The sequence below is a fragment of the Endozoicomonas sp. Z74 genome, assembly GCF_057680865.1.
The window spans coordinates 1-49,010 of sequence record NZ_JBLYZI010000035.1 but is presented as its reverse complement, the minus strand read 5'-3'; the positions used below and the strand labels follow the sequence as shown (position 1 = coordinate 49,010).

Below are 49,010 nucleotides of genomic sequence, written 5' to 3'. Positions count from 1 at the left end.
AAGGCGGCTGTTAGAAAAAGAAGTTGCAGATGGCATCTAACACTGCGCCATGCGCCAACAAACGGAAACAACTAATGGAAAAATACAACAGCAAATATGTTGAAAGGCTTGAAGAACTGGTTGATCTGATGACTGAGGCCGTAGAGCAAGCAGCATCCATTATTGATCCGGAAAGGACAGGTTTTGTCTCCACGGAAGTCGCTGAAAAGAACCTGTACGCTTCGATTGACGCTGCAAGCAAGCTCTATACAGACTTTAACGACGAAGACGAATAACACCGGAACATATCTCTGAGCAAAAGGTATAATTTCAAATGGATAAAGATAACATCGCTGAAAATCTCGATGAACTGGCAGATCTAGCTGAGTTCTGGAAAAAGCGGAGAAGTGAAGGCAAGTCACCTAATGGTGTCAGACAGGCAATGCTCATGGTTATAAATGAGATACAACTATATCAACAGCAGGATGCACACAATCTACTTTCCAGCCATATCAAAGGCCTGAAAAATAGAATATCTAAAGACATGCTGAAAAAAATAAAAACCAACAGTAACACCTAACCCTTCATTAGCCAACCGCCGAAGGCGTTCGGGGTGAACGTAGTTGAATGACTTGTTAGGCTGAATTTGCACAGGAATAAAAAACATGAGTGAAGTTAGAGAATGTCCGTCACATCCTGCCTACAACCTGTTTCCATGCACAATGATTGTCGCAATGTCTATGGGCAAGGTTTACGCCGATACAGGATGCGTTGTTAATTATAAAGGCGAGCTTGGTCATGGTGTAGATGAGTGGCTAGATGATTTCGCTGGCTCACTTGAAGAGCTGTTTTGTGATGGTGAGACTCTACCAAAAGAGCCTGGAGTTTATGAGTTTAAAGGCTCTGCAAGAATACACATGGTAAGTGGCTCTGACGAACCAATAACCTTTCACGGCGCATTTAATAAACTGGATGTTTCGTATTCAGCCTAACACCGGAATATACCTCACCTTAGCCAGGATGGAATTTTAGGCGTGAATTATGAGTCAAATAAAATCGGAACTACTGGAGACCGGGAGAGGTCTTAGGGAAGGAACTCCCGTGAAGAAAATTAGAGGGTTTGGGTCTGCAGCAGGCAGAGCGCTGAGGAAGAGACAGCTTGAGCTGGTCAGGCTGTCCGCCAGAAAGGTCAGCCTGGAAGCGAAGTATCAACTGCGGTTGGCGTTTGTTTAGGGAGGGGGTGATATGTCGGGTATTGAGTGGGTCACCGTAAAAAAAATGGCCGATGAAACCGGTTATACCGAAAAAGCCATTCGCGAAAAAGTTAAGCAGGGGGTTTGGCCAGAGGGACGGGTATGGCGCAAGGCTCCAGATAGTCGCTTGTTGTTCAGCAAAAAGGGGTATAACCAATGGGCAGAATCGAGGCCGCTGAGTTAGTCAAAGGGGTGCCTGGGGTTGAGATCCATGGCAACTCACTACGAATTGTCTTCTCCTATAAAGGGGTCCGCTGCCGAGAATCACTGGGGCTTGCCCCCACGAAAGCCAATGTTAAATATGCTGCCGGTCTCAGATCGGCAGTTATCCACGAAGTCAAAACCAAGAGTTTTGATTACAAGGCTCGCTTCCCAGACAGTCCAAATGCAGTCAAGCTTGGCCGTACTGACACGCTTAAAGAGATCAGGCTGTACAAGCTTGAAGGTAAATACATGGCCATCAAAGCAGCTGACATTGGTAGCCAAACGCTCCGCCGATATAAAGTCTCTTTGAAAGCATGCATCGCTATTCTTGGCAGGGATAGAATGCTGTCCAGCCTGATGCCCGAAGATATAGATAATTTGCGCTCAGACCTGATTGCAACCCGGAAACCTTCTACAGCCAATCATTATCTATCCTGCTTGCGTGGCATGCTCGCTTTTGGTGAAGCAAACCGCTATACCGACATGCTGCTGAGCGAACAGTGCAAACCCTTTAAGAAGAGCAAGCCCCAGCCAAATCCTCTGGAATTGGATGAGTACCAGCGTATTATGATGGATTCGGCGCTGCATCCTACCCATCGGAATCTGATAACGGTCGCGGTATACACAGGCTTGAGAACCGGAGAATTAAGAGCCTTGGCCTGGGAAGATGTTGACCTTGAAGAAGGCACCATCAAAGTCAGTCGCAACATAGCCAAGGATGATGACGGAGAGTTTTTCAAATTAACCAAAACAGAGAGTCAGCGAACTGTTTATCTGATGCCCCCTGCCCTGGAAGCTCTGAAAGCGCAACGGCAATATACCGAACTATTCCCTACTACGGAGATACGGGTTGAACTGGACAAGCGGACATACGATAAGCAGGCTGTTCGCCCGGTTTTTCGCCCAACCTCTGCCCTCCCACACCAGAACCACCATGCTGCTGACTCTGTATGGTATTCAGAGAGTTCCCTTGGCAGTCAGTGGAGAAAGATACTGAGAAGAAACAAAATAACCTATCGCCGGATTTATCAAACCCGCCATACTTTTGCCTGCTGGCAACTCACCGCTCATGGTAACATTGCCTTCATTGCCGATCAGATGGGACATGCGGACTACTCAATGCTGGTAAAAACCTACGCTCGTTGGATGAAAACCGAAAGCAAAAAAGAGGTATCTCGCATCTGGTCAGCCCTTCAAGGCAAGGGTCACTTTTCTGAAGAAAATGCCCCAATTTTGCCCCACGAATTGAGCGAAAACCATTAAGGCATTGATATTAATGGATAAATCAGACCTATCCAAACACACGCCCATGATGCAGCAGTACCTGCGCATCAAACAGCAACATCGTGATCACCTGGTTTTCTACCGCATGGGGGATTTCTACGAGCTGTTTTATGACGATGCCAAAAAAGCGGCTCATCTGCTGGATATCACCCTGACCAAAAGGGGTCAGTCCGGCGGTGAGCCGATTCCCATGGCCGGTATTCCCTACCATGCCGTGGAAGGCTACCTGGCCCGGCTGATCCGCCTCAGGCAGTCTGTTGCCATCGCCGAACAAATTGGCGACCCCGCTACCACCAAAGGACCGGTTGAGCGGAAGGTGGTTCGCATTCTGACCCCCGGCACCATCAGTGATGAGGCCCTACTGGATGAGCGCCAGGACAATCTCCTGGCATCGGTTAACAAACGGGAGGAACAGTACGGCCTGGCGTTTCTCGATATCAGCAGCGGCCGATTCAATGTCCTCGAAGTGTCTGGAGAAGAAGCACTGCTTTCAGAAATTGAGCGGCTGAATCCTGCCGAAACCCTGCTCAATGACGACCAGAGCTGGCCTGATTCACTGCTTCAGCGACCCGGTACCAGCAAGCGCCCCCCCTGGGACTTTGACCATCAGAGTGCCCTGGAACAGTTAACCCGGCAATTCCAGACCAAAAGCCTGGACGGATTTGGCTGCAGCCATCTTGAGCTGGCCATTGAAGCCGCCGGATGTCTGCTTCAGTATGCCAGAGAAACCCAGCGAACCGCGCTGCCCCATATCCGCGCCCTGTCCCAGGAAAACCGGGAAGAAAGTGTGGTCCTGGATGCCGCCAGCCGCAAAAACTTGGAGCTAACCATCAATATGAACGGGGGGCGGGACCACACCCTGGCATCGGTTCTGGACCAGACGGCCACCGCCATGGGAAGCCGACTGCTGAGCCGCTGGATCAACCGCCCCCTGAGAAATATGGAAAAACTTCAGGCCAGGCAGTCCGCTATTGCCGCTTTAAAAGAGGGCTTTTATTTTGAATCCTTACACCCGGTCCTGAAAAACATTGGTGATATTGAGCGGATTCTCGCCCGGGTCGCCCTAAAGTCCGCTCGCCCCAGAGACCTGGCACGGCTTCGGGACGCCCTGCAACAACTCCCGGAACTTCAGCAACTGCTCCAGACCATCGACTGCCAGACCGTCCATCAACTCTCTGCCAGCATCAGTGAACACCCTGAACTGGCGGACCTGCTGACCCGGGCCATTATTGAGAATCCTCCGGTAGTGATCCGGGATGGCGGCGTCATTGGGGAAGGCTATGACTCTGAACTGGATGAGCTGCGTTCCATCAGTGAAAACGCAGGGGACTATCTGGTTCAGATGGAGCTCAGCGAACGGGAGCGCACCGGCCTGGCCAGCCTGAAAGTGGGTTACAACCGCGTTCACGGCTATTACATAGAACTGAGCCGTCGTGAGTCCGATGATGCGCCGGTCAACTACATACGCCGGCAGACCCTGAAAAATACAGAACGCTTTATCACCCCCGAACTCAAAGAGTTTGAAGACAAGGCGCTCTCCAGCAAAAGTCGTGCACTGGCCAGAGAAAAAGCCCTGTACGATGAACTTCTGGACAGGCTGGTAGAAACCCTTGGTCCTCTTCAGGAGTGCGCCATGGGACTTTCTGAACTGGATGTTCTGACCAACCTGGCCGAAAGGGCCGACGCGCTGAATCTGTGCAGACCAGAACTTCACCACAGCCCCGGCATTGAAGTGACTGAAGGTCGTCACCCCGTGGTGGAACAGGTACTCGATGATCCCTTTGTGGCCAACAATGTCACCTTTAATACCCAGCGGCGCATGCTGGTGATCACGGGTCCCAATATGGGTGGTAAATCCACCTACATGCGACAAACGGCACTGATCGTCCTTCTGGCACACATCGGCAGTTTTGTTCCGGCATCAAAGGCCAGAATAGGCCTGGTCGACCGGATTTTTACCCGCATCGGCTCCTCCGATGACCTGGCCGGCGGACGTTCAACCTTTATGGTGGAAATGACCGAGACCGCCAATATTCTGCACAACGCCACTGAGCAGAGCCTGGTATTGATGGACGAAATCGGCCGGGGCACCAGCACCTTCGACGGCCTCTCCCTGGCCTGGGCATGCGCGCACTACCTGGCGGAATCCGTCAGGGCCTTTACCCTGTTCGCCACCCACTACTTTGAACTGACCCAGCTGCCTGATGAGTGTGACACCGTCGCCAATGTCCACCTGAATGCCACGGAACATGAAGATCGCATTGTCTTCCTCCATGCGGTTCAGGAAGGGCCTGCCAGCCAGAGTTATGGCTTGCAGGTAGCCCAGCTGGCAGGCGTTCCCCGGCATGTGATCAACCAGGCCAGGCAGAAGTTGGCGGATCTTGAACAGGAAGAGACCAACCACTCTCCTGCTGTGACCAGCCAACCCAGAGCAGACATTCTGCAAGCGGACCTGTTTGCCAGCCCTGAGCCACATCCAGCCATTGAACTGCTTGATCAAGCGGCCCCTGATGACCTGACCCCACGCCAGGCACTGGAGCTGATTTATCAAATGAAGGCTGCGGGCTCCTGACAATAAGTCAGCTCGCACTCTTTTAACGGGCGGCAGGATTGAAGCCGACAGGGTATAAGGTTATGGAAATACTGGCTACCCTGTCGCTTTACAAGTCTGATACACTTGCCGCAACTTTATACTTTTAACCGTCAGAACAAACGGAGTTTAATCACCATGACTTTCGTAGTGGGTGAAAACTGCATCAAGTGCAAATACACCGATTGCGTGGAAGTCTGTCCTGTGGACTGCTTCTATGAAGGACCCAACTTCCTGGTGATTCACCCGGACGAATGCATAGACTGCGCGCTGTGTGAACCGGAGTGCCCGGCCAATGCCATCTTCTCGGAAGACGAAGTGCCCGATGACCAGCAGGAGTTCATCGAACTCAATGCGGTGCTGGCCGATGTCTGGGAAAATATCACTGAGAAAAAAGACCAACTGCCCGATGCGGAACAATGGGATGGCGTCAAAGGCAAGCTGGAACATCTGGAACGATAACCTATCTTCGCAGGCCAGCGCTGTGACTGCTCACACTAACTATTGGCGCTGTGAACTACCAACAAAAAAAGCCACGAATGATGCACTTCATTCGCGGCTTTTTTATTTAGGGAAATTTATATGGAAAGCAAAAGAACTCAGTTAAACAAAGACTCTCCAGACAGCCCCTGCTTCTCCAGAATGGACCTTAACCGCTTGAGCGCCTCCACCTGGATCTGGCGTACCCGCTCCCGGGTCAGGCCAATCTCTTTACCAACTTCCTCAAGGGTGCTGGTCTCATAACCCCTGAGTCCAAAGCGCCGGGCAACCACCTCCCGCTGCTTCTCCGAAAGCTCTCCCAGCCAGCGATCCAGGCTGTCGTTCAGATCCAGATCCTGAAGCAGTTCCGCAGGATCCGACTCCTTGTCATCAGAGATGGTATCAAGAATCGACTTGTCCGAATCAGGCCCAAGAGGCGTATCCACCGAAGTGACGCGTTCATTGAGACCGAGCATGCGCTTGACATCCGCTACCGGCTTATCAAGCAACTGAGCAATCTCTTCAGGGCTTGGATCATGATCCAGTTTCTGGGTCAGCTCCCTGGCCGCTCGGAGATAGACATTCAGCTCCTTGACCACATGAATGGGTAACCGGATGGTCCGGGTCTGGTTCATGATCGCTCGTTCAATGGTCTGCCGAATCCACCAGGTCGCGTAAGTTGAAAACCGGAAGCCCCGTTCAGGGTCAAACTTTTCAACGGCCCGGATCAGGCCCAGATTGCCTTCCTCAATCAGGTCAAGAAGTGTCAGACCACGGTTCACATAACGACGGGATATTTTCACCACCAGTCGGAGGTTACTTTCAATCATCCGACGTCTTCCCGCCTCAACCCCTTTCCTGGCCAAGCGTGCATAGTGCACCTCTTCTTCAGGCGTCAGGAGCGGCGAAAAGCCGATTTCATTAAGGTAGAGCTGTGTTGCATCAATCGACTTGTAGAAGCCATCATCGTCTTTGCGTTGACGGCCAACACTGGCGGCTGGCACCGCTTTGGCGGTTCTTTTGCTGATCGCAGAATCGGCCTCAGCAGTCTCTACCTGCTCACCAGCACCCTCATCACCCGGGTTTGTCTGATCCTCTCCCTGGATTACATCTTCAGCATAACTGCCAAGCTCTGCTTCATCCCTCTTCGATGCCATAAGAGTCAGTCCTATCCGAAAGTCCCACTCTATGCCGGGCAACTGCAGGCTGCCTCGACACCCGTGAGATCCCTCTACTTAATAAAGCCGCTGACTTTTGCCCTTCAGCGCTTAGGCAGGTATCCCATAGGGTCGACCGGTTTGCCATTACGCCGAATTTCAAAGTGCAGCTTAGGCTCCGTCGTTCCTGTAGAACCTATTTCGGCTATCTTCTGGCCCGCTTTAACTGAGTCTCCCTCGCGCACAAACATCTCCTTATTGTGGGCATATGCACTCAGATAGCTACTGTTATGTTTCAGTATGATCAGCCTGCCATAGCCAGACAGGTCGCTTCCTGCATACACCACCTCACCATTGGCCGCTGCCTTTACAGGCTCTCCTAATTTGCCACTGATATCAATCCCCTTATTTGCGGGTGGCTTCAAAGAGAAGCGGGAGGTAATGCGCCCCTGGGCAGGCCAGTTCCAGCCACGAACGGAATAAGTTGCAGAGCTTTTAGTCCTTGCCGAACTTGTATGTTTTTTAACCGATTTAGATTTTGTGGCGGTTGTCGCAGGGGGAGTCTGACGAGCACTGGACGTCTTATGAGCAACAACCGCTGAACGGCGCACCGCCAGGTTAATACGCTGACCGGGAAAGATCGTGTAAGGGCTGCGAATCCCGTTACTCCTGGCCAACTCACGAAAATCCCTGTTATAAAGCCAGGCTATGGAGTACAAGGTCTCACCCTGCCTGACCTTGTGCTGGCCGGAAGTGACTCTGGGAGGAGACCGCAAGTCCTGAATCCTGACCTGGGCCGGATCATGACTGCAGCCAGTGGCCAGCAGCACAGCAAACAGAATCAGCATCTTTTTTGAGCAATCACTCAAAATAAAACCATTGCTTTTGTTCAGCTTGAGCACCTTATCAACCCCGGAAAACCATCGTCATCCATTCAGGACGTTATTAGCTTAGTATATAAAAAACACAATATTTACTAAAAAATATTATATACAAATAGGTGATTTCGCCTATATTGACGCACCATTTCAGTGCTTTTCCCGAGCCAGCCATTCCAAACCCCACACAAGAACCACGGCCAGAATCATCAAACCAATACCTTCAACCAGGTAAGAAGGTTGTCCGGTGACCGCTTCGTACTGGAAAGGAGAGAGATTCCCCTGAATCATGGGTACGACCTCTCCCGCGCTGTTCACACGGGTTTGAAGGGTTTCCTTCCAGGGCCACACCTTACCGAGCGCTCCCAGCATCAAGCCCGTTAGTAATGAAACCGCCAGATCCCGGTGTCGGTTCAAAAGCCAGGAGAGCACATGGGAAAAAGTCAGCAACCCAAACACACAACCTCCGGCAAAAACGCTCAGCACAACGATATCAAGACTTTTGACCGCCTCCATAACAGGGCCGTACAACCCCATCAGCAGCAAAATAAAGCTACCGGAAATACCGGGCAGAATCATGGCACAGATCGCTATCGCACCGGCAAAAAACAGCGTCAGCGGTTTTGCCTCAAGGCTCACCGGGCTTAGCACCCCAACAATGTAGGCAATCACTGCACCAGCAAGGAGCACCGCCACCGTCGAAAAATGCCACCGACTGACCTGGCGCACCATATGAAGGCCGCAAACCAGAATCAGTCCAAAAAAGAACGACCAGAGCATTTCCGGATAGGCCGTCAACAGGTAGCTGATCAAATGAGCAAAGGACAGAATGCTCAACAGAATGCCCCCAAACACACACACCAGAAAAGTGCCGTCTATTTGCTGCCAGGCAGCAGCAACCCCATTACGGAACAAGGTTTTCACCAGGCTGGGACTGATGCTTTTCAACGCACCAATCAGGCGGTCATAAATACCGGTGACAAAAGCAATGGTACCACCGGACACACCAGGCACTACATCGGCAGCCCCCATAGCCATTCCCTTGACCACCAGAAGCAGTTGTGAAGTTAGTTTTGTCATGCTCAGCCCTTAAATCACCTTACAGTTTGTCAAAGAACATCACCGAATCACACCCGCCAGCAAAGGTACAAATCGCACCGCTTCCAGCACCTGCTTTTGAAAGTCGTCTTCATACCGGGTGATCAGCACCAACTCCTGTTGACTCTCTTTTCCCACGGGTATCACCAGCCGCCCCCCTTCAGGAGACAACTGCTGCTGCAGCCCCTCAGGAATTTCTCCCGGCGCGGCCGTCACAATAATGCCATCATAGGGGCCTTCTTCCGGCCAGCCCATCCCACCATCAGAATGGCGAAGGCGGACATTTCTGAGAGACAGCCGGGTAAGGCGCCTTCGGGCCTTTTCCTGCAGAGGGCGAATGCGCTCAACGGAATACACCCGGTCGACCAGTGAAGCCAGAACCGCCGTCTGATAACCTGAGCCTGTGCCGATTTCCAGAACCCGGGATACCCCTTTCCCAGCCAGAAGAGCCTCAGTCATTCGGGCGACAATATAGGGCTGCGACAGTGTCTGGTTATGGCCAATGGGCAGGGCGGTGTCTTCATAAGCACGATGAGCCAGGGCTTCATCCAGGAATAAATGCCTGGGTACTGTTCGCATGGCGTCCAACACCCGTGAAGAGGTTATCCCCTGATCCACCAGGCGCTGGATCAATCGCTCCCGGGTCCGCCGGGAGGTCATGCCAATGCCGTCAATTTCCAGATCCTTCATTGTCAGGCTCCCAGCCAGTCGTCAACCTGTGACAGTGTATTATGATCCGTTTTGTCATACTGCAGCGGAGTGACCGAAACAAACCCATTGGCAATCGCATGAAAGTCCGTGCCTTCTCCTGCATCCCGGGCTTTGCCAACACCACCGATCCAATACGCCTTATTGCCTCTGGGATCAGTCACCTGAACCGGGGGCTTTGATCCCAGTCGATGACCCAGCCGGGTGACTTTCATCCCCCGGATACTGTCCCACGGACAATCCGGCACGTTCACATTAAGAATCGTCCCCTGGGGCAATTGAAGTTCATCCAGCCTGGGAAACAGCTTCAGAAAAACCTGTGCGGATACTTCCAGATTCCAGTCCTGCCGCCCGCAGGAGGAAATAGCCATGGCCGTTTTTTCCATAAAGCGTCCCTCCATGGCTGCCCCCACGGTTCCTGAATACAGCACATCATCCCCAAGGTTGGGCCCCCGATTAATGCCTGAAATGACTCGCCGGGGAACCTCCTCCAGGAGTCCGTTCACTGCCAGATTGACACAGTCAGCAGGCGTACCGTCCACACTGTAAAAGCCATTACTGTGTTCCTTGACACGCAGTGGACGGTCCAGCGTCAATGACTGGCCAAATCCGGAACAATCGCCATCCGGCGCCACCACACGACAGGTTTCAACCACTTCCTCTCCCAGGAAGTTCAGCACGTTATGGAGCTGTGACAACCCCGCAGCCGTTACGCCATCATCATTGCACAGAAGCAGAGCCATCTTCCGCCACCTCCCTGAACGCCATCAACTCCCTTAACACCGAGGTGGCAAAGCACCCTTTTGGAAGGCGAAAACGGATCAGCAAACTGTGCTCATCCCACTCCCAGCTCATATTCTCCGGGATCACCCGGGTAACTCTCCGCTCCTGTTGCAAGCCTGCCTGCTCCAACCCCTCGCATAAAGAGGGAGAGCACTGAGCAATGGACTGCTCCAGCGCCAAAGCCTGGTCAGATACCTTTTGCAGGCCCCGCCCCCACAAAGGGGCCGTAGGACTCAGGTCACCGGCTTCCAGCCTGGACGACAGGCTCTCATCCAGGGCATCGAAAATCAAACTGTTGCTGTCCCGAAAACCTAGCACATCCCCTGCCAGGTAGTTCCTCCAGAGTCCCCGATCTATTCGTTCGGAGACGACCTGATTAAACAACCAGGAGCGTGCAGCGGACAAATAAACCGACCGTTTATTTCGCTGTACCCTGAACCGGCCGGAAAACATCGCCAGAGCTCTGTCTACATTTCGGCCTTCATGACCAAAACGCTGTTCTCCATAATAATTCGGCACACCTTGCTGAAAGATTTGGTTTAACCGTTTCTCCACATCTTCCCGCTCAGCCTCCACCTCTCGGAGCCGGATCGTGAAACGGTTACTCTTAAGAGCCCCCGTCCGCAGCTTTTTCCGGTGGCGGGCCTGCTTGAGAATCTGAACTGTATCCGACTGAAAACCCTGCCAGTCCGGGTCCGGCTGCCCCGGTAATGACAGACAGAACCATTGACGGGTAACCCCCTGACGATCCTTTCTTCCGGCATAGCTGACAGCCTGTCTTCTGACCCCGGCGTGCCTGGCCAGAAGCCCCGCCACCCAATCGGTATTCTCTCCTTTTTTTTCAATCAGGAGATAGAGGTGCTCGCCCTCGCCCTCCGGCTCAAAGGGAAGCTCCTCATCCACACAGAAATCTTCCGGCTTCTGCTTAAAAAGACAATGGCCCACTGGGCCACCCAGGGCAAAGCTCCAATCCATGGATAATGGAGAGGGACTTTGCTCCACAGTATCATTAATGCTCATTCAGGCGCCTGACAGGGAGGGTAGTAAATGGAAAATAAACAACAATAGACGGGTAATCACTCAGAAGAAACCGATTTATCCAGCACTTCTTTCCAACAAAACAACGGCATGAACCGCGATGCCTTCTTTTCTTCCGGTATAACCCAGTTTCTCAGTAGTGGTGGCCTTCACATTCACAGCGGTCATATCCAGCCCCATATCGTCACTGATATGACGCCGCATCTGTTCAATGTGGGGTGCCATTTTCGGGGACTGGGCAATAATGGTGCTGTCAATGTTCAGTGGCTTCAGGTGATGGCTATCTAATAGTGCCATTACGTGGCGAAGCAGCTCTCGACTGTCGATACCACGGTAGCGGGGGTCGGTGTCAGGAAAGTGGTGTCCGATATCCCCCAGCCCTGCGGCCCCAAGTAAGGCATCGCAGAGGGCATGCAACAGTACATCACCATCAGAATGTGCAATCAGCCCCTGGGAGTGAGGAATTCGAACGCCCCCCATAAACAGGTGGTCCCCTTCACCAAACCGGTGGACATCAAAACCATGACCTATGCGCATCAGGAAATCTCAATTAATTTTGACTGCTGTTCAATATACAGGGCGGCCAGTGCCAGGTCCGCTCCACGGGTGACCTTGATATTATCCGCATGTCCTTCAACCATCAGCGGCTGATGTCCTGCGTACTCCATGGCACTGGCTTCATCAGTGACCGGCACTCCGTCTTTCACCGCTTGCACCATAGCGTCATACAGCCGGTGCATTTTAAACATCTGAGGCGTCAGTGCATGCCAGAGAAGCTCCCGGTCCACGGTCTCAACAATCTCCCCCGTTGAGCGGGTGCGTTTCATGGTATCACGGACCGGACTGCCCAACAGCCCCCCGACCGGATGATCATGCAACTGTTCAACCAGCCACTCCAGGTCCGACCGCCTGACGCAGGGCCGGGCAACATCATGAACCATCACCCAGTCATCCGGATCCGCCCGCTCAAGCAGAACCTCAAGCCCATTCAATACCGACTGATAACGCTCACTGCCTCCTTCTGCAAGCAGTATCCGCTTTCGGCGCAGTACCGGGATTTCCTTGTAGGCCTCATCATCCTTACCCAGCACCACAACAATCTGTTCCAGCAGGGGAAATTCCAGCAAGCGCCCAATGGTATGCTCCATCAAGGGCTTTCCCCGAATTTCAAGATACTGCTTGGGGATATCGACATTCATCCGCCGCCCCACCCCGGCCGCGGGAACCACCGCCCAGTAACGGGGCTGTTTCATTTTGCCTGCAGTCGTCACTCTGTCACCCCTGCCCAAACCGCTTTGAGTCCTGTTACATCATTGAGCCCATCACAAGCCCTGGGGAGAAACCTGCGGATCATCATCCCACCGGATACACCGTCAGTTCCCGCTTCTGCATCAATCATAGGTAAGAAAAAAAGTCTCATCACGGCGAATCATCCCCAGTTCCTGACGGGCGCGCTCTTCCACCGTTTCCATGCCCTGCTGGAGCTCAATCACCTCTTTCGCCAGCAGGCCGTTTCGCTGGTAAAGCCGTCCATTTTCAAGCTGCAACCGTTCCAGTTGATCCTGAAGGGTCATCAGTTCAGCAATACTGCCTTCCCCCACCCAGAGCCTGGCCTGCAGATAAACCAGCGTAAGCGTCAACAGGGCAATGGCCAGTTTTTGCATAAAAAAACATTCCAGGTTAGTTTAAGGAAGCCGCAGATACGCCTGAGGGTAGGCTGGGTCAATTTTAACAGAACCGGAACCTCAAACCTATATCCTACTACTGTCCATTGCCCCGTACTCAGCCAATACAGTCAATTCAGCCCCAATGGCTAATCATTGCTGGCTCCAGGCAAGACTTGCCTGATTACCGCCCTCCCTCTCAGAACAGTCCCCCCCCTTCCATTCCCAATAGCTTCAACAAAAAGACAGACCCGCAGACTTTTCCCAAAAAATGTAAAAAACCTCATTTGAACTATGATGATTGAGCCAAACGATCCACTTCTTCAATTAATCCGTTATTTCTTCAACCCATTTTTGCTCGTGACAAAAGAATGAAATCCGTATTGAAATTAATGCTCCCCCTGACGCTTTTATCTTCCGCCCTATGCAACGCTGACTTTGACAAAAAAGACAAAGGCTTCAGTTATTCTCCTCCTTCTGCCAGCGCTCAAGATAAAAAAAATACAGTAACGATTGATTTTACCAGGTTCATATCCCTGGAAATGCTAAAAAAAAGAATCGATTGTCTGGAAAGAACGGGCGAACAATTAGGCATTCAACAGGGAGGTGTTGCGCCCATATCCCAGGAAATAAGACAGATAGATGCCCTTAGAGTATTTATTGATGGACAGTACCAAACTGCGTTTCTGACAACGACCAGAGACGACAATCAATTTATCTCCTATGAGCTTCAATACCATCAATACTGCGTCAGTTTTGATAGCAGAAAACCCAAAACAAATTATACCCTGACAAAAAACACCGCACAGAGTTCAGTGCCTGTAAACCTGAAAATTGAAGAAGGAATGATGACTGGAGAAACGCTCACTTGCCCAGGCTTAACCGGTACTTTTGTCATACAAGAAACAGTGTATTTTTAATCATGGGAAAGCGATGCATCAGGGGTCAGCTTCAAAAAAAAAGCGGGACAGGAGTTTAACTCCCGCCCCGCCTGAAAACACACTATTTACCTACAGCCAATCAGGCACGCTTGAATTCAGCCATGCCACGGTAAGGCGCCTTTTCACCCAGCTGCTCTTCGATGCGCAGCAACTGGTTGTACTTGGCTACGCGGTCAGAACGGCACAGGGAACCGGTCTTGATCTGGCCAGCGCAGGTACCTACCGCCAGGTCAGCGATGGTGGCGTCTTCAGTTTCGCCTGAGCGGTGAGAGATTACTGCAGTGTAACCCGCATCTTTGGCCATCTTGATGGCTTCCAGAGTTTCGGTCAGGGAGCCGATCTGGTTGAACTTGATCAGGATGGAGTTGGCAATACCTTTATCAATCCCTTCCTTCAGGATCTTGGTATTGGTCACGAACAGGTCATCACCCACGATCTGAATCTTGTCACCCAGGATCTTGGTCTGATAAGCAAACCCGTCCCAGTCAGACTCGTCCAGGCCATCTTCGATGGAGATGATCGGGAACTCTTCAGTCAGCTTAGCCAGGTAGTCAGAGAACTCATTGGAAGAGAAGACTTTGCCTTCGCCCTTCATGTTGTACTGACCATCTACGTAGAACTCGGAAGCAGCACAGTCCATAGCCAGAGTGACTTCTTCACCCAGCTTGTAACCCGCAGCAGCCACCGCTTCCTTGATCACAGCCAGCGCTTCAGCGTTGGAAGCCAGGTTAGGTGCAAAGCCACCTTCATCACCCACGGCAGTGTTCAGGCCCTTGCCAGACAGCACTTTCTTCAGGGCGTGGAAAATTTCAGCGCCCATACGCAGGGCTTCAGCAAAGGTCTTGGCGCCAACAGGCTGAACCATGAACTCCTGGATATCAACGTTGTTGTCGGCGTGTTCACCACCGTTCAGGATGTTCATCATTGGAACCGGCATGGAGAACTGGCCAGAAGTACCGTTGATGTCAGCGATGTGTTGATACAGAGGAATATTTTTGTCAGCAGCGGCAGCCTTGGCGGCAGCCAGGGAAACTGCCAGGATGGCATTGGCGCCCAGCTTGGACTTGTTTTCGGTGCCGTCCAGGTCGATCATTTTCTGATCCAGACCACGCTGATCATTGGCATCAAAGCCAACCAGGGCTTCACGGATAGGGCCATTGATGTTGCCTACCGCTTTCAGGACACCCTTGCCCAGGTAACGGGACTTGTCCCCATCACGCAGTTCAAGCGCTTCACGGGAGCCAGTAGACGCACCGCTTGGAGCACAGGCAGTGCCAAAAGCGCCAGACTCAAGAATGACATCAGCTTCGACAGTAGGATTGCCACGAGAATCGAGGACTTCGCGTGCCTTGATTTCCTTGATAGCGGTCATGGGATACTCCGGGTGAAGAATTCGGAAATTTCAATTCGAGAACGAGATACTGCCCGCAGAGTAGAAACAGCCTGACGCCAGCAGGAATCAGCAGCGGCCTAACAACAGCCTGAGGGTTCAATGGCCGCGGGCAGCGGCAACTATACCACTGACAACGCCTGTGTCAAAGACCTGTACCACCGCTCAACACCGCGTCATCACTGAGCTTGAGCAACTTATGACACTCTTTGTGATCGGCCGTAACACTCCTGTTATCCAGCGGTTATTTTGCTGGAAAATCAGCCCGACTATCGGCCACCGTTAACTTCCCCCACCCTTTGCCGAAGACCTTCCTGATAGCCACCCTTCAGGAGCAAACATGGCTCACTCCATTCCTCATTCCAGCGGAGATTTCTATCGACTGGGTCGGTCATCGGACATTTCCGTCAATGTCACTGATACTCAGGACAGCTCTCCAAAGAGGGCAGCCTCCACCCCTAACTTTAACCGTCACAAAGTGACTGAAGCCCCCTCCGGTCAATGCACCGTTACTTTCAACATCAAGGGAAAAGAACTTTCCTGCGACCTGGCCCGGGGTGCTGTCACCCGACTGAATGCTCCTGAATACCCGGACTTGCATAACCGACAGGTGTTTATACCGGAAAGGGGAGGCAAAGCCATCATTGCAGAATCCGCCCAGAATACCCTCTTCAGGAACGGTGATATCCTGCTTGAACGGTCCAATCGCCCGGGCCTGTGCAAACTGATTAACAGCAGCAGTGACACTTACATTGACAACATTCAACCAGGCTCGGTCTACGAGATAGGGAATAAAACGGTATTCGTACCTGAACACAAAAGCAGTCCACCGGTTGTGGCCGAGCAAGGGGAAACGTTGTTTCAGGTCAACAAGAATACCTGCCTGTCCATTGCCTCTGGACGCTGCCATCTCACTCTCTGCGATACACAACAAACAGCGAAGGTGACACCCGGCCAGGTCACCCATATTCCAGGGCACCCGGACATTCCCCAGCTGTTCATCCCCGCCAGCCACCCGGACCGTCCTGTGATCGCCCGGGACCATCACCAGCTAATCCCCCAGGATGACAATACCGTGTTTGAAAAGCCCGTAAACGGCAAAGGCCCCTGCCATTTTCACCGAGGGGGCAAACAATGGTTAATTGAGCGCTCACAACTTGGAAAGGCCCCCATTGAACTGACCGACGCATCCAGGGAAGGCTCCACCCAAACAACACTGACAGTCTTTTTTCCTAAAACAGGAAAACCCGTTATGGCCAGGGATGGGAATCACCTGATCAAACTGGGCAAAGAAGACGAGGCCGTCGTCTACCAACCCAGAAGCAATGGCTTTAACTACGTAGTCTCAAAACAGCAAACGCCCTTTCTGATCACTCCAGACGGCTACTTCGAACTGGAATACGGTAAAGAAGCAAGGTTGAATATTGGGAGAGGCAGAACCTTGATCGCCCGAGCCGATAATGATGGTGGCCTTTCTTACCGGATTGATAGAGATCAGCAATAGAGAGAAAAGCATCGCTTCTCTCTCTGTTCATCGAGGTTTAACCAATACCCCCAAAGCAGAGATACTTGGTATCCAGGTACTCATCAATGCCCTGACGGGCACCTTCACGACCAAAACCAGACTGCTTCACCCCGCCAAAAGGTGCCAGTTCGGTGGAAATAATGCCCTCATTAATCCCCACCATTCCGTACTCCAGCGCCTCAGCGACCTTCCAGATCCGGTTGATATCCCGACTGTAGAAATAAGCCGCCAGCCCATAAATCGTATTATTGGCCTGCTGAATCAGATCCTGATCTTCCCTGAATCGAATGACCGGAGCCACCGGACCAAAGATCTCTTCCTGAACAATGGCCATGTCCTGGGTCACATCGGTAAGCACCGTAGGCTCTACAAACAGCCCATCCTGGGCATTTCCTCCCAGAGCAAGAGTAGCCCCTTCCCCCAGAGCGGTTTCAACCAGCCGGGTAATACCTTCTTTGGCATTCTGATCAATTACCGGCCCCACCTGAATCCCTTCATCCAGACCGTTGCCCATTTTCAGCGCCTTGACCCGCTCAAGAAACTGGCTCACAAACCGGTCATAGATCCCTTCCTGAACATAAATACGGTTTGCACAGACACAGGTCTGGCCAGCATTGCGGAACTTGGAGGCAACAGCACCCTCCACCGCCCGGTCAATATCCGCATCGTCAAACACAATAAACGGGGCATTGCCCCCAAGCTCCATGGAGGTACGTTTCACCGTCCCCGCACACTGGGCAATCAACTGCCGCCCCACCTGCGTCGATCCGGTAAACGACAGTTTTTTGATCAATGGACTGTCACAGAAAATCTCGCCCACCCGCCGTGCCGAGTGATTCACCACCAGCTGCAGCAGATCCTTTGGAACTCCGGCCTGATAAGCCAGCTCAACCACCCCATAGGCGGACAATGGCGTCTGGTTGGCAGGCTTGCCGATAAAGCTACAGCCCGCCGCCAGGGCCGGAGCGGCCTTGCGGGTAATCATGGCAATAGGAAAATTCCAGGGTGTGATGGCCGCAGCGACCCCCACCGGCTGCCGGATGGTGGTCAGCCGCCGATCCGTGGTGTGGCCGGGAATGGTTTCCCCATAAGCCCGCTTACCCTCTTCCGCAAACCACTCAATAAACGACGCACCATAAGCGACTTCCCCCATGGCTTCAGCCAGAGGCTTACCCTGCTCCATCGTCATGATCCGGGCCAGATCCTGCTGATTTTCCATCAACAACTGATACCAGCGATTCAGAATAACAGCACGTTCTTTGGCGGTGGTTTTCTGCCACTGTTTCTGGGCGCTGTGAGACCTTGAAATGGCCTTATGAATGTCAGACTCTGACTGGGTGGGAATATGGCCAATCAACTCACCGGTCGCCGGATTTTCAACCGCCAGTGTGCCCTCAGACGGCTCACACAGAAAACCCGTCAGAGTCGGGTTACGGACGCCTTTCATAAACAATCCTCATTCCAAATGCCCATGGAGATAAAGCCGTGCCCTCCATGACAAACGGAGGAAACAAACGATTGTTACTGGTAAAAAAGCCTGAAGCTTATACAAAAACAGCCGCTATTTTTATAGTTCTTGACACAACACTGCACTGTTTGAATTATTGAACAAACCCTAATACAAAAACTCACGAAAAATCAACCACCCCATCAAAACCCCGGCTATATTAACTCCCCTTGCATCTGGGTCTATAACCTGATCATTTTCACTCACCAATCGTTCGTTATTCACAACGGCTAATTTCTCTCGCCTCCCAAACACCCTCCATAAAAAAACCCACGTCATCAACGTGGGTTTTTAAAAATAAGCTCAACCTTCTTCAGACGAAAAAAGCGGATAGTCTTACAGAAACCATCGATTACTGAGTGTCCAAAGGTTCAAAGGACTTCACCAGCTCATCAATGGCTTTTATCTGTTTCAGGAAGGGTTCCAGCATTGACAGCTTGAGGGCCGAGGGACCATCACAGCGGGCGTTGTCCGGATCCGGATGCGCTTCAAGGAACAGACCTGCCAACCCAACGGCCATCCCGGCACGGGCCAGCTCTGTGACCTGGTGACGACGACCGCCGGATGCCGCTCCCATTGGGTCACGGCACTGCAGGGAATGGGTCACGTCAAAAATCACCGGTGCACCACCACTGACTTCTTTCATGGTGTGAAAACCCAGCATATCCACCACCAGGTTGTCATAGCCAAAGTTGGCTCCCCGCTCACAGAGAATGATCCGGTCATTGCCGCCCTCCCTGAACTTCTCCGCGATATTGCCCATCTGCCCGGGGCTCAGGAACTGGGGCTTTTTAATATTGATCACCGCCCCGGTCCTGGCCATCGCTGCCACCAGGTCGGTCTGGCGGGCCAGAAACGCGGGCAGCTGGATCACATCCACCACGTCCGCCACACTCTGACACTGGTGAGGCTCATGGACATCGGTAATCAGGGGAATACCAAAGGTTTCCTTGATTTCCTGAAAGATTTTCAGCCCTTCATCCAGCCCGGGTCCCCGGTAGGAGGCAATGGACGAACGATTGGCCTTGTCAAAAGAGGCCTTGAACACATAGGGAATACCCAGCTTTTCCGTAACCCTGACGTACTCTTCAGCCACTTTCATGGCCATGTCCCGGGACTCCAGCACATTCATGCCGGCAAACAGAACAAATGGCCGGTCATTGGCTACGGAAACCTTGCCGAACTCAACAACCTTACTGTTCATCATTTCGCTCATATTGCCTCAACCCTGCTTGCTGAAATTCAATGCAGCATTAATAAATGCAGTGAACAGGCCGTGACCGTCCCGCGGAGTGGAAGTAAATTCCGGATGGAACTGACAGGCAACAAACCAGGGATGATCCGGCACTTCCACCATCTCAACCAGAGCATTGTCTTCAGAGCGTCCGGCCACCAGCAGCCCCGCATTTTCCAGGGACGGTACGTAGCGGTTGTTGACTTCATAACGGTGACGATGACGCTCGGTAATCACATCCTGACCATAGGCCTGGTGAGATTTGGAGCCCGGTGTCAGGTTACACTTCTGGGCACCCAGGCGCATGGTACCACCCAGGTCGGATTTATCCGTGCGGGTTTCCACCACACCTTCAGAATCGATCCATTCGGTGATCAGCCCCACCACCGGATGTTCGGCCTGGCGGTCAATTTCAGAGCTGTTGGCCCCTTTCAGGCCGACCACATTTCGGGCGTACTCAATCACCGCCACCTGCATCCCCAGGCAGATACCCAGGTAAGGAATCCGGTTCTCACGGGCATAGCGAACGGTTTCAATTTTGCCTTCTACCCCCCGGTGACCAAATCCGCCTGGCACCAGAATGGCGGAAACCCCTTCAAGGGCGTCCAGCCCGTCCTGCTCGATGGATTCTGAATCCACATAACGGATATTGACTTTGGTCCGGGTTTTCAGGCCCGCGTGCTTGATGGCTTCAATCAGGGATTTGTAGGCATCCAGCAGTTCCATGTACTTACCGACCATGGCAATGGTGATTTCATCGCTGTAATTAAACTCGCGATCCACTACATCGTCCCATTCGGAAAGATCTGCGTCCTTACAGTCCAGGTTAAAGCGGTCAACAATGATCTGATCAAGGCGCTGCTCATGGAGCATGCCCGGAATCTTGTAAATACTGTCCGCATCTTCAAGGGAGATAACCGCACGCTCTTCAACGTTAGTGAACAGGGCGATTTTCCGCCGGGCAGAAGCATCGATGTAATGCTCACTGCGGCATACCAGAATATCCGGCTGCAGGCCGATAGAACGAAGTTCCTTAACGGAGTGCTGGGTGGGCTTGGTTTTGGTTTCGCCGGCGGTCTTGATATAGGGCACCAGAGTCAGGTGCATCAGCATGGCCCGGTGGGAGCCCAACTCAACCTTCAGCTGTCGAATGGCTTCCAGGAACGGCTGGGATTCAATATCCCCTACGGTGCCGCCTACTTCCACCAGGGCAATGTCCGCATCACCCGCGCCCTGTACCACACGGCGCTTGATTTCATCGGTGATATGAGGGATCACCTGCACGGTTCCCCCCAGATAGTCACCACGACGCTCTTTACGGAGAACATCCTGATAAATCCGGCCAGAAGTGAAGTTGTTCCCCTGCTTCATGGTGGTACGGATAAAACGCTCGTAATGACCCAGATCCAGGTCCGTTTCAGCGCCATCTTCAGTAACAAAAACCTCCCCGTGCTGGAAAGGGCTCATGGTGCCGGGATCGACATTGATATAAGGATCCAGCTTGAGCATCGTCACATTGAGACCACGGGCCTCGAGAATGGCGGCGAGTGATGCCGATGCGATGCCTTTGCCCAATGAGGAAACAACACCGCCGGTGACGAAAATATAACGCGTCATGCTTACCTGCTGTGATTCTGTAAAATGCGGGGTAAAAAAGAGAGACTCAAGATGGGATATCAGGATACCAAACCGGGGGCAAAACGTAAAACGCTTCTCCCGGGAAGGGCGATTATTTTCGATGTTTTTTCAGCCGCAAAAGCCCGCCCTTTCCATCCACTTCAGGCGTTATGGAGGACTTATATGAATGACCCCCATCAGCTCCAACTGAGCCTGAAACTTTCTCCCCCGGTGCTCTGATAGCCCTCACAGACCCAAAGCCCAGGTGCTGCCACCATCCGCTCTCCATCATAGATCAGTGGTAAATACTCTCTTAACCAGGGAGGCACATGGTACTCCTGAAGCCAGCGCTTCAGCGTCTTGCGGCCGGTACGGCCAGCAATGGCGATTTTTTCCTGACCGGCATGGCAGCGGCGCCTGACCATCAAGGGCCTTGCAGGCAAATGGGCCGCCCCCCCATCACCCTCAGCAGCCGAAACCCAATGCAACTGACGTTCACCCAGCTGAATCCGGGGTGATTTCTGCCAGTTCCATAAAAAGGGTTCAAAGGCTTCCAGAGACAAAGCCCCCGTAGCCATCAGCAAGCCCCGGAAGCGCCGGATGGAATAACCGCCAATGTTCAGGCAGGGCTCTGCATCCCCCCGGGCTGAAACCACCTGGTCAAACACCCTGGTCAGGGCATCCCTTGCGGGCGCCATCCATCCCTGGCTTTTCAACCAATGACGAACCACCTGTTTCTGCATGGGGTAATCCAGCTGAACCAGCTGACTAATGACCAACAGGGGCTGCTGCCCTAACAACCAGCCTGGCCGATACTCCACAGCACTGTTCAGCAGGGTGTCCACCTGTAACCGGTGATGGTCATTGATCTCCTCAATCTCTCTGGCCAGCTCCGTCAACCGTTCGGCAACACCGGGCCAGCGGCGCTCAACCTCAGGAATCAGGCTGCAGCGAAGATAGTTTCTGGAAAAACGCTCATCCCGGTTGCTGTCATCTTCGATAAAGCTCAGTTCATACCGCCGGGCGCAGGCTTCAATCGCCGACCTGGGAACCGACAGCAAAGGCCTGAATAAAAGTCCGGCCCCAAGCGCGCGGACCGCTGGCATGCCCTGCAACCCCTCCAGGCCGGTTCCTCGAAACAATCTCAAAAGCACTGTCTCAGCCTGGTCGTCCCGGTGGTGCCCCTGAAGCAGGCAGCCACCCTGACTAACAGTCTGTTCAAATACTTGATATCTGGCCTGACGGGCCGCCTGCTCAATGCCTTTTCCTTCCGCATTAAGGGCGACCCGCTCAACCTGCAGGGGAACCGCCCATGAGTCGCACAGAGACTGGCAATGTTTGACCCAGGCATCCGCACCCGGGTTAAGACCGTGATGAATATGAACCGCACTCAGCGAATGGACACGACCTGCATCCCGCAACCGAACCAGCAGATGCAGTAATACCGTTGAGTCCACACCGCCACTGAAAGCCACGATCAGGGGACGATCCAGATAAGGAGAGAGCTGTTGAAAGACCCACTCAGGACTGAGTGGGTTGGAAGTGCTTTCTTTCGCTAAAGCATTTATTCCGCTATTGGTCTTAAGACGTTGATCAGCACTCAAATCGCACCAAAGTCCCTGATTTTCTGATACCGTTGAGCCAGCAGCGTCTCTTCATCCAGGGCTGACAGCTTATCCAGCTGAGCCACCAGAATCTCTTTAAGGCTCTCCGCTGCCGCTTCAGGGTCACGATGGGCGCCCCCCAACGGCTCAGTAATCAAAGAGTCCACCAGTTCAAGCTCTTTAAGGCGAGCAGCGGTCACTCCCATGGCTTCGGCGGCGGTGGACGCATACTCTGCTTTTTTCCAGAGGATGGAGGCACAGCCTTCCGGTGAAATGACGGAATAAGTGGAGTAGCCCATCATCACCAGATGGTCACAAACCCCAATGGCCAAGGCACCGCCGGAGCCCCCCTCACCGATGACCGTTGAGATGACGGGCACTTTCAGGCGTGACATCACCGCCAGGTTATAGGCAATGGCCTCGCTCTGCCCCCGCTCTTCCGCACCGATGCCCGGGTAGGCCCCCGGAGTATCAATAAAGGTGAGAATGGGCATTTTGAAACGCTCCGCCATTTCCATCAGGCGACAGGCCTTCCTGTACCCTTCCGGCTTGGGCATTCCGAAATTCCGGCGCACCTTTTCTTCAATCTCACGGCCTTTCTGGTGACCAATCACCATGACTGGACGTCCCTCAAGCCGGGCTATACCACCGACCATGGAAGCATCATCGGCATAATGCCGGTCACCATGGAGTTCATCAAATTCCGTAAAGATATGCCGCACATAATCCAGGGTATAAGGCCTGCGGGGATGGCGAGCCAACTGCGCCACCTGCCAGGAAGATAAATCACTGAAAATGGACTTGGTCAGGCTTCGACACTTTTCCTGAAGCGTGGCGATCTCTTCCGTAATGTTCAATTCGGCATCGCTGCTGACCAATCGAAGCTCTTCAATTTTGGCTTCCAGTTCAGCAATGGGCTGTTCAAATTCCAGGTAATTCGGGTTCATGAAATCCACTTGCTCGTATTGGCATCAGCGCTTTGTTGTTTCTACCGCCATTTAAAACACTGTTTTAAAACAAAGGCCGCTCAAAAACGCCGGATGATAAATAGCACTCAAAATACGTAAACGCCAGCGCAATGTCCACAATGCGCCGGTTAAAAAGCGTAAGTACCTGTAAACAGCCCCTGGCAGGCGGCAAGAAAAACAATCAGGCGTACTCAACCCTTGCAGCCTTTTTACCCAGCCACTGCCGCAACTCCACGACCAGTTCATCGCTGGGACTGACCCGCCATTGCTCACCCAGGGCCAGACTGGCCAGGGCATCCTCCTTGGCAAAATCCACCCGAACCGGAAGCCGCCCGGGCTGTCCCGAAAGCAGAGCAGACAAACGACCACTGAAGGAGGCATCCACCTGGTCACTCTTTACTTCCAGCACCAGCTGCCGGGCATAATAACTGCGGGCATCCACCAGCTTCATGACTTTTTTGGCCCGGACTTTCAGGCTGCCCGAGTAATCGTCATAGGATACCTCCCCCTCCACCACCAGAACCGCATCTTTATGGATCAGGTGCTGATATTCAGCAAAGGTATCTGCGAAGGCCGAGACCTCAATGCGCCCGGTGCGATCATCCAGGGTGATAAAGCCCATTTTATCGCCCTTCTTGTTTTTCATAACCCGCAGGTCCACCACCAGGCCGGCAATGTTCTGGGAATCCCCCCGGGCCGGTTGCAGGTCCTTGATCCGGTTTCGAATAAAGTGGCGAATTTCCTCTTCATACTCATCAATGGGGTGTCCGGTCAAATAGAGGCCAAGGGTCTCCTTTTCACCCCGAAGCCGGACCTTATCCGTCCATTCATGGGCTTTCAGATAGGGGTCGTAAACCTTTTCCTCACCGGCAGGCACCAGGGCACCAAACATATCCATATGACCGGAGTCATAACTTTTGGCCGCCTGATCCGCCGCTTTAATGGCCTCCGCCTGGCAGGCTTCCAGCACCGCCCGGTTGAACCCCAGCCTGGCCGGATCGTTGGGAACCGGCCCCAGCATGTCAACCGCACCGGAACGGATCAGGGCTTCCAGCACCCGTTTGTTAATGCTTTTTGAATCCACCCGTTCGCAGAAATCGAACAGATCCTTGAACGCCCCGCCGCTCTTGCGGGCCTCCACAATGGCATCGATGGGGCCTTCACCAACCCCTTTTATGGCGCCCAGACCATAGACAATATGCCCATCGTCGTTGACACCAAACATATACTCACCACTGTTGACACTGGGAGGCAGCACCGTCAATCCCATATCCCGGCACTCTTCGATAAAGGTCACCACTTTATCGGTGTTCTGCATATCCGAACTCATGACCGCCGCCATGAATTCCGGAGGGTAATGAGCTTTCAGCCAGAGGGTCTGATAGGAGACCAGGGCATAGGCCGCCGAGTGAGATTTGTTGAAACCGTACCCGGCAAACTTCTCCACCAGGTCGAAGATTTTCATGGCCAGCTCGCCATCAATCCCCTGTTGGATGGCCCCTTCCTCAAACACAGCACGCTGCTTGGCCATCTCCTCCGGCTTTTTCTTACCCATGGCCCGGCGCAGCATATCCGCCCCACCCAGGGTATACCCGGCCAGTACCTGAGCGATCTGCATGACCTGCTCCTGGTAAAGAATGATGCCGTAGGTGGGTTCCAGGATGGGCTGGAGCCATTCATGCTGGTACTGGGCATCGGGATAAGACATCTCTTCCCGGCCATGTTTCCGGTTAATAAAGTTGTCCACCATCCCGGACTGCAGCGGTCCTGGCCGGAACAGGGCCACCAGGGCGATAATGTCTTCAAAACAGTCTGGCAGCAGGCGTTTGATCAGATCCTTCATCCCCCGGGATTCCAGCTGGAAGACCGCCGTGGTTTCCGCCCGCTTCAACATCTCGTAAGACGTCGGATCTTCCAGATCAATGGCCATGATATCCAGGGGCTCTTCCCCCCCCTGGGCCCGGCGGGGATTGATCATCTTGAGCGCCCAGTCAATGATGGTCAGGGTTCGCAGCCCAAGAAAGTCGAACTTGACCAGCCCGGCGGACTCCACATCATTTTTGTCATACTGGGTGACCACGCCCTGGCCGTGCTCATCGCAGTAAAGCGGGGCAAAATCCGTCAGTTTGGTGGGGGCAATCACCACCCCTCCCGCATGCTTACCGACGTTACGGGTGACCCCTTCCAGCTTGAGGGCCATCTCCCAGATTTCAGCGGCTTCCTCATCGGTCTCCAGAAACTCCCGGATCACCTCTTCCTGCTCATAGGCTTTGCTGAGGGTCATGCCGATTTCAAAGGGAATCATCTTGGAGAGCCGGTCCGCCAGACCGTAGGATTTACCCTGCACCCGGGCAACGTCCCGGACTACCGCCTTGGCGGCCATGGTACCAAAGGTAATGATCTGGGAAACGGCATCCCGCCCATACGTCCGGGCCACATAGTCAATCACCCGGTCCCGGCCATCCATGCAGAAGTCCACGTCAAAGTCGGGCATGGAAACCCGCTCCGGGTTCAGAAAGCGCTCAAACAGCAGGTCGTACTGAATCGGATCCAGGTCGGTAATTTTCTGGGCGTAGGCCACCAGGGAGCCGGCACCGGAACCCCGACCGGGTCCCACAGGAATCCCGTTTTTCTTGGACCACTGGATAAAGTCCATTACGATCAGGAAGTAGCCGGGGAATCCCATCTGCAGGATAATATCCAGTTCAAAGTCCAGGCGATCCCGATAAATCTTCTCCTTGTCGGCATAATCCGGATCCGACTTGTCCAGGATAAATTCAAGTCGTTCCGTCAGACCGTCGTGGGAGAATTCCCGGAAAAACTCATCCATGGTCTTCCCTTCGGGAATCGGGTACTCCGGCAGAAAGTACTCGCCCAGCTTCACATTCACGGAGCAGCGTTTGGCAATTTCCACGGTATTGGCCAGAGCTTCGGGAATGTCCGAAAACAGTTCCAACATTTCCTCTTCGGATTTCAGGTACTGCTCTTCGCTGTAGCGCCGGGCACGACGGGGGTCGTCAAGAACCACACTGTCGCCAATGCAAACCCGGGATTCATGGGCTTCAAAATCTTCCCGGTGCAAAAACATCACATCATTGGTGGCCACTACGGGACACTGGCGTTGTGCTGCCAGTTCCACTGCGCCGTGCAGATACTCTTCATCGCCGGCCCGGGAGGTTCTCTGCAGTTCCAGATAAAAGCGGTCCGGAAAAGCCCCCATCCACTCATCCAGCAGTTCCGTGGCATGGGCATTGTTTCCTGCCAGCAACGCCCTGCCCACTTCCCCGTCTTTCGCGCCCGAAAGAGCAATCAGCCCTTCCGACTGCTCCTTCACCCACTCCCTTTTGACCAATGCCTTACCATGGTGCTGGTTTTCCAGAAACGCCCGGGAGATCAACTCCGTCAGATTTCGATAACCCCTTTCATTCATGCACAGCAGAACCAGACGACTGGGCTCTTCATCCGCCACCGGATTGGCAATCCAGAGATCCGCACCACAAATCGGCTTGATTCCCGCCCCCATGGCAGAAGAGTAGAACTTCACCAGAGCACAGAGGTTTGACTGGTCCGTCACGGCAATGGCCGGGGAGCTGGCTTCCGTAGCGGCCTTGATCAGGGGCTTGATGCGAACCAGGCCATCACTGAGGGAGAACTCCGTATGAACCCGGAGGTGAATAAAGCGTGCAGACATGAAGTTGAAAGTCCTCAATGGGAATCAGGGTTATTTTAGCCATGACAACCATTGGCCAACAAGGACACCTTCCCCATTGTTATACAAATAACCACTACGAAATAAAAAGAGTTTGCGCCCCCACTATTATTACAACCGGAAACGCAGAAGGTTGTTCACAATAAACAGAGTGATATACAGGAAGGCATTTGTTAAAAGAAATCCTGCTATTCTCCAGAGGCCAAACAGCCTGGTTTTAATCACGCTTCAGCAAGCAACTCTTTCACGGGCTTGAAAGAGCGCCGGTAGAAAGGTGCCGGACCCAGCTTTCTTAAAGCTTCCAGGTGAGCTTTGGTGGGGTAACCCTTATGACCTGCAATGCCATAACCGGGCCACTGGCGGTCCAGCTCAACCATCTCACGATCACGGGTGACTTTGGCAATGATGGAGGCTGCGGCAATTTGTGGAACTTTACTATCCCCTTTCACCACCGCCTCAGAGGGGCAGGCCAGTTTCGGACAGCGATTGCCGTCAATATAAGCCATCTCAGGCGCTACAGAGAGTCCCTCAACGGCCCTCTGCATGGCCAGCATGGTGGCATGGAGAATATTCAACTGATCAATTTCAGGCACTTCCGCCCGGCCGATGGACCAGGCCAGGGCTTTCTCACGAATCTCGTCAAACAGTTGCTCCCTGCGTTTTTCAGATAGCTTTTTTGAGTCATTCAACCCGGATACTGGCCGTTCCGGATCCAGAATAACCGCAGCAGCAATAACCGGACCACATAAAGGACCACGGCCAACCTCATCGACTCCAGCGACTTTGCATAAGGAGGAAGACTCAAACCACTGCAGTTCACTCTGTTGCATGCTGACCTGTTTTCCTGATCAATGAATCAACCGCGTCAAAAGCCAGTGCGCTGGCTTCCTGACGAAGCAGCTGATGAATTCGGGTAAATTCCTCTTTGAGAAACTGGCGATAGGACTGATCCTGCAGCGCCTTTTTCATGGCGGTGGCCAGCTGTTCCGGCGTCGCCTCATCCTGCAGAAGCTCGGGCACCAGTTCCCTTCCCGCAAGAAGGTTGGGCAGGGAGACATGCTTGACCTTGACCAGACGACGGAGAATAGCAAAGCTCAGGGGAGCCATTTTGTAGCTGACCACCAGAGGTTTTTTATGGAGCGCTGCTTCCAGAACTGCAGTTCCCGAAGCAATCAGAATCGCATCAGAAGCCGCCATAACCGCCTGGGCCTGACCACTGAATACCGTCACATCCAGATCTGGATATGCCTCCAGAACAGGCAACAACTGCCTTTTTCTCCGGTCATTGGCACAGGGAATCAGAAACCGGGCATCCGGCATCTCTTTTCTCAGTAAGCGTGCGGTATCAAGGAACAACTCCCCCAGTCGCCCCACTTCCGCTTTGCGACTTCCAGGCAACAGACCGATCACCGGTCCATCTCCATTGACTTCCAGTGCCTGTCGGGCCGCTGAAGAATCGGGGTGCATTGGAATCTGATCGGCCAGAGGGTGGCCCACAAACGTCACCGGAACATTGTGCCCCTGATAATAGTCCTCCTCAAAGGGAAGCAGCGCCAGCATGTGGTCTACCGATTGCTGGATCTTTTTCAACCGCCCTTCACGCCAGGCCCAGACCTGGGGGCTGACGTAGTGCACCGTGGCAATACCTGCGGCTTTCAGTTTCTTTTCCAGGGCGAGATTAAAATCCGGAGCATCAATACCGATGAACACATCCGGCTGCTGGTCAATCAGAGTTTCTCTGAGTTCCCTGCGAATACCCAGCAACTCTCTCAAACGACCAAGGACTTCCACCAGCCCCATTACCGAAAGGCGCTCCATGGGATAAAGGCTTTCAAAGCCTTCAGCCTGCATTAACGGCCCCCCAATGCCATAGCATCGAGCATCAGGATAGTGGCGCCGGATCTCTCGAATCAGGCCCGCCCCAAGAATATCGCCGGAAGCCTCTCCGGCCACCATGGCAATCTTCAGTATCCGGGAATCCGATCGGCTCACCGTGTGATTCCACGAGTGGACGTTTTCAGGGAGTCAATCAACAGTTGTATTTCCGGCAGACTCTCCATACTCTCCAGGCGATCAATGGCTTCACTGGTCCTCAAGCCCTGACGATAGATAATTTTGTAACACTGCCGTAGTTTACTGATCAGCTCAGAGCTGTATCCCCGACGGCGCATACCCTCAAAGTTCATACCGTGAGGCTTGGCCGGAATGCCGCTGGCCATGACGAAGGCGGGCAAATCTTTAAACAGGGCACTGTGGGCACCACTCATACTGTATGCACCAATCTTGCAGAATTGGTGAACGGTGGTAAAACCACCAAGAATAACACTGTCGCCTATCAGGACGTGCCCGGCCAGTGACGCATTATTGGCCATAATACAGTTGTTACCAATCACGCAATCATGGGCCACATGGACATAGGCCATCAAAAGGTTATTGTTACCTATAGCAGTAACCCCTTCATCCTGAATAGTTCCCCGGTGGAGAGTACAACCTTCGCGGATCACATTGTTATCACCAATTTCAAGACGGGTCGGCTCGCCGGCATACTTCTTGTCCTGGCAGGCCTCTCCCACGCTGGAGAACTGGAAAATTTCATTATTACAGCCAATACGGGTAGGCCCACGAACCACAACGTGGGGGTGAATTCGGGTACCAGCCCCGATCTCTACGCTGGATTCAACCAGAGTCCATGGTCCAATCTCAACATTTGCCCCAACACGAGCCCCCTCTTCGATGATCGCACTGGGGTGAATCTTTGCCGCTGGGTGGATATCCACTCTCTGTTGTGAAAGGGAATCACTTGGGGTGAGTGTGTCGCTCAAGATTGCATTTCCTTTCTTGCACACGTGACTTCTGCAGAGCAGACAATATTACCATCAACCACCGCTTCACAGGCAAATTTCCAGATATTTCGTTTCAGGGCCAGCAACCGGGCTTTCAGAATCAGCTGATCGCCAGGTACCACAGGGCTGCGAAAACGCACCTTATCGGCCCCGGCAAAATAATAAATCGTCTGGTCATTAACCGTTTCACGCCCCTTCACCTGAAAACCAAGGATACCCGCCGCCTGGGCCATCGCTTCAATAATCAGCACCCCCGGCATAATCGGGTGCTGCGGGAAGTGCCCGTTAAAATGGGGTTCATTACTGGAGACATTCTTCAGGCAGACAATACTGTTGTTTTCGGTATCAACACTGATCACCCGGTCTACCAGCAGAAACGGGTAACGATGGGGCAGTATTCCCTTAATGTCTTCAATTCCTGTCATGGGCCTTTCACTCAACTCGCAATTCTCTTCACTATGAAAACACCGCTGCTTTACTGCTCTGCAGGTGTTTTCATGATTCTGTGTGAGCGGCTCTTACCGCTCATGACTGTTTGGAAAACACCACTACTAAAGCAAATTCATGCTCAGTTCACTGATCCCACATCCTGAAACGTTGGATGATGCTGCCCGACGGTATTTTCCAATGACGACGGCCCAACAGAAAAAGGCTGGATCACCAGCCTTTTCTTAATGGTAAGGTTTCACTTTCACCCTTTTCAGAACAGTGACTAAAGTGCTGCAAAACACCTCTTCAACGCCACTGTTCAGAAACGTTACCGGGAAGAAAGCTACTGCTTTTCCAGCTTGCGAAGACGCCTTGCCAGATCATCCAGCTGCCTGAATCGAACAACATTCTTACGCCAGTCCCGGGCGTCCATAAACCCGGTTCCTGAAGAATAGGCACCTGCTTTGGTAATGGAACGGGTGATCATGGCCATGCCACTGATAAAGGTATTATCCGCAATGGTCAGATGCCCTGCAAAACCAGCCGCTCCGGCAATAGTACAATTTTTACCAATTTTTGTACTTCCGGAAATACCGACAGCGGAAGCGATGGCAGTGTTCTCTCCAATCACCACATTGTGGGCAATCTGTATAAGGTTGTCGAGACGCGCACCATCATGAATCTCAGTGTTGCCCAGAGCCCCCCGATCGATACAGGTATTACTGCCAACTTCAACATCCTTGCCAATCACCACACCACCGATCTGGGCAATTTTATGCCAGCGCCCCTCAGAATGGGCGTTACCAAAACCATCGCCACCGATCACAGCCCCCGCATGAATGATGGAACGCTCACCGATGGTGACACCATGACAAATGGTGACATTACGGTGCAGGTGGACATCCGCTCCAAGAATTGAGTCATGCCCCACCACAGTTCCCGCATCAATCCGGACACCCGCCTCAACCTGAACACCCGCCTCAATGACAACATTGGCACCAATGGCTGCCGTCGGGTCTACAGAAGCGCTGTCACTGACCACAGCACTTGGGTGAACACCGGGTTCAGCTCCCCGGTCCGGATCAAACAGAAAAGAGAGCCTGGCATAGCCCAGATAAGGATTGTCGAGAATCAGGGCGTCGCCCTTGTGCTGCTCAACATCTTTCGGACTGAGAATAACCGCCCCTGCCTGGGTGGTTTCAAGAAAACGGGCATAGGCAGGGTTTGCCAGAAAACTCAACTCATGCTCCCGGGCATCCTGCAGAGTGTTCAAACCGGACAGCTTCCTGTCCGGATTTCCCTGCAACCGAGCCCCTGAGTGCTCTGCCAACTCAGATAAGGTGTAATAATCCTTCATGACCCATTACTTCATCTTGTTGAGACGTTCAATTACCTTGCGGGTCATATCCAGTTCCGGCTTGGCAAAGATTGCCATCTGGCGCTCAAGCACCAGGTCCAGATTCATTTCCTTAGAGACTTCATCAATGGCCTTCTGAAGCTTTGGTCTCAGTTTTTCCCGCTCCGCATTATCCGCTTCCGCCTTTTCCTGGCGCAGCTGCCGGTCTTTCAACTGAAGGTCTTCAAATTTCCTTCTCAGTTCCAGCTGACGCATCTTCAGCTGTTCTTCACCCAACGTTGGGCCATCCTTGCGAAGCTTGTCTTCAAGCTGTCGAATTTCCGCTTCCAGCGCCTTCAGGTTCTGCAGGCGGGGTTTGAATTTGGCTTCCGATTTCCGGGCATAGCTTTTCCCGGCATCGGACTCACTCAACACCATCACGGAATCCAATACACCAATTCTCGTACCACTGCTCTTCCCACCAGTAGGAGCCGGAGCTGCATTCACCAGGGGGGAAAGCATCAACAGTGCCAGAACAGCCAGTCGGATCTGCTTCAAAATCTATCTCCTGAATCATCAATCGTTAACAGCATCAAGTTACCCAAGGAGTTCACCTGCTCATCTGCGGCATTGCCCGGACTAAACAGCGTAGAGCCCGCACATGTCGATAGCGAAAGAGCAGCCAAGAGCAATAAGATAGTGCCGAAACGCGACATTATAAAGAAAAGGTGCGAGTACGCACCTTTTAATTACCTGAAATCACCTGATAAGAAGGGCCAGAATCCCTGTGAACGGGCTTTCGGCCCCTTTAAGGCAAGACCGACTCCCGGAGTCAGCCAATACCTGGAATCAGAAAGGAGTACCCAGTGAGAACTGGAACACTTGTGTCTCATCTTTACCCTTGGCATTCAGGGCTTTTGCCAGACTGAAGGTCAATGGCCCCAGGGGAGTAATCCAGGTCAACCCAACACCGGCACTGTATCTCAGCTCAGAGAGATCCGGTTTGTTACAGTCAACGGTCTTGTCACTGCAGGTAGTGTCGAACACATTACCGTAATCAAAGAACACGCTGGTTCTCAGTGATCGCTGATCTTTAACGAAAGGCAGGGGGAACAATACTTCAACGGTACCCTCCACAAGAACATCCCCACCAATACTGTTGTAGTCGTTGGGGTTATCCGCCTTGGCAGCTTTGGGCCCCAGGGTGTTGTCTTTGTATCCACGGACAGAACCGAAGCCACCGGCATAGAAATGCTCAAAGAACGGCATGTCAGAGGTACTGCCATAGGCACCGCCATAACCCACACGACCGGCAAACCGGGCGGTGAAGCTTTTTGTCAACGGCTGAAAATATTGCCCGCGATAAACCAGCTTATAGAAGGTAGTGGTGGACCCTGGAACGGCAGCAGACAGGGAGACACTCTGAGAGTAGCCCCGAGTTGGCAGCAGCCCACGGTTCAGCTCAGATTCCGACCAGCCCAGAGAGGTCTTGAAGTTGGTAAACTGATCCCCTTCCTGAGCCAGATAGTCGGTAATGTACTCAGGCGTGCTGGCACCCGTCCTGATCTTAGTGCCATCCACCCCCAGACTGAAGTTGATGGACTGGGTTTCAGACAGCGGATAGCCGAAGCGGACATTACCACCAAAGGTATCCGCAGCATAACTGGAAATATCAGAATCTTCGTAATCGTAAGTCCGGTAGTAAACGTCAAACCCACGGCTGACCCCATCAACGGTGTAGTAGGGATCCATAAAGCTGAAGTTGTAGAGCTGGCTGACATCACTTTTGTTCAGCCCCACGGAAACCTTGTTACCGGTCCCCAGGAAATTGCTCTGGCTGATGGAGCCACCCAGCAGCAGACCATCCGACTGGGAATAACCGACACTGGCAGTAACACTGCCTGAAGGCTGTTCTTCAACGGTATAGTTCACATCAATCTGGTCACTGGTACCTGGTACCGGTGGGGTTTCAACATTAACCTGCTTGAAAAAGCCAAGCCGTTCCAGTCGAACCTTTGACTGCTCAATTTTCTGGGTATTGGCTGAAGCCCCTTCCATCTGGCGCATTTCCCGGCGCAGAACCTCATCATCGGTTTTGGTATTGCCGGAAAAATTAATCCTGCGGACATAAGCGCGACGCCCCGGATCCACAAAGAAAGTCAGGGAGACCGTCTTGTCATCATGGTCCGGCTTCGGTATCCCGGTCACATTGGCAAAGGTGTACCCCTCATTACCAAGACGCCGGCTGAGAACTTCTTCAGTGGTAGTAATAATCTTGCGGGAAAAGACCTGATCCGGCCTGGCCAGCAACAGCTTTTTCGCTTCTTCTTCAGGGATAATGATATCCCCAGCCAATTTGACATCACTGACCGTGTACTTATCACCTTCATTGATGTTGACCGTGATATAAACACTCTGCTTGTCCGGGCTGATGGACACCTGGGTCGAGGTGATATTGAAGTTGATATAGCCCCGGTCAAGGTACCAGGACCGCAATCGCTCCAGATCACCGGACAGTTTCTCCCGGGAATACTTATCCGCGGAACTGAAAAACTGATACCACTCGGTTTTCTGCAGCTCAAACAGGTCAATGAGGTCTTCCTGGGGAAAGACCGTATTACCCACCACATTCACATGCTGAATGGTGGCAACCTTCCCTTCCTTGACATTAATGCTCAACTTGACCCGGTTACGGGGCTGAGCCTCTACATTAGTAGTGATACGGGCGCCATATCGACCCTGGGCTACGTATTGGCGCTCAAGCTCAAGACGAATCGCCTCCAGCGTAGCCTGCTGAAAAATCTCACCCTCAGCCAGCCCCGAACGACTCAAGCCGGTCATCAGGTCTTCAGTCTTGATCGCCTTATTGCCCTTGATTTCAATCTCACTGATGGACGGGCGCTCAACCACCGACAACACCAGTACATCGCCATCACGACCAATCTGGATGTCGTTAAAGTAACCGGTTTGATACAAAGCCCTGGCAGCCCCGGCTATTTCCGGTGACTGAACGTCATCACCCACCTCAATGGGAAGGGAGTTAAACACTGTCCCGGCTGAAACCCGCTGAAGGCCGTCAATCCGGATGTCGGTGACAACGAACGCCTGGGCGCCCGGTGCTATGGCTAAAGAGCCAATCAGCAGAGACAACAATGATCGCTTCATGGAATCCGTTCTTATCCGTGTTCATTTCGTACTATGGTTACCTCCACAGCCCCGGGATTGCAAGGCCAATGAAGGGTCGGCCTGCTACAAGTGTGCCGCCAGAAGCGCTCACCTGTATCAGTCCTGCGAAGGAGTTACTGAAAAAACCGGCTCAAGTCATTGTACATGGCCAGCATCATCACCCCGACAACCAGAGTTACCCCAATTTTCAAACCCAGCATCTGGGTTTTCTCAGACAGAGGCTTACCCCTGACCAGCTCCACCGTATAAAACAACAGGTGACCACCATCCAGAACAGGAACAGGAAGCAGATTCAACACCCCCAGGCTGACGCTGAGCATCGCCAGAAAGTAGAGGAAATTCTCCAACCCCGATTCAAGAGACGTGCCAGCCACTTTAGCAATGGTTATCGGCCCACTCAAGTTTTTCACCGATACCAGCCCGGTGACCATTTTCCAGAGGGATTCAAGGGTCATGCTGGTCAACGACCAGGTGGCCTGAGCCCCTTTGGCCAGAGCCTGAAAAGGACCGTACTGCAGATTACGCACCATCGCTTCCGGCCAGGCAACGGACTGAACACCTGCACCAATATAACCGATATCTACACCTTCATCCGCCCGGCTACGAGGGGTCACGGACAGGCTCTCACGCTGCCCCTGCCGGTCCATCTGAACTGAAAGGCTCTGGCCTGGGCTGCTCCGTATAATCTCAACAAAATGCACCCAGTCCCTGACCGGTTCCCGATTGACACTGACAACCCGGTCACCTTCCTGAAAGCCCGCAGTCATTGCAGCCCCCCCTTCCTCAAGGCGACCAATGATGGCGGGAACCTTTGGAGTAAAGGGCACAATACCCAGGGAGCGAATGGGGTTAGGCTGCTCTTCACCCATCATCCAGTCAGCCACCTCAATCCTGCGGTCCCGGGCCACCCCGTCGGGCACCTGCCCCGGCTCACCGGAACGGACAGAGAGCGTTAAAGCCGTGGTCTCACCGATAAAAGAGAGCAACTCCATATTCACAGCCTGCCAGCCAACTGTCTCATGGCCATTGACCGCAACAATTTCATCGCCAGGCAGAATACCGGCAGAGGCAGCAGGTGTATTGGGCAACACCTCACCCACCTGGGGCATTAATGTCCGGATGCCCGCCATATACATAATCCAGAGAGCCAGGATGGCCAGCAGGAAGTTGGCAATGGGCCCCGCCGCTACAATGGCTATACGGGCCATCACCGACTGCGCATTGAACGACAGGTGTTTTTCATGCTCAGCAACGGGCCCTTCCCGCTCGTCCAGCATTTTCACATAGCCGCCCAGGGGAATCGCTGCAATACTGAACTCCGTTCCATGGCGGTCAGTGCGGCTCCAGAGTGATTTACCAAACCCTACGGAGAAGCGGAGCACTTTGACACCGCAGCGCCGGGCCACCCAGAAATGGCCAAACTCGTGGATACTCACCAGTATCCCGAGGGTCACTACAAAGGCAAACAGTGTCTGCAATGTCCCAAATATCATGCCACCCCCTGAAAATGTTGTATTTTTTCCCGGGCCAGGGATCTTGCCTCCCGGTCGGCTGCCAGTACCTGGTCCAGATCACCGGCACCGTTCACCGGCAGCGTCTGAAGCGTAGCATCAATCACACTGGGTATGTGGTCAAACCGCAACTGGCGCTCCAGAAATGCATCCACTGCCATTTCATTGGCCGCATTCAACATTGCAGCAGCCGTTCCACCTACTTGAGCGGCCTCCTGGGCCAGCTCAAGACAGCGATACCGCTGCATTTCCGGTTCATAAAAATCCAGCCGGGCCACCTCGGTCAATGAGAGAGGCTTTACACCGGACGGAATTCGCTTTGGCCACGCCAGGGCATGGGCAATGGGGGTTTTCATATCCGGGTTACCCATCTGGGCCAGCATTGAACCATCTTCATAATCCACCAGAGAGTGAATAATGCTCTGGGGGTGAATCACCACTTCCACCTTTTCCGGTGAAGCGCCAAACAGCCAGCAGGCCTCAATAAACTCCAACCCTTTGTTCATCATGGTGGCGGAATCCACCGAAATTTTACGCCCCATACTCCAGTTTGGATGAGCACAGGCCTGTTCCGGCGTCACTCCGGGAAAACGGCTCAATGGCACTTTCCTGAAAGGGCCACCAGAGGCCGTCAAGAGTATCCGGCGCACCCCAACCTTATCCAGCCCTTTCTGAAAATCACCGGGAAGACACTGAAAAATGGCATTATGCTCGCTATCAATGGGCAGAAGGCAGGCTCCCGATGAGCGGACAGCCTCCATAAAAAGCGAACCGGTCATTACCAGGGCTTCTTTGTTCGCCAGCAAAATCTTCTTGCCCGCCCTTACTGCAGCCATGGTTGGAAGCAATCCGGCAGCACCCACGATCGCTGCCATAACAACATCCACATCTGGATCCGACGCCACCACCGCCATGGCATCAATACCTTCTTCCACCTGGGTTCCAAGCCCTTCCCGGTTGACAGCCGACCTTAGCTCTTTCGCCGCCGACGCTTCTGCCATGACGGCATAAGCCGGTCTGAACGCCCGAATCTGCTCAAGCATAACGGAGACATTTTTACCGGCCACCAGGGAATGAACCTGGTAAGCCTCAGGGTTCAGGCCAATGACATCCAGAGTGCTTTTCCCTATGGAACCTGTTGACCCCAGAATACATACTTTCTGCACAGATTCGGCTTTCTCGATGGTCCGTTCTGATAAAGTCTGCATGACTCAACTCCCACTGACCAGAAGTGCCAGAGTGAAAATCGGGACCGCCGCGGTCAGGCTGTCAATTCTGTCCAGAATACCGCCATGACCGGGCAACAGTTGACTACTGTCTTTAATACCACGTTCCCGTTTAAGCAGGCTTTCCCAGAGATCACCCAGTACGGAAACCAGAACCGTCAACACCGTTAACATCAACAGCCCTAACCCGAGAGCAAAGCTGAAATCAAACCATAACGCCACCACAGAAGAAACCAGCACAGACATCAGCAGTCCGCCCACCAGACCTTCCAGGGTTTTCTTGGGGCTGACATTCTCTGCCAGCTTGTTTTTGCCCAGCGCTTTCCCGGCAAAGTAAGCGCCGCAGTCCGCAGCCCAGACCATAAGCAACACCAGGGCAATCATAAAACCGGACTGGGGGTGCTGCTTCAACTGCATCAGGGCGTACCAGGCGGGCACCAGTGTCAGGAACCCCATGGCCAGACGCAGCACCCGACTTTCACAGTAACGGGCACTGCCCGGATACCCTCTGACCAGCCAGAAGGCGACCAGCCACCAGAGCCCTGAAACACCCAGCACCAAAACGGGCGTCAGAAAATAAGTGAGCCAGCAGGCTACTCCTGCCAGCACGGCATAGGCCACCCGAACGCTCTGCTGCTCAAACCCGGAAAGGTTGGCCCACTCCCAGGCACCGAGCATAATCACAAGCCCAATAAAAACCGCAAATCCCGTAACCGGCAGCCAGAACACACCGGCCAGGGCCAGTGGTGCCAGCAGCAGGGCGGTAAATACTCGTTGTTTCAGCACGTAGCTTCTGCCTCCACCTGCTCACTGGTCTTGCCAAAGCGTCTTTGCCGACCAGCGTAATTCAGCAGAGCCCGCTGAAACTCCTCCCGACCAAAATCCGGCCACAAGGTATCGGTAAAATAAAACTCGCTGTAGGCACACTGCCAGAGCAGGAAATTACTGATTCTCTGCTCACCACTGGTGCGAATCAGCAGATCCGGCGGAGGCAACCCAGCAGTACTGAGATGCCCTTCCACCAGACCTTCGTTAATATGTTCCGGACTCAATTCACCCTGAGCCACTTTTTCAGCGATGCTCCGGCAAGCACTGGCTATATCCCATTGGCCACCATAATTGGCAGCAATCACCAGAGTGACATCGGAATCGTCAGCGGTCAGTGCTTCTGCGTCACGGATATGTTTCTGTATGGCGGGACTGAACCGGGTAACGTCGCCAATGACTTTAAGGCGGATCCGGTTCTTTTTTAATTTTCGGGTTTCTCTTCTGAGTACGTGAAGAAAAAGCCCCATCAGGCCATTCACTTCCCTGGGCGGGCGATTCCAGTTTTCACTGCTGAACGCGAACAGGGTCAGGACCTCAACCCCGGATTCACCGCAGGCTTCTACCACTTCCCTGACTTTTTCCACACCGGCCCGGTGCCCGGCAAGACCCGACAGATTCTGCCGTCTGGCCCAGCGGTTATTCCCGTCCAGAATAATAGCCACATGGCGCGGCAGCCGTTCTGACGGTACTCCCTGAATGCCGCAGCTTTCCTTCGAAAATGTTTTGGCCATGAATAAAGATGATCTGATGAATGGCTGATGAAAAAGTGTAATATAAGAACCTTGCAGGAGCACAGGTAAAAAAACAAGTACCTGCAGGCTGCTTCAGCCATGAACTGTCTTTGAATGCCTGTGGAACTGCCACCGCACCAAGCATGCTCACAACAACCTTCCCGGCGAACCCGCCAGGAAGGTCACACTGAGTGAATCACTGAATACATGCGCATCACCGCAGGCATCAGATTACCATCAGATCCTCTTCCTTCGCCGCCAGAGCCTTATCCACTTCCGCAATATACTGGTCGGTCAGCTTCTGGATATCATCCTGGGCCCGGCGCTCATCGTCTTCACTGATTTCCTTTTCCTTTTCCAGCTCCTTGACGTCTGCCAGGGCATCACGACGGATATTCCGGATCGCAATACGGGCATTTTCCGCGTCCTGACGAGCCTGGCGAATATACCCTTTACGGGTTTCTTCGGTCAGTGGCGGCAGGGGAATCCGGATAACCTCTCCTGCAGTGGAGGGGTTGAGTCCCAGATCGGACTTGAGAATCGCCTTCTCAACATCGGGCACGACCTGCTTTTCCCAGACGCGCACGGCCAGGGTCCGGGCATCTTCTACGGCAATATTGGCCATCTGACCCAGAGGGGTCTCCGAGCCATAATAGGAAACCTTGATGCCATCGAGCAGGCTGGGGTGTGCCCGCCCAGTCCTGATCTTGTTGAATGCCACTGCCAGGGATTCAACGCTTTTTCCCATACGCACAGAGGCGTCATCTTTAATTTCATTGATCATTGTTCACCCCCAGAAACCAATGTTCCTTCTTTACCACCCACAACCAGATTCAACAGAGCTCCCGGCTTATTCATATTGAACACCCGAACCGGCATCTGCTGGTCACGCACCAGGCAGACCGCCGTTAAATCCATAACCCCAAGTTTACGCTCAAGGACATCATCATAGGTCAACTGATCAAATTTAACAGCATCAGCGTGCTTTACCGGATCTTTGTCGTATACTCCGTCCACCTTGGTGGCCTTGAGCACGACATCAACACCTACCTCAATCCCACGCAGGCATGCCGCAGAGTCAGTAGTAAAGAATGGATTGCCGGTACCTGCAGAAAAAATGACAACATCACCGGTATTGAGATAACGGACTGCACGACGATGATCGTAGTGCTCAACCACCCCGCTCATGGGGATAGCCGACATAACGCGGGTGTTAATATTGGAGCGTTCAAGAGCATCCCGCATGGCCAGGGCGTTCATGACGGTCGCCAGCATTCCCATATGGTCGCCGGTCACCCGGTCAAGGCCGGCAGCACTGAGCTCGGCGCCACGGAACAGGTTACCGCCACCAATCACGATACCGACCTGAACACCGATACCCACCAGCTGGCCGATTTCCAGCGCCATCCTGTCCAGAACCCTGGGGTCAATACCAAACTCACCCTCACCCTGGAGCGCTTCTCCGCTGAGCTTCAGCAGTATCCGCTTGTATTTCGGTTGACTATCACTTGCCGGCATGTTCAGTTCCCGAGTCTGGTTGGCTAAATCGCATTCATCCCCTGTCGAAGCCGCTTTCACAGAACCTTTCCCTCATGGCACCCCCCGGAAACCGGACGGTTATAGCAAAGCAGGAATACCCATCTTTGAAAAACACTGGGTCTACAGTCTTCTGTCGGGTTGAATAACACGGACAGCAGATTCACTTTACCCTGTTCATCCGGAAAGTGCAGCCAGCTGCCCGTATTGAGAATACTAGTGTGCAGGCCCGAAGCACTTGAACCCTCGCCCGGGACAGAACCCGATAGCAAAGAGAAGCGCTACTGAAGCCTGCACTGAAGATTACAGACCCGCCTGAGCCCGTACTTCAGCAGCGAAATCCACCTCTTCCTTCTCAATGCCTTCGCCTACTTCAAAGCGGACAAAGCTGGAAACAGTGGCGCCGGCTTTCTTGGCCAGAGCACCTACTTTGGTGTCTGGGTCCTTGACGAAGGGCTGCTCAACCAGGCTGCTTTCAGACAGGAACTTGTTGATACGGCCAACAATCATCTTCTCGATGATCTCGGCAGGCTTGCCGGACTGTTCAGCCTGTGCCTTGAAGATCTCTTTCTCTTTCTCGACCAGCTCAGCAGGCATGTCTTCCTTGTTAACCACTTCCGGGTTAACAGCGGCAACGTGCATGGAAATGTCACGAGCCAGCTCAGAATCACCGCCTTCCAGCTTGGTCAGAACCGCAATGCGCTTGTTACCGTGAACGTAGGAACCAACCACCCCACCTTCAACGATTTCAATACGACGGACACTGATGTTCTCACCGATCTTCTGGACCAGAGCCAGACGGGCTGTTTCCAGCTCACCTTCCATCAGGGCAGCTACATCGGCTTCCTTGCGATCAAAGGCAGCGTCAACCACTTTCTGGACATAACCCAGGAAGTTATCGTCACGGGCTACGAAGTCAGTTTCACTGTTCACTTCAACCAGAACACCGAAGCTGGCATCGTCAGCTACTTTAACCGCTACTACACCTTCAGCGGCAGTCCGGCCAGCTTTCTTGGCAGCCTTGGCCTGACCGGATTTGCGCAGCTCTTCGATTGCTGTCTCAATGTTACCCTCAGCGGCCACCAGTGCTTTTTTGCACTCCATCATGCCAAGGCCGGTGCGCTCACGCAGTTCTTTAACCAGTGCTGCAGTAATAGCTGCCATGGTTGATTCCTCTCGCAATTGACAGTCTTGCCCCGAACCCCTCGGAGCAGAATGGTTATCTGTATATGGTAAAAAGGGGGCAATGCCCCCTTCTACTCCCAGCAACGCTGTTTTATTGTCTTATCAGCCAGACCCAGGTCACCAGACCCACCTGAAAAGCCACCCGCGCAAAACCTCTCAAGACTCTGCGCCAGCCTGCGGGGAGCCAGTTCTGTCAAAAGCCGATCAGACTTCTTCAGAACCTTCAGCTTCTTCCGTCTTTGGGGCTTCTTCAGCTGCTTCTGCAGCCTTTGGAGCCTCTTCAACTTCAACAAACTCGTCTTCAGCACCGGTATTGCCACGGGCACGACCTTCAATGATCATGTCAGCAGCCGCACTCAGGTAAAGCTGAATGGCACGAATAGCGTCATCGTTACCGGGGATAACGTAGTCAACACCGTCCGGGCTGGAGTTGGTGTCCACGATACCAATAACGGGGATACCCAGCTTGTTGGCTTCCTGGATAGCAATACGCTCGTGCTCAACATCAATCACAAACAGAGCGTCCGGCAGGCTGCCCATGTCCTTGATACCACCCAGACTGCGATCCAGCTTTTCCAGATCACGACTGCGCATCAGGGCTTCTTTTTTGGTCAGCTTTTCAAAAGTGCCGTCAGCCTTCTGGCTTTCCAGGTCACGCAGACGCTTGATGGACTGGCGAATGGTCTTGTAGTTGGTCAGCATGCCGCCCAACCAGCGATGGTCGACGTAAGGCATGCCACAGCGAGCGGCTTCTTCACGAATAATCTTGCCGGCAGCACGCTTGGTACCAACGAACATGACCTTGTTCTTGCCTTCAGCCAGTTTGCCAATAAACTTCAGGGCGCCGTTAAAGGCAGGCAGGGTGTGCTCAAGGTTGATGATATGAATCTTGTTGCGCGCACCAAAGATGAACTTGTTCATCTTGGGGTTCCAGTAACGAGTCTGGTGACCGAAATGCACGCCCGCCTTGAGCATGTCACGCATGGTGACTTGAGCCATGGAATTCTCCTGATTCAGGGTTATGCCTCCACACACCCCATGAGTTCGACCGTTCCAGCTTTAATGAAAAAGCCGGTCTGGCACCCGGAACCATGTGTCGGTGCATGTGAGATCTTTACAATTTAAGGTTTAGTGATCTTGGTAGAAACCCGTTGCTGCCTTCTCAGGCGGACATCGGGTCCAACTTCAATCCATTCCCGTCTGCAACGGCGCAAACGAGTGCGGTTTTATACCATATTTACACGATTGAGAAAACCTTTCTTCCCCGGAGAGCATTGAACTTAATCGCCTTCCGAGGAACTACTATCCATTCAGCCAGCAGCCAAACCAAGAAATAGTCCAGCCATGCACATTACAGACACTTTGCCCTCACAACCCTCACAACATAGCAGCCCTGAACTTGTCAGGTCTGCAGGATTCTTTCACCAAAGAACCTGCGTCAGTACGGAGGAATGCTCAGTGCCCTTGGGCAGAAATGTCGGAATACGTTTTCGAGCCTAAAAAAACGTGCCGCCAGTATGATGGGGTCCCATTCTCAAAATATCTTCTGGGCAGGTTCTCTGGAGCGATGCGGGTACCCCAACTTGCCGAGTTGATCAGAGGTGCAGCGAGCATGAATCATTCCGCTATTGCCAGTGGTTTTTGAGCAGTTACCTTAAACTCGATAACGCAGTTTTTATAACTTGACTACGGATTGGTTCTATGAGCCGCTTCACTTACGCTGCATTGGCATGGTATTCCAACGACGGTGTTGGTTCCTGGCGTCCCAAATCACGACCGGCCATATGCTTGCTGGATACCCGGGCAGGTAACGCACCTTGCAATGATGAACTCAGGCGTTTCAATGCACTCTCCGGGTTCTCTGCCATCACCACATCCTTTATCGTCTCAGTCAGAGCCTCAACCCGAAAACGTTCGATCAGACAGCCAGCGGGCATCCCGGGCTGCTTGTTTTTAAGCAGGGCGATTTGTTCCGGGTGCTGCAACAAAAGGTGATCGCACAACAAGCTGATGATCAGGCCCCGCTCTGATCCTTTTACGCCCTGTTGTTTGCTCAGCCTGTTCCAGCCTCCGCACTTCTTCCAGTCCTGAATAAAAACCTCGACCAACCACCTCAGCGAGTACAGCCTGGCGATATCAGCATGACGCCACGACAGATCGGAAGCAACGAGATAACGGTAGTCTTCCTCTCCTTTGTATTTTAGTGCTACGACAAAACGACGTTTGCCATGTGCTTTTACATGCAGCCGGGCAGCCAGCATAGTGACCGGTTTTTCCTGCCCTCCACGAATCGTCAATCGGGTATCCACACCGGGCTGACGAGCAAAATAGCGCTTCAAATAAGTAGAGGAGTTACGGTTGGATACGACCTGGTTAGACCGGAGCTGACTGACAACTTGAGCACCACCCGTCAGGGCTGATGCCTGGTCCATAAATTCGCCGGTGCCATAAAGCGCATCGGCAAGAACGCCCTTGATTTGCACTCCAGGAAAGGCCGAAGTAAACGCTCCGATCATATCCAGAGTTAATGCCTGCATGGTGGGAAACCGGACATGATCGGGGGTTGGTTGAGGTGGGCGTTCACGGGCGGGTACGCCCTGCTGCTTGAGTTGTCTGTTTTGTTTCCGCCAGGCCGTCATTTTCGGGTCTGGGGTATAGAAACGGAAGTCAACGGGAAAAGTCACGGTGTCTGTCACCAACACCATGAACACCAGTTCCTGTCCGTTGTAGTAACCCCCTGTCGTTTTATCCTTGACCTTGTGTGCGCCCGGTATTCGAGAGGTTCTTTTGGTTCGCTTTTTACCCGTGTCGTCTGCAACCAGAGTGCCGGAGTTAACTCCGTAGGAGGTCAGTATTTGTTTGACGCTGGCTTGCAGGAGAAGATGCCATTTGATCTTGGCATTGTAGAATATCCACCTTAGCTGGCCTGGCTTTGCCGCCCCCATAGCCCTGCGCCCAAAGGCAGCCCAGTTAAGCGTTTCGGTGGCGATGATACCCGCAACAATCAGGGTCAGCCCGGCTTTCTGACACGTAGTTAGTTTTGCAGACGGTTTGATGGATTGCAGAGACTGGTTCAGGCCATCGATGAAACGGGTGATGAGAGAAATAGGACGAACCAGCACAGATACCACTTGCAGAATAAGGAACCGGAAGGCAATCTTACCCGACCAGTCTGCCGTTGTGGTGCTGATGGTGTCTCGCAAGGCTTGATACCAGAGCCGCAGCGACAGTCTGGCCTAACCCCCTATTCCGGGTGCTCTCTCTGAATAATGTAAACGATAGTCTCAAAATACTCAGCAACGTTTACTGCTGCCAGCCAATAAAGAAACATAACTTAAAGAAGCACCGATATATTTGCTGATCCTTGTGTTTTCGGGCTCGATGGGCTTGCCAATCCTGAAAAAAAACGTAAACAACCCTTTTTGGCGCGTAACGGACACGTTTTGTACTGTTTTTCACTACTGTCCGGTTAAACATTCAGGCGTAGCTGAAAGTGCCTGCCCTCGCCGGCTTCAGGTAAAATAGCGGTTGTAGAGACAGCTATTTTGCAAGAACACAGGACAGGCATGAAGCATAGTAACAACATTTTCCATCAACTCCTCAGACACCTTCCCCGTCACCAGTTTCAGAAGGCGGTTGACCGTCATGACGGGGATCACCGGGTGCGTAGCCTGCCATGCTGGGCTCAGCTTATCAGTCTGATGTTTGCACAGATGACGGGGCGGACTTCTCTACGCGACCTTGAGGAGAACTTCAATGCCAAACATAATCACCACTACCACCTTGGAGTAAAGAGCATAAAACGTTCCTCTCTGTCTGACGCCAATAACAATCGCCCCTCCGCTATCTTTATGGAAACGTTCTATTATCTCCTCGGTAAGGTCCGGGGGGCTTTGCCTCGAGAAGACATAGCTGAGATGGTTCGCCTGATTGACTCCACAACCATTGACCTGAACCTCAACCAGTTTGAATGGGCAAGCTTCAGAAGCACAAAGGCAGGCATCAAGCTGCACACGATTTACGATCCTGAGGCAGAAGTTCCAACCTATTTTGAAATGACGTCAGCCAAAGTGAATGACCGTAAAGCAGCCCACAAGCTCCCAATTTTGCCCGGTGCAACCTATGTCGTAGATCGCGCCTACAATGACTACGGCTGGTACTTCAGCCTGACACAGCAGGGTACCCGCTTTTAGGACGCATGAAGTCGAATGCCGTTTATGAGGTCATTGAATGCCGGGAAACGGTAGCTAAGCACATTCTGGAAGACCAGGTTATTCGTCTCGCATCGGCTAAGGCTCAAAAGGACTGTCCGACTGACCTGAGGCGAATAACCATCATCAGGGAAGAGGATGAAAAAGTGTTGTCGTTTATCACCAATGACCTTGAACGGTCAGCGCAGGAAATAGCGGATCTCTACAAGGCCAGGTGGCAGATAGAGCTGTTTTTCAAATGGATCAAACAGAATCTGAAGATCAAACGATACCTTGGACGTAGCGAAAATGCAGTCAAAATCCAGGTGCTCTCAGCGATGATTGCCTACCTGTTGCTGAGGCTGGCCCAGATCACGACACATTGCAAATTATCATTACAGCAAATAGCCCGAAGAGTCAGTCTGAATCTCACAAGGCGTTGCTCTCTTTTAGAACTATTTAGCGATCCACCAGAGAAAAGCAGAGTCGACTTACGCCTGTATCAAAGGGGCCTGGAGCTGGTTTATGCTTAACCGGACAGTAGTGACTGTTTTTTGCCACTAAATGCACTTTTTGATGGTTTTTGAAGAGGCAAAAAGGGACTGGAGCTTTATCTTTTCGGGGCTATAGCAGATTCAACTTGGCCGTAGCCCTTGGCATATCGAGCCCTTAACTATCAATCCGAGAGAGCACCCCCTATTCCCTCCTGAAATAAGCCTCCTTTGTCAAAAAGAAAAAACTGCGTTATCGAGTTAAAACTCAACTCTTCTCAGAGGAGGCTTTTTTAGATCAAGTTTCTATACATTGGGTAGAGCAACACTTAATTTGAACAGCGCCAGTATGACTCATGGAAGCCGGTCAGGAGGGGCGAACACCCTATTATTTCATATTGAAAAAAAACTGGTTCTTCCTCAAATTGAGTGGGTGGTTTAGCATAGTCTGAAGCACTCAATGCAAGGATGCACCGATGCGTGACAAGAAGCTCTACTCTCAAATACTGGGTATTCAGTCGCCGTGGTTCGTTTCTGAAGTTGAACTGACCCTGCAAGAGCAACGGGTGCAGGTATTTCTTGAGCACAATGGTAAAAAAGCCTGTAAATGCAGTGTCTGCGATAAACCCTGTCCCGGTTATGATCATGTCACTCAGAAGTGGCGTCATCTGGATACCTGTCAGTTTCAGACGGTCCTGGTTGCCAGGGTGCCCCGGACGCAGTGCCCTGAACACAAGGTGCTGGCGATTAATGTTCCCTGGGCTGAAACCGGCTCTCGATACACAGCAATGTTTGAAGCCCTCGTTATTGACTGGTTGAAAGAGGCCACCATCAAAGCTGTTGCACGACAAATGCAGCTCAGCTGGAATGCCATAGGCGGTATTCAACAACGTGCAGTGAAGAGAGGTCTAGCACGTCGAGATGCCAAACCACCAAAACGAATAGCTGTCGATGAAACCTCTTTCCAGAAGCGGCATGAGTACGTAACGGTGGTCACTGATCATGACGAAGGCATTGTGGTTCACATCGCTGATGACCGTAAAAGCGATAGCCTGAATGAGTACTTTGAGACGTTACCTGATGATCAAAAAGAGGGGGTTGAATGCGTCACGATGGATATGTCCAGGGCATACATAAAGTCTGTCAGGGATAACATCCCCCATGCTGATAAGAAGATAGCCTTCGATAAATTTCATGTTGCCCAGTCCCTCGGCAAAGCCGTCAACAAAGTCAGGATAGAAGAGAACAAAACCCTTATAAACCAAGGGGTAGATCTTCTTAAGGGTACCCGTTTTGATTGCTGACCAACCCTGAAAATATGTCAGAGGAGCAGTGGGATAACTTTGAACCGCTGAAGAACTCAACACTCAAAACTGCCCGGGCCTGGGCTATCCGGGAAATGGCGATGAGCTTATGGAGTTACAAGTCCAGGGCATGGGCCATAAAGGCCTGGAACAGGTGGTTATTCTGGGCACAGAGATGTCGCCTTGAGCCTGTCAAAGAGGTTGCCAGAACGGTGAAGGAGCATTTATGGGGCATTATCAACGCGATTGTCCTTGATGCGAATAACGGGCGTGCAGAGGGGATTAACAGCAAGATCCAGAGTTTAAAGAATCGGGCTTGTGGTTTCAGAAACCGGGAGAGATACAAGACAGTTATCTACTTTCATCTTGGTGGTCTGGATTTGTATCCATCTGGCATAGATCGCTGAAAATCACCCACTGAAAAAGGGGGAGAGCCAATGAATTGCGTAAAAAAGGTGTTTTTGTTTCACCCAGTGGCGTTCGGAGTATCTGGGTGCGCTATGACCTTGCCAACTTCAAACAGCGCCTGAAAGCCCTGGAAGAAAAAGTCGCCAGAGAAGGCATTATCCTCACGGAATCACAGGTCAGGGCTCTGGAGCGCAA

At 52.7% G+C, this 49,010-nt stretch carries 44 protein-coding genes and 2 pseudogenes; 14 read left to right on the top strand and 32 right to left on the bottom strand.

Translation table 11 applies throughout. The annotated features are described in order from the left end of the window. Window positions 1-29: 29 nt before the first annotated feature. The 8 genes from ACNRUY_RS12250 (at window position 30) to fdxA (ending at window position 5,772) form a co-directional block, all read left to right on the top strand. The gene (locus ACNRUY_RS12250; RefSeq protein WP_488111921.1) at window positions 30-275 is read left to right on the top strand and encodes a hypothetical protein; all 246 of its coding nucleotides are present in this window, start codon (window positions 30-32) and stop codon (window positions 273-275) included. A gap of 38 nt (window positions 276-313) precedes the next feature. Beyond that, a complete protein-coding gene (locus tag ACNRUY_RS12245; protein WP_488111920.1) occupies window positions 314-559 on the top strand; it encodes a hypothetical protein in 246 nt (81 codons plus the stop codon). Window positions 560-644: 85 nt separating this feature from the next. Continuing rightward, window positions 645-971, top strand: coding sequence for a hypothetical protein (locus tag ACNRUY_RS12240; RefSeq protein ID WP_488111919.1), 327 nt, complete (start codon window positions 645-647; stop codon window positions 969-971). A 109-nt stretch (window positions 972-1,080) separates the two neighbouring features. Beyond that, window positions 1,081-1,212: a hypothetical protein gene (locus ACNRUY_RS12235; protein WP_488111918.1), complete on the top strand. Its 132-nt coding sequence runs from the start codon at window positions 1,081-1,083 to the stop codon at window positions 1,210-1,212. Window positions 1,213-1,224: 12 nt separating this feature from the next. Next, window positions 1,225-1,416 (top strand): excisionase family protein, encoded by a 192-nt coding sequence (gene xisR, locus ACNRUY_RS12230; RefSeq protein WP_488111917.1) that lies wholly within the window; start codon window positions 1,225-1,227, stop codon window positions 1,414-1,416. Next, the gene (locus tag ACNRUY_RS12225) at window positions 1,389-2,699 is read left to right on the top strand and encodes a site-specific integrase (protein WP_488111916.1); all 1,311 of its coding nucleotides are present in this window, start codon (window positions 1,389-1,391) and stop codon (window positions 2,697-2,699) included. Before xisR ends, ACNRUY_RS12225 begins: the two co-directional genes overlap by 28 nt. Before the next feature lie 13 nt (window positions 2,700-2,712). After that, complete coding sequence (gene mutS / locus ACNRUY_RS12220; RefSeq protein WP_488111915.1) at window positions 2,713-5,292, top strand: DNA mismatch repair protein MutS; 2,580 nt, start codon at window positions 2,713-2,715, stop codon at window positions 5,290-5,292. A 156-nt stretch (window positions 5,293-5,448) separates the two neighbouring features. Continuing rightward, a complete protein-coding gene (gene fdxA / locus ACNRUY_RS12215) occupies window positions 5,449-5,772 on the top strand; it encodes a ferredoxin FdxA (RefSeq protein ID WP_488111914.1) in 324 nt (107 codons plus the stop codon). 137 nt (window positions 5,773-5,909) lie between these two features. On the opposite strand, the gene rpoS is transcribed toward fdxA, so the two are convergent. The 9 genes from rpoS to ACNRUY_RS12170 all read right to left on the bottom strand — a co-directional run bounded on the left by rpoS (window position 5,910) and on the right by ACNRUY_RS12170 (window position 13,116). Then, window positions 5,910-6,947: an RNA polymerase sigma factor RpoS gene (gene rpoS, locus ACNRUY_RS12210; RefSeq protein ID WP_488111913.1), complete on the bottom strand. Its 1,038-nt coding sequence runs from the start codon at window positions 6,945-6,947 to the stop codon at window positions 5,910-5,912. Between the two features lie 104 nt (window positions 6,948-7,051). Then, window positions 7,052-7,849 (bottom strand): peptidoglycan DD-metalloendopeptidase family protein, encoded by a 798-nt coding sequence (locus ACNRUY_RS12205; protein ID WP_488111912.1) that lies wholly within the window; start codon window positions 7,847-7,849, stop codon window positions 7,052-7,054. Between the two features lie 126 nt (window positions 7,850-7,975). Continuing rightward, a complete protein-coding gene (locus tag ACNRUY_RS12200; protein WP_488111911.1) occupies window positions 7,976-8,905 on the bottom strand; it encodes a polyprenyl-phosphate transporter in 930 nt (309 codons plus the stop codon). 39 nt (window positions 8,906-8,944) lie between these two features. Then, window positions 8,945-9,613, bottom strand: a complete 669-nt coding sequence (locus ACNRUY_RS12195; RefSeq protein ID WP_488111910.1) for a protein-L-isoaspartate(D-aspartate) O-methyltransferase — start codon at window positions 9,611-9,613, stop codon at window positions 8,945-8,947. A 2-nt stretch (window positions 9,614-9,615) separates the two neighbouring features. Beyond that, window positions 9,616-10,374: a 5'/3'-nucleotidase SurE gene (gene surE / locus ACNRUY_RS12190; RefSeq protein WP_488111909.1), complete on the bottom strand. Its 759-nt coding sequence runs from the start codon at window positions 10,372-10,374 to the stop codon at window positions 9,616-9,618. Then, the gene (gene truD / locus ACNRUY_RS12185; RefSeq protein WP_488111908.1) at window positions 10,352-11,434 is read right to left on the bottom strand and encodes a tRNA pseudouridine(13) synthase TruD; all 1,083 of its coding nucleotides are present in this window, start codon (window positions 11,432-11,434) and stop codon (window positions 10,352-10,354) included. The genes surE and truD overlap by 23 nt, the downstream gene beginning before the upstream one ends. A gap of 75 nt (window positions 11,435-11,509) precedes the next feature. Then, on the bottom strand, window positions 11,510-11,989 hold the full coding sequence (gene ispF / locus ACNRUY_RS12180; protein ID WP_488111907.1) for a 2-C-methyl-D-erythritol 2,4-cyclodiphosphate synthase: 480 nt from the start codon (window positions 11,987-11,989) through the stop codon (window positions 11,510-11,512). After that, window positions 11,989-12,723, bottom strand: coding sequence for a 2-C-methyl-D-erythritol 4-phosphate cytidylyltransferase (gene ispD, locus ACNRUY_RS12175; RefSeq protein WP_488111906.1), 735 nt, complete (start codon window positions 12,721-12,723; stop codon window positions 11,989-11,991). The genes ispF and ispD overlap by 1 nt, the downstream gene beginning before the upstream one ends. Window positions 12,724-12,843: 120 nt before the next feature. Further along, a complete protein-coding gene (locus ACNRUY_RS12170; protein ID WP_488111905.1) occupies window positions 12,844-13,116 on the bottom strand; it encodes a septum formation initiator family protein in 273 nt (90 codons plus the stop codon). A gap of 371 nt (window positions 13,117-13,487) precedes the next feature. Between ACNRUY_RS12170 and ACNRUY_RS12165 the strand changes: the two genes are divergently transcribed. Continuing rightward, a complete protein-coding gene (locus ACNRUY_RS12165) occupies window positions 13,488-14,036 on the top strand; it encodes a hypothetical protein (protein ID WP_488111904.1) in 549 nt (182 codons plus the stop codon). Window positions 14,037-14,136: 100 nt separating this feature from the next. Here ACNRUY_RS12165 and eno read toward each other — a convergent pair whose 3' ends face one another. After that, on the bottom strand, window positions 14,137-15,429 hold the full coding sequence (eno, locus tag ACNRUY_RS12160) for a phosphopyruvate hydratase (protein WP_488111903.1): 1,293 nt from the start codon (window positions 15,427-15,429) through the stop codon (window positions 14,137-14,139). A gap of 358 nt (window positions 15,430-15,787) precedes the next feature. On the opposite strand from eno, the gene ACNRUY_RS12155 reads away from it, so the two are divergent. Then, on the top strand, window positions 15,788-16,951 hold the full coding sequence (locus tag ACNRUY_RS12155; protein WP_488111902.1) for a hypothetical protein: 1,164 nt from the start codon (window positions 15,788-15,790) through the stop codon (window positions 16,949-16,951). A gap of 37 nt (window positions 16,952-16,988) precedes the next feature. Here the strand turns inward: ACNRUY_RS12155 and ACNRUY_RS12150 are convergent, their stop codons facing one another. The 22 genes from ACNRUY_RS12150 to ACNRUY_RS12045 all read right to left on the bottom strand — a co-directional run bounded on the left by ACNRUY_RS12150 (window position 16,989) and on the right by ACNRUY_RS12045 (window position 45,625). After that, complete coding sequence (locus ACNRUY_RS12150; RefSeq protein WP_488111901.1) at window positions 16,989-18,419, bottom strand: NAD-dependent succinate-semialdehyde dehydrogenase; 1,431 nt, start codon at window positions 18,417-18,419, stop codon at window positions 16,989-16,991. 412 nt (window positions 18,420-18,831) lie between these two features. Further along, complete coding sequence (kdsA, locus tag ACNRUY_RS12145) at window positions 18,832-19,683, bottom strand: 3-deoxy-8-phosphooctulonate synthase (protein WP_488111923.1); 852 nt, start codon at window positions 19,681-19,683, stop codon at window positions 18,832-18,834. Window positions 19,684-19,701: 18 nt separating this feature from the next. After that, complete coding sequence (pyrG, locus tag ACNRUY_RS12140; RefSeq protein ID WP_488111900.1) at window positions 19,702-21,330, bottom strand: CTP synthase; 1,629 nt, start codon at window positions 21,328-21,330, stop codon at window positions 19,702-19,704. A gap of 197 nt (window positions 21,331-21,527) precedes the next feature. Continuing rightward, window positions 21,528-22,934 (bottom strand): tRNA lysidine(34) synthetase TilS, encoded by a 1,407-nt coding sequence (gene tilS, locus ACNRUY_RS12135; protein WP_488111899.1) that lies wholly within the window; start codon window positions 22,932-22,934, stop codon window positions 21,528-21,530. Further along, window positions 22,931-23,881: an acetyl-CoA carboxylase carboxyl transferase subunit alpha gene (gene accA, locus ACNRUY_RS12130; protein WP_488111898.1), complete on the bottom strand. Its 951-nt coding sequence runs from the start codon at window positions 23,879-23,881 to the stop codon at window positions 22,931-22,933. Before accA ends, tilS begins: the two co-directional genes overlap by 4 nt. 202 nt (window positions 23,882-24,083) lie before the next feature. Further along, window positions 24,084-27,593 (bottom strand): DNA polymerase III subunit alpha, encoded by a 3,510-nt coding sequence (gene dnaE / locus ACNRUY_RS12125; protein WP_488111897.1) that lies wholly within the window; start codon window positions 27,591-27,593, stop codon window positions 24,084-24,086. A 239-nt stretch (window positions 27,594-27,832) separates the two neighbouring features. Then, window positions 27,833-28,441 (bottom strand): ribonuclease HII, encoded by a 609-nt coding sequence (gene rnhB, locus ACNRUY_RS12120; protein ID WP_488111896.1) that lies wholly within the window; start codon window positions 28,439-28,441, stop codon window positions 27,833-27,835. Next, window positions 28,428-29,603, bottom strand: a complete 1,176-nt coding sequence (gene lpxB / locus ACNRUY_RS12115) for a lipid-A-disaccharide synthase (RefSeq protein ID WP_488111895.1) — start codon at window positions 29,601-29,603, stop codon at window positions 28,428-28,430. The genes rnhB and lpxB overlap by 14 nt, the downstream gene beginning before the upstream one ends. Beyond that, on the bottom strand, window positions 29,600-30,364 hold the full coding sequence (gene lpxA, locus ACNRUY_RS12110; protein WP_488111922.1) for an acyl-ACP--UDP-N-acetylglucosamine O-acyltransferase: 765 nt from the start codon (window positions 30,362-30,364) through the stop codon (window positions 29,600-29,602). The genes lpxB and lpxA overlap by 4 nt, the downstream gene beginning before the upstream one ends. 65 nt (window positions 30,365-30,429) lie before the next feature. After that, window positions 30,430-30,879 carry a 3-hydroxyacyl-ACP dehydratase FabZ gene (gene fabZ / locus ACNRUY_RS12105; RefSeq protein ID WP_488111894.1) on the bottom strand — a complete coding sequence of 150 codons (450 nt, stop codon included), beginning with the start codon at window positions 30,877-30,879 and terminating at the stop codon, window positions 30,430-30,432. A 347-nt stretch (window positions 30,880-31,226) separates the two neighbouring features. Continuing rightward, window positions 31,227-32,240 (bottom strand): UDP-3-O-(3-hydroxymyristoyl)glucosamine N-acyltransferase, encoded by a 1,014-nt coding sequence (lpxD, locus tag ACNRUY_RS12100; protein WP_488111893.1) that lies wholly within the window; start codon window positions 32,238-32,240, stop codon window positions 31,227-31,229. 6 nt (window positions 32,241-32,246) lie between these two features. Further along, window positions 32,247-32,777, bottom strand: coding sequence for an OmpH/Skp family outer membrane protein (locus ACNRUY_RS12095; protein ID WP_488111892.1), 531 nt, complete (start codon window positions 32,775-32,777; stop codon window positions 32,247-32,249). A 291-nt stretch (window positions 32,778-33,068) separates the two neighbouring features. Further along, on the bottom strand, window positions 33,069-35,384 hold the full coding sequence (gene bamA, locus ACNRUY_RS12090; protein ID WP_488111891.1) for an outer membrane protein assembly factor BamA: 2,316 nt from the start codon (window positions 35,382-35,384) through the stop codon (window positions 33,069-33,071). A 134-nt stretch (window positions 35,385-35,518) separates the two neighbouring features. Continuing rightward, window positions 35,519-36,898 carry a sigma E protease regulator RseP gene (gene rseP, locus ACNRUY_RS12085; protein ID WP_488111890.1) on the bottom strand — a complete coding sequence of 460 codons (1,380 nt, stop codon included), beginning with the start codon at window positions 36,896-36,898 and terminating at the stop codon, window positions 35,519-35,521. Then, window positions 36,895-38,124: a 1-deoxy-D-xylulose-5-phosphate reductoisomerase gene (ispC, locus tag ACNRUY_RS12080; protein ID WP_488111889.1), complete on the bottom strand. Its 1,230-nt coding sequence runs from the start codon at window positions 38,122-38,124 to the stop codon at window positions 36,895-36,897. Before ispC ends, rseP begins: the two co-directional genes overlap by 4 nt. A 3-nt stretch (window positions 38,125-38,127) precedes the next feature. Continuing rightward, the gene (locus tag ACNRUY_RS12075; protein ID WP_488111888.1) at window positions 38,128-38,928 is read right to left on the bottom strand and encodes a phosphatidate cytidylyltransferase; all 801 of its coding nucleotides are present in this window, start codon (window positions 38,926-38,928) and stop codon (window positions 38,128-38,130) included. After that, the gene (gene uppS / locus ACNRUY_RS12070) at window positions 38,922-39,701 is read right to left on the bottom strand and encodes a polyprenyl diphosphate synthase (RefSeq protein WP_488111887.1); all 780 of its coding nucleotides are present in this window, start codon (window positions 39,699-39,701) and stop codon (window positions 38,922-38,924) included. The genes ACNRUY_RS12075 and uppS overlap by 7 nt, the downstream gene beginning before the upstream one ends. A gap of 226 nt (window positions 39,702-39,927) precedes the next feature. After that, complete coding sequence (frr, locus tag ACNRUY_RS12065; RefSeq protein WP_488111886.1) at window positions 39,928-40,485, bottom strand: ribosome recycling factor; 558 nt, start codon at window positions 40,483-40,485, stop codon at window positions 39,928-39,930. After that, entirely contained in the window at window positions 40,482-41,219 is a 738-nt protein-coding gene (pyrH, locus tag ACNRUY_RS12060; RefSeq protein ID WP_488111885.1) for a UMP kinase, read from the bottom strand. The genes frr and pyrH overlap by 4 nt, the downstream gene beginning before the upstream one ends. 321 nt (window positions 41,220-41,540) lie before the next feature. Further along, window positions 41,541-42,401, bottom strand: a complete 861-nt coding sequence (gene tsf, locus ACNRUY_RS12055) for a translation elongation factor Ts (protein WP_488111884.1) — start codon at window positions 42,399-42,401, stop codon at window positions 41,541-41,543. 225 nt (window positions 42,402-42,626) lie between these two features. Continuing rightward, window positions 42,627-43,421, bottom strand: a complete 795-nt coding sequence (gene rpsB / locus ACNRUY_RS12050; RefSeq protein ID WP_488111883.1) for a 30S ribosomal protein S2 — start codon at window positions 43,419-43,421, stop codon at window positions 42,627-42,629. 716 nt (window positions 43,422-44,137) lie between these two features. Beyond that, entirely contained in the window at window positions 44,138-45,625 is a 1,488-nt protein-coding gene (locus tag ACNRUY_RS12045) for a transposase (protein WP_488111882.1), read from the bottom strand. A 363-nt stretch (window positions 45,626-45,988) separates the two neighbouring features. Between ACNRUY_RS12045 and ACNRUY_RS12040 the strand changes: the two are divergent. From ACNRUY_RS12040 to ACNRUY_RS12025, 4 genes and pseudogenes are all read left to right on the top strand, one after another. After that, window positions 45,989-47,145: pseudogene (locus ACNRUY_RS12040) on the top strand (IS4 family transposase). A gap of 434 nt (window positions 47,146-47,579) precedes the next feature. Continuing rightward, window positions 47,580-48,407 carry an ISL3 family transposase gene (locus ACNRUY_RS12035; protein ID WP_488111881.1) on the top strand — a complete coding sequence of 276 codons (828 nt, stop codon included), beginning with the start codon at window positions 47,580-47,582 and terminating at the stop codon, window positions 48,405-48,407. Next, the gene (locus tag ACNRUY_RS12030; RefSeq protein ID WP_488111880.1) at window positions 48,401-48,814 is read left to right on the top strand and encodes an ISL3 family transposase; all 414 of its coding nucleotides are present in this window, start codon (window positions 48,401-48,403) and stop codon (window positions 48,812-48,814) included. The genes ACNRUY_RS12035 and ACNRUY_RS12030 overlap by 7 nt, the downstream gene beginning before the upstream one ends. A gap of 26 nt (window positions 48,815-48,840) precedes the next feature. After that, a pseudogene (locus ACNRUY_RS12025) lies at window positions 48,841-49,010 on the top strand (IS481 family transposase); the annotation flags it as partial.

Bases quoted from the DNA above. Each gene is read 5' to 3' on its own strand.
- ACNRUY_RS12170 (WP_488111905.1), bottom strand. From the start codon at position 13,116: ATGCAAAAACTGGCCATTGCCCTGTTGACGCTTACGCTGGTTTATCTG.
- ACNRUY_RS12155 (WP_488111902.1), top strand. From the start codon at position 15,788: ATGGCTCACTCCATTCCTCATTCCAGCGGAGATTTCTATCGACTGGGT.
- ACNRUY_RS12200 (WP_488111911.1), bottom strand. From the start codon at position 8,905: ATGACAAAACTAACTTCACAACTGCTTCTGGTGGTCAAGGGAATGGCT.
- bamA (WP_488111891.1), bottom strand. From the start codon at position 35,384: ATGAAGCGATCATTGTTGTCTCTGCTGATTGGCTCTTTAGCCATAGCA.
- ACNRUY_RS12240 (WP_488111919.1), top strand. From the start codon at position 645: ATGAGTGAAGTTAGAGAATGTCCGTCACATCCTGCCTACAACCTGTTT.
- mutS (WP_488111915.1), top strand. From the start codon at position 2,713: ATGGATAAATCAGACCTATCCAAACACACGCCCATGATGCAGCAGTAC.
- ACNRUY_RS12165 (WP_488111904.1), top strand. From the start codon at position 13,488: ATGAAATCCGTATTGAAATTAATGCTCCCCCTGACGCTTTTATCTTCC.
- ACNRUY_RS12195 (WP_488111910.1), bottom strand. From the start codon at position 9,613: ATGAAGGATCTGGAAATTGACGGCATTGGCATGACCTCCCGGCGGACC.
- rpsB (WP_488111883.1), bottom strand. From the start codon at position 43,421: ATGGCTCAAGTCACCATGCGTGACATGCTCAAGGCGGGCGTGCATTTC.
- pyrH (WP_488111885.1), bottom strand. From the start codon at position 41,219: ATGCCGGCAAGTGATAGTCAACCGAAATACAAGCGGATACTGCTGAAG.
- uppS (WP_488111887.1), bottom strand. From the start codon at position 39,701: ATGGCCAAAACATTTTCGAAGGAAAGCTGCGGCATTCAGGGAGTACCG.
- ACNRUY_RS12225 (WP_488111916.1), top strand. From the start codon at position 1,389: ATGGGCAGAATCGAGGCCGCTGAGTTAGTCAAAGGGGTGCCTGGGGTT.
- tsf (WP_488111884.1), bottom strand. From the start codon at position 42,401: ATGGCAGCTATTACTGCAGCACTGGTTAAAGAACTGCGTGAGCGCACC.
- dnaE (WP_488111897.1), bottom strand. From the start codon at position 27,593: ATGTCTGCACGCTTTATTCACCTCCGGGTTCATACGGAGTTCTCCCTC.
- fabZ (WP_488111894.1), bottom strand. From the start codon at position 30,879: ATGACAGGAATTGAAGACATTAAGGGAATACTGCCCCATCGTTACCCG.
- kdsA (WP_488111923.1), bottom strand. From the start codon at position 19,683: ATGAACAGTAAGGTTGTTGAGTTCGGCAAGGTTTCCGTAGCCAATGAC.
- fdxA (WP_488111914.1), top strand. From the start codon at position 5,449: ATGACTTTCGTAGTGGGTGAAAACTGCATCAAGTGCAAATACACCGAT.
- accA (WP_488111898.1), bottom strand. From the start codon at position 23,881: ATGAACCCGAATTACCTGGAATTTGAACAGCCCATTGCTGAACTGGAA.
- ispC (WP_488111889.1), bottom strand. From the start codon at position 38,124: ATGCAGACTTTATCAGAACGGACCATCGAGAAAGCCGAATCTGTGCAG.
- eno (WP_488111903.1), bottom strand. From the start codon at position 15,429: ATGACCGCTATCAAGGAAATCAAGGCACGCGAAGTCCTCGATTCTCGT.
- ACNRUY_RS12245 (WP_488111920.1), top strand. From the start codon at position 314: ATGGATAAAGATAACATCGCTGAAAATCTCGATGAACTGGCAGATCTA.
- ACNRUY_RS12035 (WP_488111881.1), top strand. From the start codon at position 47,580: ATGCGTGACAAGAAGCTCTACTCTCAAATACTGGGTATTCAGTCGCCG.
- xisR (WP_488111917.1), top strand. From the start codon at position 1,225: ATGTCGGGTATTGAGTGGGTCACCGTAAAAAAAATGGCCGATGAAACC.
- ACNRUY_RS12250 (WP_488111921.1), top strand. From the start codon at position 30: ATGGCATCTAACACTGCGCCATGCGCCAACAAACGGAAACAACTAATG.
- rnhB (WP_488111896.1), bottom strand. From the start codon at position 28,441: ATGCAACAGAGTGAACTGCAGTGGTTTGAGTCTTCCTCCTTATGCAAA.
- ACNRUY_RS12150 (WP_488111901.1), bottom strand. From the start codon at position 18,419: ATGAAAGGCGTCCGTAACCCGACTCTGACGGGTTTTCTGTGTGAGCCG.
- rpoS (WP_488111913.1), bottom strand. From the start codon at position 6,947: ATGGCATCGAAGAGGGATGAAGCAGAGCTTGGCAGTTATGCTGAAGAT.
- surE (WP_488111909.1), bottom strand. From the start codon at position 10,374: ATGGCTCTGCTTCTGTGCAATGATGATGGCGTAACGGCTGCGGGGTTG.
- ispF (WP_488111907.1), bottom strand. From the start codon at position 11,989: ATGCGCATAGGTCATGGTTTTGATGTCCACCGGTTTGGTGAAGGGGAC.
- lpxD (WP_488111893.1), bottom strand. From the start codon at position 32,240: ATGAAGGATTATTACACCTTATCTGAGTTGGCAGAGCACTCAGGGGCT.
- rseP (WP_488111890.1), bottom strand. From the start codon at position 36,898: ATGATATTTGGGACATTGCAGACACTGTTTGCCTTTGTAGTGACCCTC.
- pyrG (WP_488111900.1), bottom strand. From the start codon at position 21,330: ATGACGCGTTATATTTTCGTCACCGGCGGTGTTGTTTCCTCATTGGGC.
- frr (WP_488111886.1), bottom strand. From the start codon at position 40,485: ATGATCAATGAAATTAAAGATGACGCCTCTGTGCGTATGGGAAAAAGC.
- truD (WP_488111908.1), bottom strand. From the start codon at position 11,434: ATGAGCATTAATGATACTGTGGAGCAAAGTCCCTCTCCATTATCCATG.